This is a genomic window from Luteibacter sp. ME-Dv--P-043b, from assembly GCF_030209605.1.
Lineage (GTDB): Bacteria > Pseudomonadota > Gammaproteobacteria > Xanthomonadales > Rhodanobacteraceae > Luteibacter.
The window spans coordinates 224,953-282,623 of the sequence record NZ_JARVRT010000003.1 but is presented as its reverse complement, the minus strand read 5'-3'; the positions used below and the strand labels follow the sequence as shown (position 1 = coordinate 282,623).

The window sequence follows — 57,671 nt, the reverse complement described above, 5'->3', positions numbered from 1 at the left end:
GCGGGTTCCTGACTTCACCGCCGAGCATGCAGACGTTGTTGTAGCCGCCGTAATCGTAGACGGCGATCAGCGATACGGCGCCCAGGCCCAGCCAGAAGCCATGCGACGAGGGCATCTTCGTTTCGAAGAAACCACGCGCCACCGCCATGTCGAAATGGGTGACGCCGCTGAAGACGATCCAGGCGCAGGCCGCGACCACGATCGCGCTGACGAACACCGACAACCGCTGGATCTGCCCGACCCGCCGGTAGAGCACCGCCGTGTTGATCAGGCACAACCCCGCGGCGATCAGCGCGCGGCCGGTGTCGCCCAGCGACGGGATCAGGAAGCCCGCGTACTGCGCGAAGCCCACGGCCGCCGAGCCGATCGACAGCGGCGCGGTCAGCAGGGTCTGCCAGAGGTACAGGAATCCGAACAGGCGCCCGGCCTTGTCGCGCCCGTAGGCCTCGCGCAGGTAGTGGTAGGGGCCGCCGGATTCGGGAATGGTGGAACCCAGTTCCGCCCAGACCAGCCCGTCGCACAGGCACAGCAGCGCGCCGGCGATCCAGCCCAGCAGCACCGATGGCCCGGCCAGCGCGGACAGCGCCAGCGGAATCGTGACGAACGGACCGATGCCGATCATGTTCAGCACGTTGGCCGACAGGCCGCCCCAGAATCCGATCGCGCGCGGCGGCACGCCCGTCGCGTCGGCGGGGCTGCCGCTTGCCGGCGTGCGCAGACGCCCGACGGCGCTCATGCCGTGCTCCCGGCGGGCGACTGCGTGAGGGGCGCCGTCGCGGCCAGCGAGGTCGCCGCGGCCACGGCGGCGCCTTCCGTCCGGTGCAGGTCCAGCAGCAGCACCTCGTTCGCGCCCGCGTTCAACCACGGCCCCGGGCAGAACAGCCGCTGTTGCGGCCCGATGTTCCAGTACCGCCCGAGCAGGTGCCCGTTGACCCAGAGATAGCCCTTGGCCCAGCGCGTCACGTCGATGTAGACGTCGCCGGGTGCCTCCACCGCCACGGTGGCCCTGAAGAACACCCCGCCTCGCCGCGGCGGCGACTGCAACGGCCGCAGGCCGCGCAACCAGGCATCGTCCAGCGGCAGCGGCCAGGCCTGCACATCGTGCAGGGGCATACCGTCCAGCGACACGGGACCGATCAGTCCCTTGTGATCGCCCAGTCGCGGGCCAAAATTGATGTGACCGAAGGTATCGACGAGGATCTCCAGCACGCCGCCGGCCGGTGGCACCGCGGCCAGGGTCACGTCGGGCCCCGGGTTCAACGACGCATGCACCACGCGCGACACCACGCCCGCCTCGCGTCCCTCCACATGTACCACCGCATAGTCGCGCACGTTCTCCAGCCGCAGCACGCCCGCGGACGCGATGCGCTTGCGGTACACCACCAGGCCCTGGTCCTGCCCGAACAGGATCTCGTTCGGGCCGGGCGACGGCAGGGTCACCGCCTCGCCCGGCAGGTTGTCCCATAACGAGGCAAACGGCTGCGCGGTGACCGTGGCGAAGGTGGCCGTGGGTGGTGCGAGCGGCAACGCCGGGGGATCGACCTTCGTGGCCTGCCGGATCACTTCGCGCAGACGATGATACTGCGGCGTCGCGCTGCCGCGCTCGTCGATCGGCGCGCCGTAGTCGTAGCTGGTGATGACGGGCTGGAACTGCGACCCGTCGTCTTCCGCGTTGGAGCCCGCGGTCAGGCCGAAATTACTGCCGCCGTGGACGACATAGAGATTGAACGAATAGCCCGCCTGCATCACCCGGCGGAGCGGCTCCACCAGATCCTTCTCGGCGAAGCCCGGCTCGCCCCAATGGGTCAGCCAGCCCGGATACCCCTCGCCCAGCCACACCGGCGACTCGCCGGCAAACCCCCTGCCCTTCACCAGTTCGGCCACGTCGGCACCGTCCAGGCCCAGCGCGGTGCCCTCCGGATAGGCCTTGCGCCGTTGCAGGTCCTTCCAGCCGTCGGAGACGGAAAACGGTCCGTCGATACCGTGCCCACGCCACAGGTCGCGCAACGCATCGAGGTAGCCGACATCGTCGGCAAACATCGAATATTCGTTCTCGATCTGCAGCATGAGTACCGGGCCGCCAGCGCCGACCATCAAAGGGGCGATCCGCGGTGCCAGGGCGGAGATATAGCGGCTTACCGCGGCCATGTAACGCGGATCGTCGCGTGTGCGCAGGCGCGTGTCCGGGTCGCGCAGCAGCCACGCCGGCAGGCCGCCGTTGGTCCATTCGCCGCAGATATACGGACCGGGGCGCAGGTACACCCACATGCCCTCCTCCGCGCACAGGCGGATGAAGGCGACGATGTCGCGGTTGTCGCTGCTGAAATCGAACACGCCCGGCTCGCGCTCGTGGTGGTTCCACATCACATACAGGGCCACGGTGTTCAGGCCCATCGCCCGCGCCATGCGAATACGGTGACGCCAGTGCTCGCGGGCGATCCGCGCCGGGTGCATCTCGCCGCTGTGCACGCGGAACGGCCGGCCATCCAGCAGGAACTGGCGCCGGCCGAAGCCGAACGCGTGCTTTTTTCCGTCCGGCGCGACCGCCGACACCCGGCCGCCGGTCGACGCCGCCCACCCGCGCCCGGCGAACGCCAGGGGGGTGAGCAGCGACAACGCGAGGAACTGGCGGCGCTGCATGCTCAGAACGAGTACTTCACGGTGAACAGGGTGGTCATGCCGGCATTGACGATATCCGAGTTGGCCAGGCTGTTGCGCCCGATGTGCGACCAGTACGAGTACTGCTTGGTCAGGTTGCTGACCTGCAGGTCGAACTGCAGCCCGTTGGACAGCAGGTAACCGGCATGCAGGTCGACGCGACGGATCGGACGGATCCACAGGTCGTCCCACGGCGCGCCCTGGTTGAGGTAGTCATACGTGGACAGGTACGAACCGGTGTAGTGGTAGCTGAGGTTGAGCGAGAAGCCGCCCTTCTCGTAGAACAGCTCCGCATTGGCCATGCGCTGCGGTGCCGACTGCAGGCGCTCGTTGCCGAAGCCCTCGCGACCCAGGTCCACCTTGGAGTTCTGCCGCGTGGCGTTGACGCTGAAGCCCAGGCCGTCGAACGGCTCCGGCAGGAACTGGAACTTCTGCCGGTAGGTGGCTTCGAGGCCGTACACATGACCGTCGCCGCCGTTGGTGGGCGTCTTGGTCAGCACGGTGCCCACGCCCGAGGTGTTCGGGTTGGCCTGGCCGCCGCCGCTGTCGTAGATGTAGTCACGCAGCTTCTTGTAATAGCTGGACAGCGACACGTAGCCACCGCTGTGCGTGGTCCACTCCGCGCCCAGGTCCACGTTGGTGGCCTTGATCGGCTTCAGGTTGGGGTTGCCGCTGGTGATCGTGGTGACACCGTCGGACACGTTGATCTGCGAGCCGCCACCCAGCTGGACGAACGCCGGACGCGTATAGCTCTGCCAGATCGCACCGCGGTAGACGATGTTGCCATCGGGGCGGAAGTTGACGAACAGGCTGCCCAGCGGCTCGTTGTACACCGTGCGGTTGTTGGAAAAGAAGCCGGGCTGCTCGTTGCCGTCCGCATCCTGCGGCGTCGTCCAGAAGGTGTTGCGGATGGACGTGTGCTCGAAGCGGACACCGGGGATGACTTCCCACGGGCCGTTCTGGAAGGTCGCCATGCCGTACGCCGCGGTGACCGCCTCCGTACCGCGCATCGTGTCGCAGTTGTAGTTGTTGAAGTCCAGCTGGCTGCAGGTGTCCAGGTCCGAGGGCTGCACGTGCCCGTCGATCAGCGCCGCCACGGCCGCGCGACTCACGTTGGGCGTGCGCCAGGCGAACTTGCCCGGGAAGATCTGGTTGTAATACCCCTTGATGATGCCCAGGTCGTCCAGCGTGGTGGTGCCGTCGTTGATGCCGCCGGTGGAATAGTCTCGGTTGGTGAACTCGCGCGCGCTGTCGCTGTACTTCACGCCGAACTTGATCGACTGCAGCGAACCGCCGTCGAAATCGTAGCGCAGGTCCAGCTTGGCACCGCCGCGCTTCTGTCCGGAGCGGATGTCGGTCACCTCGCCGTAGTCGTTCGCATACATGTTCTGCAGGTTGTTCACCGAGTTCAACAGGCCCGGCGTCAGCACGGGATACGGGAACCCGTTGCCGCCGTAGCGCAGCAGCGAACTGCGGTTGTAGGCGAAGTTGTCCTGCGAGTACTTGTCCTCGCGGCCGTCGATCTCGACGTGCGCCGGGCGGTCGTTGCGGCCGATGCTCCAGAACACGTTGGGCGAGATGGTCCAGCCGCCGGCGGTCTTGTCCGCACCCAGCTGGATGGTCGCGAGGTCGGCGCGCTCCGGGTTGGTCTCGAACCAGAAACGGTTGGCGATCCGCCCGATATTGGGCGTGTATTCGCCCGCCGTGGCCGACGGCACATAGGTGACGTTCTGAGGCAGCAACTGGCTGTAGGTGGTGTTCTGCTCGGTCAGCGCGTAGGCATAGGTCATGCGCGCATAGGCCATGAGCGACGGGTCCACGTACCAGTCGAACGATATGTTGCCGCCGTAGCGGCGCTCGAAGCCCGAGGCGATACCCACGTTGGTACCCAGGCTGGTGAGGTTGCGCGCCGGGTCGTACCCGGGGGCGCTGGCACCGGTCGCCGTGGCATGCAGGAACGCCCACGAGCCGTCGTTGGACGCGCTTTCCGCCGCGCCGATCTCGCTGTTGGCGATGTTGCGGTAGTCGTAGTAGCCGCTGACGTAGATGCCGAACTGCTTGCGCTCACCGAACTTGCCCTGCAGTTCACCGGCCAGGCCGCTGCCCAGGCCGCTGCCGCCGTAATCGCGCGCACGGCTTTCCACACGACCGCTGGCAGTGACGCTGCCGCTGAAATCCTTCTTGTAGTCGAAGGCGCTGGGCGTGCGGAAGTCGATGGTGCCGCCGATGGCGTCACCATCCATGTCCGCCGTGGAGGTCTTGTTGAGCACGATGGTCTGCAGGCCCGTGGGCGGCAGCAGGCTCAGCTGGACGCTACGGCTGTACGGCATGCCCTGGGCGACGTTGCTGCCGTTGACCAGGTTGACGTTGTATTCCGACGGCAGGCCGCGCACCGAGGTGAACATGCCTTCGCCGCGGGCCGCGCCGTCGATGCCACCGAAATAGCCGGAGCCCGTGGTGGTTACGTTGACGCCCGACATCAGGCCCAGCGCCTCGGCGACGTTATGCACCGCGGTGCGCTGCAGATCGGCGGCGGACAACACGTCCACCGTGTTGATGGCGTCCATCCGCATGTCGGTGGCGTCGTAGCGGTTGGCCACCACGCTCAGTGCCTTCATCTGCACGGCTTTGTCCGGCTTGGCCGGGGCGCCCTGCGCATCCGTGGCGGCCGGTTTCGCAGGCGGCTTGGCAGCCGGTGCGGCATCCTGTGCGAACACGCTGCTGGACAACACGGCACACACGGCCAGCGCCAGATACTTCTTGCTGTAAACCTTATCGATACCCACGACCCACCCCCACCCTGAAAGTGCCTTGGAAACAGGCACGGCGTGACGCCGCGCCCTGCGCGTACAGACTGACCAGCGGGTTCGTCGCGCGGACGGTACGTGACACGACGCCCACGCCTGCATCAGCGGACGTGCGACGGCATCACGACGGACGGGTGAACGTGCCGATCAGCGGTATTTTTTAGATCAGTTTTGTTGGATCAGAGGGAGAGGCGAGGCGGCGAATAGCCGGCGACGCACTTGCCGCGGGAACGCAGCGCGCTGAGTTTGGCCCGCGCGAGGATCGGATGGCCATCGGCCCTGACGTACACGAACGGACGGGGCGCGAAGGCGCAGCTGGCGTTTTCATCGTTGGAATCGGGGCGACGCATCGTAGCGGTCTGTCCGTCATTCATCGCGAGCTGCGTGCCGGCATACCCCAAGGATGCCGGGAAAGTACGCGATGGCATGGGTTGCATGCGATGCGCGTGATGCAGATATAGCGCACTGTAAAAACGGCGTCAACGGCCAAAAATGCATATGCCACGGCATGTTGCGACGCACCACGGGCGATCGGGGCCACGCGGCGGTCGACCTGGCCCGTGCTGCGATGCACGATGACACGTCGCCGAGGGTCGCGCATTCTCGCGCCGCGATGCGGTATGGGGAGCATCGTCCACTCAATCGCATATGCAGGGACTTCGATGAATCGTCGACAGACGCAGGGCCGTGTCTTGCCGCTCACCCACCGCCCGCTCGTGATGGCGTGCGCCGCCGCGTTCGCCTTGCTCGGTGCCGATCTTGCAACTGCGCAGGAGGCCACGCCGGCCGCCGCCGGCACAGACGCGAAATCGGCAAACGCCGTGCCACCGAAGCGCACCGATGCGGACAAGGACAAGGACAAGCGTCCCGCCAATCCGGATGCGGCGAGCAATCTCGACGCCGTGGTGGTCACCGGTATCCAGGGCAGCATCCAGAGTGCGCTGAAGGCCAAGCTCAATTCGAACAACATCATCGAGGCCATCTCGGCCGAGGACATCGGCAAGCTGCCCGACAGCAGTATCGCGGAGAGCCTGGCCCGCCTTTCCGGCCTGGCCACGCAGCGTGTGGACGGACGCGCCAACCAGATCTCCATTCGCGGCCTGTCGCCGGACTTCGCCGGCACCACGCTCAACGGCCGTGAACAGGCCACGATCGGCGAGAACCGCGGCGTCGATTTCGACCAGTACCCGTCCGAACTGATCAGCGGCGCGGCCGTCTACAAGACACCCGACGCCAGCCTGATCGGCCAGGGCCTTTCCGGCACGGTGGACCTGCACACCATCAAGCCGCTGGACCTGCCCAAGCGCACCTTTGCCGCGAACCTGCGTGGCGAGGCCAATTCCAACGGCAGCCTCAACCATGGTTCGGGCGTGGGCGATGCCGGCCACCGGGCCAGCTTCTCGTACATCGACCAGTTCTTCGACCACACCCTGGGCCTGGCGGTCGGCGTGGCGCAGCTGGATTCGCCGGTGCAGGAAAAGCAGTACCAGGCCTGGTGGTGGAGCGTCGACAACGGGCCGCAGGGCATCGAATCCCAGGGTGTGCGGCGCACGCCCGGGTTGCCGGACGGCGTGCTGTCGCAGGAAGGTGGGCAATTGCGTGCCAAATCCGAAAAGCAGCTGCGCAACGGCTTGATGACCGTGCTGGAGTGGGCACCGGACGACCACTACCACTCCACCCTGGATCTGTACTACTCCACGTTCAACCAGAAAACCTTCCTCAACGGCGCGCAGTGGTCGAGCAGCCCGTACGAGGCCGGCGACGGCATTTCCTATTCCAACGTCGGCGTCGTACCGGCACTGCCCTACCCCATCGTCACCACGGGCCACATCGACGGCCTGAAGTCGGTGCTGCAGAACGACTACACCCGCGAGCACGACAAGCTGTTCTCCGCCGGGTGGAACAACCAGTACGACTTCGGCAACGGCTGGGCACTCACGGCCGACCTGTCGTATTCCACGGCGAAGAAGAACCTTCACGACGCCTACCTGTTCGCCGGCCTGCCCGACCAGGCCACCTCGTCGACGGACTTCGCCACGCCGGTGCACGAGCATTTCCCGGACTTCCGACCCGGCGTGAACTTCGCCGACCCGTCTGCCATGTTCTTCACCGACCCCAACAAATACGGTTACAACGGTCGCGAGGAGTTCGACAAGCAGAAGGACACGATCAAGGCCTTCCGCCTGGAAGTCAGCCATCCCGTGGGCTGGATCTTCAGCGACGTCAACATCGGCGTGAACTACTCCGACCGCACCAAGACCAAGCAGGCGGATGTCTATTTCGCCTGGCTCAACGGCAACGGCTCGACGGAGGCGGACTACCTGCCCGGCTTTGCCGCGCCCATCGATCCCTCGGTGCTCAGTGGCATCACGGACCTCAGCTACGGCGGTTTTCCCGGCGTGGTCAACTACGACGTGGTGCGCGCGCTCAACAGCCAGTTCTACAAGACCCAGCGCAATGGCCAGGGCGACTTCAGCCGCAACTACACGGTGGAAGAAAAGGTTCCCGTCGCCTACGTCAAGTTCAATATCGACACCAACGTGGGTGACGTGCCGTTGCGCGGCAACGTCGGCGTACAGGCGGTGAAGACCGACCAGTCGTCCGACGCCTTGCAGACCAACGGTAACACCCTGGTCGGTCGTATCTCCGACGGCACGAAGTACAGCAAGGTGCTGCCCAGCCTGAACCTCGCCGCCGAAGTGTCCGACAAGCAGTTCCTGCGCTTCGGCCTGGCCAAGACCATGGCGCGCGGACGCATCGACGACGAGAAGGTGGCGACCTCCGCGGGTGTCGCACAGGTGACCGAAGGCCCGGCCGCAGGCCAGGTGCTGTGGTCGGGCAGCGGCGGCAACCCGAAGCTGAAGCCGTATATCGCGGTGGGCGCGGACCTGTCGTGGGAAAAATACTTCGGCACGGCCAGCTACGTGGCCGTCGCGGTATTCAACAAGAACCTGCTGAACTACATCTACAATCAGACCACCCTGGACTACGACTTCTCGGGCTACACGAACGACACCCCCACCCTGGTGCCGACCAGCACACGGGGCTCGTTCACCCGGCCGGAGAACGGCACCGGCGGCAAGATGCAGGGCCTGGAGCTATCCGGCTCACTGGAAGGCGGGCTGGTCTCGCGGGCCCTCGACGGTTTCGGCGTGCAGGCCAACTTCTCGCTGACCAACAGCACGCTGCCGGTGAGCGCGGTGTCCAGTATCCCCGGCAGTCCCTCCACCCTGCCCGGCCTGTCGAGGAAGGTCGCCAACCTGGCGCTCTACTACGAAAAGTACGGCTGGTCGGTGCGTGTCGCCGAGCGTTACCGTTCGTCGTTCACCGGCGAGGCCGTGGCCCTGTTCGACCAGCTGGGCTACACCCAGGTGCTGGCCGACAAGCAGACCGACTTGCAGCTCGGCTACGCCTTCGACCACGGGACGTGGAACGGGCTGTCGATCCTCCTGCAGGTCAACAACCTTACCGATTCGCCGATGAAGACCCAGCAGATCCTCAGCCTGCCCAGCGGCGTGAAGGTGGCCCGGCCGCTGGAGTTCGATACCTACGGGCGCACGGTGATGTTCGGGATCAACTACAAGCTCTAGGCCTCCGCGGAGGCGATGCGGTCGAGGCGTGCAGCGTAGCAACCGTACGCCGCGTAGTGCGCGTGGATATAGCGAACGGCATCGTTGGCGAACAGCTGCCGCACCGCCTCCGTCACCTGCGTGCCGGCCACGAGCAGGGCCTGGGCGATGTGTCCGCGCGCATCGAAGCCGCGCAACGAAAGCTGCCGCACACGCATCACCTCCGGCACCTCATCCACGGCGTCATAGGCCTGCGTGGCGCCTTCGCGCACGAAGATCGCGTGGCTGGCGCGATACGGACCGGCGATCGGCTGGTGCTCGTAGTTGAGCAGCAGCAGGGTCTCACCCCGGTGCGCCGCGCGTAGTTCGACGCGCTCGGGGTAGCCCGTGTCGTCGGTGGCGATGACGCGCAGCGCGCCTTGTGCGGCCAGTGAAGCGTCGTCGAGACCGTAATAGGGAACAAAGGGCGCGGGATCGAGACCGCGGATGCGAAAGACCATGGGACTTTTTCCGGTGGTGGGCACGGTGCCATCCTGCCCACCGAGGTCGCCGCGTGCCATCCGGTTCTTGTCGCCGGGCCTGCCCCCAAGCCGAACCCATCAGCGCCTTCACATGGATTTGCTTTCACCTATGACCCTGCATTTGATCCATGTGAAGGCCAGTCACGCGAAAATAAGCTCAAGTTTGCCGATTTTGAGGCGATAAAACGTCTACTCACACAGATTGAGAGACGTCATGGGCACGAACGCGAGCGAGACGCTGGAACTGAACGACCTGAAGGCGATGAACGACGCGCTGCATCGTGTCCAGGCCATCATCGAGTTCGACCTGCACGGCACGGTTCTGACCGCCAACCAGAATTTCCTGGACGTGCTCGGTTACACCTCCGATGCCGTGGTCGGGAAACACCATCGTCTGTTCTGTGAGCCCGCTTTCGCCGCCAGCGACGATTACGCGACGTTCTGGCAGCGCCTTTCCGCCGGGAAGCCCGAGGTCGGCGAGTTCAAGCGTATCGGCGCAGACGGCCGTGAGGTCTGGCTCAGTGCCTCCTACAACCCCGTCTTCACTGCCGAAGGCAAGCCATACAAGGTCGTCAAGTTCGCCACCGAGATCACCACGCTGGTGGACAGGTCCGCGGAACTGGACGGCAAGATGACCGCGCTGGACAAGTCCCAGGCCGTGATCGAGTTCGACCTCGGCGGTCACGTGATCGCCGCCAACGCCAATTTTCTGGCTGTGGTCGGTTACACGGCAGACGAGCTCATCGGCCAGCACCATCGCAAGCTGTGTGACGACGCCTATACGTCGAGCCCGGAATACGCGGCGTTCTGGGAACGGTTGCGCCGTGGTGAATTCGACTCCGGTCGTTACCGCCGGCTGGCCAAGGGCGGCCGTCGGGTCTGGTTGCAGGCCAGCTACAACCCCATCTACGACGGCAACGGCAAGCTGCAGAAGATCGTGAAGTTCGCCGCCGACGTCACGTTCCAGGGTGAGCTGGAAGAGCTGGTCAAGCGGCGTGCCGAGGACTTCTCGTCCGCGTCGACCCAGATCGCCCAGCAGTCCAACGACATGGCCGCCGGCGCCCAGCTGCTGGGGGCGACGGTGGAGGAAATGAACGCCACCATCGAAGAGCTGACCGCGTCCATCAGTTCCATTGCCAGCAACGCGCAGAGCGCCGACCGGCTGGCCAAGGACACGCAGCAGGAAGCCGAGCGCGGCGCCAAGGCACTGGAAAAATCCATCGAGTCGATGGATCTGATCAACAAGTCGTCGGAAGACATCGGCGACATCAGCAAGGTGATCGGCGAAATCGCCAGCCAGACCAACTTGCTGGCCTTCAACGCGGCCATCGAAGCGGCACGCGCGGGCGAGCATGGCCTGGGCTTCTCCGTGGTCGCCGACGAGGTGCGCAAGCTCGCCGAACGTTCCTCGCAGGCCGCCAAGGAGATTTCCAAGCTGATCGCCGAGTCCACCAAGCGTGTCTCGCAGGGCAGCCAGATATCGAAAGAAGCCTCGGCCGCGTTCGACAAGATCCTGTTCGGCGTGGTGAACACGACGCAGGCCATGTCGGAAATCTCCTGCGGCGCCGAGGAACAGGCCGTGGCTGCTCGGGAAGTCGCCACGGCCGTGCAACATATCGCCGAGGAAACCGAAAAGACGGCTGCCACGTGTGACGACATTGCCCGGGCCTGCAGTGGACTGAAGGAAGGCGCGGGCGAGTTGAGTGCCACTGTCAATAACTTCGCCACCTGACGCGCCATGTTCGATACCGAAGCCATCGTCGGTCCCGCCACCCGTGAAGCCCTGTTTGCCCAGGTACGCCGGCATACGGGTATCGTCATGGCCGAGCGCAAGTGGACGCTGCTGCACGGGCGCCTTCGTCGGCGCCTGCGGGAGCTTGACCTGCCCGGCTATGACGACTACCTCACCGTGCTGGACAGTTCGACGCAGGAAGTGGCGCGCTTCATCGACCTGGTCACGACCAACGAGACCTCGTTCTTCCGCACGCCGCGTATCTGGCAGTATCTCGCCGACGATTTCTTCCCGAACTGGTACACCGCGCATGCCGGCAGGACGATGAACATCTGGTCGGCCGCGGCGTCGACCGGCGAGGAGGCCTACTCGCTGGCCATGCTGGCCGAAGAGTTCCAGCGAACGCATCGGGATTTCCAGTACCGCATCCTGGGTACCGATATCGGCCAGGGCGTGCTCGATGTCGGCGTGGCTGGAACCTACGCCGGCCGGAACGCGGAAGGGCTGAACAAGAACCGGCCCGAGATGGCGAAGAAGTACTTCGAACACCATGCGGATACGTTACGCGCGGTGCCGTCATTGAGGAACCACATCACCTTCCGCCAGCATAATCTTTATCGGCACTGGCCCGAGCCCACCCGCTTCGACCTGGTGCTGCTGCGCAACGTGCTGATCTATTTCGACGAGGCGGGACAGGAAGCCGTCGTGGAAAACGTGCGGCATTCGATGACGTCCGACGCGGTGCTGGTGATCGGCGAGTCGGAGTCGCTTCATCGGATCGCAACGGGATTCGCCTACCAGCAGCCGCTCATCTATCGAAATGCGAAACCACCGGAATGACCGCCCAGGACGTCTACGTCGGCATGTGCGAAGTCCGGGCCGACCGTGGCGCGAAAGTTCTGCGTAGTACGTTGGGCTCGTGTGTGGGGATCGGCATCCTGTGGCGGCAGCGGCGAATATCGGCGCTTGCCCATTGCCTGCTGCCGGAATCCGCGACGGCCTCGGAAGGCCCCTCCGCGAAATACGTGACCGATGCCATCCCTTCCCTGCTGGGATTGCTGGAAGCGACACCGCAGGACTACCCGCAGCTGGTCGCCGTTATCGCCGGAGGGGCGTTCATGATGAAACACATGCCGCCTGCCACGCACGGAAGCATCGGCGAACTCAATACCCGGATGGCGCAGAAGCTGCTGAACGAAGCGGGCATCCGCATCATCCACACGGAGATCGGTGGCAACGCCGGCCGCCAGCTCAGCATCCACTGCGATACGCAAGACTACGTCGTACGTACTTTCGACCGCATCATCTAAAGGCCCTTCCCATGGACAATCCGTTGCCTGATGTCGCACCCGGCACCCGTCACGACATGCAGCTGTTCGGGACGTTCCACCTGGGTGAATTCGAACTGGCGCTGCCCATCGACACCTTGCAGGAAGTGGTGGGCTTTCCCCAGGCCATCACCCGGGTACCGACGGCACCAGACTACGTCGCCGGCCTGTTCATGCTCAGAGGCATGATGATCCCGGTGCTGCACCTGGGCCGGTACCTGGGCCTTCCGGTGAGCATCGAGCAAGGCGAAAGCCGGGTCGCGGTCATCGAGTCGAACGGGGCGTTGCTTGGCATCGGCTTCGATCGTACCGGCGACATGCTGCGCATGGCGGGCACGCAGATCGTGCCTTTCCAACGCGACAGCGATGCACCCGGCCTGATCGAGGGCGCGTTCCACCTGGACGATCGCATCGTCCAGATGCTGTCGTCGGAGGCACTCGTTCACCTCCCTGGCATACCTCGGACGGTCAGCACCCATCTTGCCCGGCAGGCACGGCAGCAGCGCGCCGCAAACAGGATTCGCAAGGCGATTTCCTTCCATGTGGACAGTCGTCACATGGCGCTGCCCATGGAGACCATTCACGAGATCGTCCGGCTGCCGTCGCTGGAGCACTCGGTGCTGTCCGATGCCACGTGCCTCGGATGGCTCGACCTGCGCGGGCGCCCCGTGCCGGTGGTCGATCTTGCCGCCTTTCTGGGCCTGGACAGCTGCGTCGCCGCCCCACCCCAGGCATCCGACTTCGAGGATACGCGTCGTGTGGTCGTGCTGCGCAACGATGCGCTCTACCTCGGTCTATTGGTCGACGACATCGACAGCATCGTCAGCTACACGGATCGGCAACTCTTGCCGATGCCGGCCATCCGTGGGCAGACGGGCCTGTTCGCCAGCTGTATCAACCGACGCGATGCCGCGGAGGCGGATGCCGACGACCTGACCATGATCGACACCGCCGCCCTGTTCGCCGACACGCACCTGGCGCACCTTGCCAAGGGTCATCACGACCTGTACCTGGTGGCCGACGACCAGACACGTCGTACCGAAATACGTCGCCAGCGGGTCCGCGAGACCTGGCTGACGTTCCGGCTGGACCGGCTCATGGCGGTCCGGATCGATGAAGTCAGCGAGGTCATCGAATCGCATGATGCCTTGGTCAGGCCACCGGGTACGCCAGCCCACGTGAGCGGCGTGCTCAACGTCGGCAAGGCGCTGATTGCCGTGATCGACCTGCGCAGCCATTACGGCATGGGGCCGATGCAGGATGCGGAGCAGCGAAAGATCCTGGTCGTGCGGCACGAGGGGCACACGTATGGCCTGGAGGTCGATTCGGTAGAAAGCATCGTAAGCATCGATCCGGCCGAGAAGATCACCGTGCCTTCCCTTGTCGCGACGCACATGGACGCCGAACTGAGGAAGGACATGCACCAGGTGGTCGAATCCGCCGAGCACGGGACCGTGCTGCTGGTGGATACGGTATCGCTGATGCGTCGGTTGACCGGTAACGACGAACCGACGGCCGGGACCGAGGACGTTCCGGAGGATGCCACGCCATCCATGGCATGACGTGTCATAGGCACAGCGGCTCCCCTCAGAAGCGGTAACCGGCGCTCACGCCGTACACCCACGGATCGATGTGCGCCGTGCCCACCCGTGCACCGCCGACCTTCACGCGGCTGTCGATGTCCATGTAGCGGGCATCCACGGTGAACGTCCAGCGCGGGTCCAGTGCGATGTCGATGCCGCCATGCCATGCGATGCCCCAACTGCTGGCCAGGTCCACGTTGGCGCCCTGCAACGCGTTGTGGCCGCTGGCGTCGTAGAAACGCGTGTAGTTCACGCCGACGCCGACGAACGGAGAGACCGGCTGCCCGACGAGGAAGCGGTAGTTGACGCCGAGCACGGGCGGCAGCTGCTTCACGCTGACCGCGCGCTGGCCGGACAGGCGGACGTCGTGCTCGAACGGCAGCGCCGCCAGCAGCTCCACGCTCCACGCCGGCGTGAACAGGTATTCGACGCTGAAGGTGGGCCGCGTGCTGCTGCCGACGCTCGCCTTCATGCCGGCCAGGTGGCCGTTGTCGGAAGTGGGATCGACGCGGTGCGCACCGACGTGCACGATCCACGGGTTGTCGACCGATTGCGCGGTGGCGCCAGCCATAGGTGCCAGGCAGACCAGGCCGGCGAGCGCGATAGAGATAGGGTGACGCATGGGAAACTCCTTGGATCACGGGCTTCGGCCTCGATCGGCCGTCCCGGGCAGGTTAGGCGCACCGCGCCGGCCGGTTACTGACCCCGATCAATTTTTGGTCCGATAGCGACACCGGCCTGCCCGAGGCAAGCATGGCCCGGTCCAGGATGCGCAGCGTGCGTCCGCTGGCGATCAGCCAGCCGGCCTCTTCCATGCGCCCCAACGTGCGACTGACCGTTTCCACCGCCAGACCGAGGTAACTGGCGATATCGGCACGCGACATGGGCAAGCGCAGGCAATCGGACTGTCGTGAGATACGGTGTTGACGCTCGAGCAAGCCGTCCAGAAACAGGGCCACGCGCTCCACGGCCGACGGCCGGCCCATGGCAACCAGGTGCGCCTGGTCGGCCGCCACCTCGCTGCCCAGCACACGCAGCATGCGCCGGTGCAACGACGGAACCTCGGTAAAGACAGCCTCCATCCTGGCGAACGGCACCTCGCAGACCGTGCTGCGCTCCAGCGCCACAGCCTCGGTGCGGTGCGTATCGTCGAGCAAGCCGTCCACGCCCAGGATATCGCCCGGCAGGCCGAACCCGATCACCTGCTGCGCGCCGTCGGCGTCGGCGATCGTGCTGCGCGTGGCGCCGGATCGCAGCACATACAGCGCATGGAACGATTGACCCTGGCGGAACAGGGTCTCGCCGCGCGACACGGTGCGGCGGTCGCGCGTCAGGCGGTCCACGCGCGCCAGCGCCTCGCCGCGGACGCCCGCGGGCAGGCACACGTCGTGCAGTCCGCAGGTGGCGCATCCGTGGCGCGACGCGAGTGGGAACGGATCGGGCATGTCGGCAGGTCCTTCCTCGGCCATGACGTGCCGGGACGGTAGCAGCCCGCGTGCGCGCGGACGCGATGTGCGCGCCGCCTGCGGCGATCCGCCCCGCCACACCGGCCGAACTACATTCGCGCAGGCACCTCGATGCCTAGCAGGTGGAGGCTGCGTGCCAGCACGCGCTCGGTCAGCACGCACAAGGCAAGGCGTGAGGCGCGTGTGGCCCCATCCGGCTCAGCCAGCACCGGGCACTCCGCGTAGAACCGGCTGAACCGCTGCGCCAGGGCATGGGCGAAGGCCGCCAACACACCGGGTTGGCAGGTCAGGCAGGCTTCCGCCACGGCATCGCCGAACGACAGGCAAGCCAGCGCCAGGTCGCGCTCCAACGCCAGCACCGGAGTGGCGGGTCCGGCCGCGGCATCGGAGGCGCGCGCAAGCAGCGCGCGCATGCGCACGCAGGCGTATTGCAGGTAGGGGCCGGTACGCCCCTCGAATGCGACCATCCGCTGCGTATCGAAGACATAGCCAGAGAGGCGATCGCCGGACAGGTCGGCGAAGCGCACGGCGGCGATACCGACCTGCCGTGCCAGCGTCGCGTGCTGCGCGTCGTCCCCTTGCATGCCGTAGCCCGCGGCATCCAGGCGCTCGCCGGCGCGCACCATCGCCGCTTCGAGCAGGTCGGCCAGCCGGGCCACGCCACCATCGCGTGTGCGGAACGGCTTGCCGTCCATGCCGTTGACCGTGCCGAAGCCGACATGCACCAGCTCGAGGTGGTCGCCGATACCCGCCTTGCGCGCGGCGCGAAACACCTGCTCGAAATGCAACGCCTGCCGCTGGTCGACGACGTAGACCACGCGCGCAAGGTCGGGGCGCGATGCCCGTGCCTCCAGCGTGGCCAGGTCGGTAGTGGCATACAGCGCGGCACCGTCGCGCTTGGCCAGCAGCAACGGCGGCACCACGACGGTATCGTCGGCGCGTGCCACATCCACGACCACCGCACCCTCGCTATGGTGTGCCACACCCGCATCGAGCAGCCGCTGCACCAGCGGCGCCACGGCGTCGCGCACGTCGCTCTCGCCGTCCAGCGCGTCGAAGTGGACGCCCAGCATGGCGAAGTCCTCGACCTGCGCGGCGAGGCTGAGCGCGCGTAACGACCGCCACAGGGCCATCAGGCCCGCGTCGCCGGCCTGCAGCGCGGCGGTGTCGGACCTGGCTTCGGCCATGCGCGCAGGATCGCTGCGGCACGCGGCCGCGGCGTCCGGGTAAAGCCGCTCCAGGGCGTCCAGCGTCACCGGCGCCTGCGCTGGGAAGGGAGACGTCGCTCCGGTACGGAAGAAGGGCAATCCCGGATCGAGCCGCCGGATCGCGGCACTCAGCATGCCCATCTGCAGACCCCAGTCGCCCAGGTGCGCATCCGCGTGGGTGCGCCAGCCCAGTGCCGCATGTATCCGGCGCAGGCTTTCGCCCAGCACCAGCGAACGCAGGTGGCCGACGTGGAGCGGCTTGGCCACGTTGGGACCGCCGAAATCGAGGATCACCTCACGGCCCCTGCCCTCGTCGGCCACGCCCAGCCGCGGGTCGGAGGCCATCGCGGCGAGGCGTTCCGCGATGAAAGCGTCGGCAAGACGCAGGTTGATGAAGCCGGCGCCGGTGACACTCACCCGGTCGAACATGGCATGCGCGCGCAGGCAGGCGGCCAGGGCTTCGGCCGTATCCCGGGGCGAACGGCCCGTCGCCGCGGCGGCCGAGAACGCGCCGTTGCACTGGAAATCACCGAGATCGGGGCGGCTCGCCGGTACGGCCCGGGCCTGCGTGGCAGGCAGGTCCAGCGAAACGAAGGCAACGGAAAGCAGGGCGTCGACGGACGCCGCGGGGGACAGGCACATCGGGGTTCTCCAACGACTATGACGGGCGGCGCAGGCGCGCCGCGGGCTCGGCGGCAATCAGCCGGCAGGTCGTCGTCGAAGGAGGATGGAGGCGGTCATCGGTTTTATTTACAGGACGGGGCGTGTCTTCGCAAGCCGAGAACGATCCGCTCGGTAAGCTGCGGGCAGCCTGTTACGGAGACATTCCCATGACCCCAACCTCACGGACCGGCGCGCACCGCGTCGTCATCGTCGGCGGCGGCGCCGCCGGTATCGAACTGGCCACGCGGCTCGGCAGACAACGCAGGTTCGATGTCGCCCTGGTCGATCGCGACGCCAGCCATTTCTGGAAGCCCCGCCTGCATGAACTGGCCGCCGGCCTGCTCGGCGATGGCGAGGAAGCCGTGCCGTTCCTCGCCCATGGCCAGGCCCACGGCTACCGCTTCGAGCCCGGTGCGCTGCGCGGTCTGGATGCCGCAAGCCGCACGATCGACCTGGATGCGGTGCACCTGCCCAACACGGACGAGTTGATCCTGCCGCCGCGCTCGCTGGGCTACGACACGCTGGTACTGGCCTTCGGCAGCCGCGTGAACGACTTCGGCACCCCGGGGGTGCTCGATCACTGCGACATGCTGGACAGTCCCGCGCAGGCGATCGCACTGCGCCGGAAGATCCTCGCGCTCGCCCTGCGCAGCGCCGGCGACCCGGACAAACGGATCCGGGTCGGCATCGTCGGCGCGGGCGCCACCGGCGTGGAACTGGCAGCGGAACTGCACCACGCGTTCAACGACATGCATCGTTACGGTGGCCTGGATTCCGCCTCGAAACTGGATGTCACGTTGATGGACATGGCGGATCGGGTACTGCCGGCCGTCGATCCGCACACCTCCGCGTCGGCACAGCGCGTGCTGGAAGACATGCATGTCACGCTACGACTGGGCGTGGGCGTGAGTGCCGTCGAAGCCGATGGGTTTCACCTGTCGGACGGCAGCGTGGTGCCTTGCGATATCCGCGTCTGGGCCGCGGGCGTCACCGGGCAGGACATGGTCGAGCGCCTGGGCCACTTCGAACTGTCGCGCGACAAGCGCATCGTCGTCGACGAGCGGCTGGCGGCGAAAGGCGTCGAGGGTATCTATGCCATGGGCGACTGCGCCTACGCCACGACGACCGACCAGCGCAGCGTTCCGCCCACGGCACAGGCTGCGCACCAGCAGGCAAACTATCTTGCGAAAGCGCTGGCGGCCGTCGCACGCGGCGACGTGCCCCCGCCGTTCGTGTATCACGCCAAGGGCACGCTGGTGTCGCTGGGTGTCCGCCAGGCGACGGGTGAACTGCCTTCGGGCCGCACCTCGGTCATTCCCATGCGCGGCTGGCTGGCGAAGATGGCCTATGTATCCTTGCAGCAGATGCACCGCGCGACCCTGCACGGCTGGCCGCGCGCCACGGCCCTATGGCTGGCCGACTGGCTGCGCAACACCACACTGCCACCGGTAAAGCTGCACTGATGCGCGCGGCAACGCTGGCACGTCGTGCGACAACGCCGCCACATCGTGCGACTGCAACGTGGTGCGATAGCGCGACAACATCGTAGGAGCCCACGATGTGGGCGAACCCTCGACGCAACCACGGCGGGTGAGGCGGCGCGTTCCGCACGGGCGAGCGTTTTTGGACTTGATCGGGCGGGCTTTGAAGCGCTTTTAAAACGCTTCAGAGCCGCTTCGTTCAAAGCGCGGAAACGCCGGCGTGGACGTGTTGCATGGCTTCGTTCGTTGGGCGGACCGTGAGGGTTCGCCCACATCGTGGGCTCCTACCGGAGTACCGGGGCGGACACCGGGGGTTTAAAGGGTTCACCGGGTGTTTAAGGGGTTTTTACGGCGTGTTCCAGGGCTTCGAAGTCGTCCTGGGACAGGTTGAGGGCCGCGCCCTTGACGTTTTCCTCCAGGTGCCCGGGGTCGCCGGTGCCAGGGATCGGCAGCATGACCGGTGAGCGCTTGAGCAGCCAGGCGATGGCGACCTGGCCGGTGGTGGCGCCGAGCTTCTGGGCGATTTTCGACAGCACCGAGCGCTCCTTCGCCAGTTCGCCGGCCGCCAGCGGATACCAGGGGATGAAACCGATACCGTGCTTCTCCGCATAGTCAAGCACGGCTTCGCTCTTCCGGTTGCCGAGGTTGTAGAGGTTCTGCACGGTGGCCACCTTGAAGAACGGCGCGGCGGCTTCGATCTCCTCGACATTGACCTCCGACAGGCCGACGTGGCGGATGAGGCCTTCGTTCTGCATGTCGCGGATCACGCCGAACTGCTCATCGCGAGGCACCTTGGCATCGATGCGGTGCAGCTGCCAGAGGTCGATGCGCTCCACGCCCAGGCGGCGCAGGCTCATCAGTACGCACTGGCGCAGGTATTCCGGCCGCCCCACCGGGGCCCACACGTCGGGACCATGGCGCGTCAGCCCACCCTTGGTCGCGATCACCAGCCCCTTGTACGGGTGCAGCACCTCACGGATCAGGTCTTCACTGACGTACGGCCCGTAGCTGTCGGCCGTGTCGATCAGGTTGACGCCCCGTTCCGGCAACCGGGCCAGCGTGGCTTTGGCCTTGGCCGCGTCGGCAGGCTCACCCCAGATGCCCTTGCCGGTGATGCGCATGGCACCGAAACCGAGGCGGTTGACCTCGAGGTCGCCGCCGATCCTGAACGTACCGCTTGCGCTTGCTTGAACGGTTGCCATCGTATGACTCCTTGGATGAGGACGAGGAACGCGAAAGCAGACATTGGTACGCCAGGCGGCGTTTAAAGGGCGTAGTGATCCTCTCGCTTGCCTGCGCGATCCGAGCTGGAGTGGACTCGAAGTGGACCAATCCGCGAATTGCGGCCGTTATGGCGATGGCTTAGCATCGTCGTGTAACCAGGAGTCGAAGCCATGATCCAGCGTCACCGCTGAAGCGGAAAAACAATCGCGCCAACGGAGCGATCCGTCGACTGGACTTTGTTTTCGAGGACATCATGCATCGACTGAACAACAAGACATGCGTCGTCACCGGCGCGGCACGTGGCATCGGCCGCGCCATCGCCGCACGTTTCCATGACGAGGGCGCCATCGTCATCCTCACCGATATCGACAACGCGACCGGAGCCGCCGCGGCGGCCGAGATCGGCTGTCGCTTCGAACCCCTCGACGTACGCGAGGAAACCGACTGGTCGCGCCTGGCCGGGCTCGTTCCCGTCGCCGATGTGGTGGTCAACAATGCCGGCGTCACGGGATTCGAAGTGGGCATGGTGCCGCACGACCCGGAGCACGCCAGCCTTGCAGACTGGAGGGAGGTTCACCGGGTGAACCTCGACGGCACCTTCCTCGGTTGCCGTTACGCCATCGGTGCCATGAAGGGCGCGGGAACGGGTTCGATCATCAACATATCCTCGCGTTCGGGCCTGGTCGGCATCGCCGGTGCGGCGGCTTACGCCTCGTCGAAAGCCGCGATCCGCAACCACAGCAAGACGGTCGCGCTTTATTGTGCCCAACAGGGCTGGCAAATTCGCTGCAACTCCGTGCACCCGGCGGCCATCCTTACGCCGATCTGGGAACCCATGTTGGGGCACGGTCCCGACCGGGACGCCCGGATGCAGGCGTTGGTCGCGGACACGCCGCTGAAACGGTTCGGCATGCCCGATGAAGTCGCTGCCATCGTCGCGATGCTCGCCTCGGATGAAGCCACCTATGTCACCGGAACGGAAGTGAACATCGACGGTGGGCTCCTGGCCGGGTCGGCCGCGTCACCCGGCTAGGTCGACCCCTGCAAGAACGCGACACGGGCGGGTCACGTCAGCGCAGGTGCCGGCCGATCGCCTCGATCAACGGTTGCGCCTCGTCGAGGCCGCCTCCGGCATCGAGCGTGTCCTCCAGGTCGCCGGCCAACGCCTCGATCGCATCGACACCGCACACCAGCGCCGCGCCACGCACGCGATGGACGTGATGTCGCGCAAGGGACAGTTCGCCATCGGCCAGGGCTCGACGAATGACATCGAGGTCGTGGCGGGTTTCGTCGCGGAAGGTCGCATGCAGCGCGTCGGCGGTGGCCGGGGCATCGTCGCCCTGCTCCGCCGGCGTTCGCACGGGTGTCGCCAGGGCCGTCTTCAGCGCATCCAGCGACAGCGGCTTGCCCAGCACCGTGTCGATGCCGCTTTGGGCACAGCGCCGTACGTGTTCCACGCCCTGGTTGGCCGAGATGGCGACGAAGCGCGTCGGTGCCACACCCGCCTCGATCTCACGGGCGCGCAGTTCGGCGGCGATATCGTAGCCCTGCATGTCGGGCAGCTCACAATCGAGCAGTACCCCGATGAAACGACCCGGCACGAACGTATCGATGGCGGCCTGCCCGTGATCCACGGCCTCCGTGGCGTAGCCGAGGAACTTCAACTGCGCCGCGATGATCTGCCGGTTGGCCGGATGGTCCTCCACCAGCAGCACGATGCCGCCAGCCCGTTCGGGCGAGCGCTCGTCGCCGGCGCCGGTGGCCGGCACGGGTGTCGTGGTCGGCACGAGGCTGGTCGGCAACTCGACGCGCACGGCGGTGCCCACGCCGGCTTCGCTGTTGAACTCCAGGCGACCACCGAGATGGGTGGCGATGTCGCGGCATATCGCCAGGCCCAGCCCGGTGCCGCCCAGGCGTACGTCAAGGCGTCCGCGTGCCTGGGCGAACGGCACGAACAACTGCCGCTGGCGACTCGACGACACGCCGATGCCGGTGTCGAACACCTCGATGACCAGGCGGCGGACACCATCGGCATCGTCACCGGCGCCCTGCCACAGCGCGATGCCGACATGCCCGCGTTCGGTGAATTTCACCGCGTTGGCGAACAGGTTTTCCAGCAGCTGCCGCACGCGCACCTCGTCGACCAGCAGCCAGGGCAACGGCCCCATCGGCAAGTCCAGTCGAACCTCCAGGCCCTTGGCCTCGATGGCCAGCCGCTGCGAGGCGATGGCCTCGCGCGCCACGGCCTGCACGTCGCAGGGCACTGGATCGGGGGTGAAGCCTTCGACCTCGGAGCGGGTGTAATCGAGCGCACTCTTGAGCAGGTTCTGCAGGTTGCGGCTGCTGACCTGCGCAATGGCCAGCAGGTCGCGCTGGGGCCCGTCCTGCGGCTGTCGCGCCATCAGGTCGATCGACGACGTCACCGCGTTGACCGCATTGCGTACTTCGTGGCTCATCACCGCCAGCAGCATCGTCTTCTGCTGCTCGCCGCGCCGCGATGCCAGCTGGGCGCGGCGCAGCTGCCACAGCGCGAACACCAACGCCGCGACCAGGGCAGCGCCCAGGCCGATTTCGACGCGATAGGTGGTCAGCACCTGCGACCACGTCGGCGCGCGCAGGTAGGCGGTCTCCAGCCAGCGCTCGATCACCGCCTCGTTGTCGGCCGTGGACAGGCCGCGCATGCTCTGTTCCAGGATCGTCAGCAGCACCGGCTCGTCGCGCTGCACGGCCACGCGCACCGACACCGCCATCTCCGGCACCGTGCCCGCCACGCGCAGGCTCTGCGCGTAGTCGCGGCGAACGATGGGGTAGTAGGCCACGTCGATACCGATGGCCGCATCCGCGATGCCGCTCTCCACCGCCGCCAGGATCTGGTGGATGTCCGCCAGGGGCAGCCGCGTGATCGAGGGGTGCTCGCGCTGCAGCCAGGCCTCGTACTGGCCACCGCCCTTGAAGGCCACCGTGCGGCCCTGCAGGTGCCAAAGGTCCATCGTGGCCGGCCCCACCGTCCGCGTGACGATCAGCGTGCGACCGACATAGAACGGCGAGGAAAGCAGCGCGGATGTGCCCAGGTCGGCGGTGAGCAGGCGATCGGAGGTGGAAGGCAGCACGTCGACCCGATGCGCCTTGAAAGCGGCGACCGACTCGGCCCACGAGGCCGTTCGCACCGTTTCGAAGCGCATCCCCGCCTGGCGCGCCGACAGCGCAAGGTATCCATTGACCAGCGGATTCGCGTTGCCGGCACCGACGTCGGCGCGTAGCTGGGGGTCTAGCGCGATGCGCAGCACGGGATGCGCACCGACCCAGCGACGCTGCGCTTCAGCGTCGGGCACGTCCTGTGCGATCGCCAGCGCCGCACACAGGCAGCCAGCGAGGGTCCATGCGATCCGTCGCATCATGGAGGATCGGTACCCAATGCGCGGATGTAATCCTCCATCTTGTACAGCGCATTGTCGGATTTGATGTCGAGCTTGCGGAACGCCGCCGATTTCTGTGCGCTGATGGTCTTCATGCTGCGGCCGAACTTCTCGGCGATCTGCGATACCTTCATGCCGTCCAGCAGGCAGCGCACCACCTCCCACTCGCGCGGCGACAGCTTGACCAGGCTGGTCTCGGCAGAACCGCCCGCCCGCCGCGGCGGCAGGTACACGCGGTTGGTCATCACCGCGTCGATCGCCTGCACCAGCACGCCCGGGTCCTGGCTCTTGGCGACGAAACCATCCGCACCGGCCTGCAACAGGCTGTGTACCACCAGGCCTTCGTCATGCGCGGAGACCACCAGGATCTTCAGCCTTGGGTAACCGGCGCGCAGCAGGCGGATCAGGGCGACGCCGTCGATGTCGTCGAAAGCGAGTGAGTAATCGATCAGCACGACGTCGACCGGCTGCTCCGCCAGCAACGCACGGAAAGGCCGGCTGCTCGAAAAGCTGCCGAGGATGGCGATGGAGGGGGACGTCTCCAGTTGCGCGGCCAGCCCTTTGAGGACGAGCGCATGGTCGTCCAGCAAGGCCACGCGCACTGAGCCCAGATAGCTTCGCGCGGACATGAGTGGACCAGATGGGTGCTGTAGTCATATGCCCACCGGCTATCGATGGGACCAAGGGCAAGATATCGCGGTGACCGTGCCTTGTAAACGCTTGCTTCACACAACAATCGCTACCGCGCTAGCGATCCGTTCAGCCTGACGGCATCGGCCATTTGTCCACCCACGTAAGCCATACAGGCAAGCCGGGGGTGCGTTGCTACCCTTTCGTCGCCCCCGTCATGGGGTTTTCCGGGCCACGCATGGGGATGGACGCTTACATGGATACCGCAAGCCGAACACGGGCCGATATCGCCGCGAGCGAGCCGCCGCACGATACACGACCTGCCGCCGAAGCCACGGCGTTGCCTTGCGACCTTCTGCAAAGCGCCCGCATCGGCGTGGTGGGCCTGGGCTACGTCGGCCTGCCGCTCGCCGTGGAATTCGGCAAGCGCTACGCCACCCTCGGATTCGACATCCACTCCCGCCGCATCGATGAACTTCGCGCAGGCCGCGACAGCACGCGGGAAGTGGATGCCGACGAACTGGCCACCGCGACACGGCTGCGGTTTTCAGACACCCCCGGCGACCTGGCCGACTGCACCATCTACATCGTGACCGTACCCACGCCGATCGACGAGGCACGCCGGCCCGACCTGCATCCGCTGCGCATGGCCAGCGAATGCCTGGGCAAGGTGCTCAAGCGCGGCGACATCGTGGTCTATGAGTCCACCGTCTACCCCGGGTGCACCGAAGAAGTGTGCGTTCCCATCCTCGCAACAGTGTCCGGCCTGGTGTTCAACGAGGATTTCTTCGTCGGCTACAGCCCGGAGCGGATCAATCCCGGCGACAAGACCCACCGGGTGACCGATATTCTCAAGGTCACTTCCGGGTCGACCCCGGCTACCGCCGATACGGTGGATGCGCTCTATCGGTCGGTGATCGCCGCCGGCACGCACCGGGCCAGCTCGCTGAAGGTGGCCGAGGCGGCCAAGGTCATCGAGAACACGCAGCGCGACCTCAACATCGCCCTGGTCAACGACCTTGCCATCCTGTTCAACCGACTGGGCATCGATACGCTGGAAGTGCTCGAAGCGGCCGGAACGAAGTGGAATTTCCTGCCGTTCCGCCCGGGCCTGGTCGGTGGCCACTGCATCAGCGTCGATCCCTACTACCTCACCCACAAGGCGCAGCAGGTCGGCCACCACCCGGACGTGATCCTGGCCGGGCGCCGCACCAACGACGGCATGGGCCCGTACATCGCCGGCGAAGTCATCCGCCTGATGGTGCGCAAGGGCATCAACCCCGTGCACGCGCGGGTGCTGATCCTCGGGCTGGCGTTCAAGGAGAATTGCCCGGACCTGCGCAACACCCGCGTGGTCGATATCGTCGCCGGCCTGCAAGGCTACGGCGTGGACGTGGACGTGCACGATCCCTGGGTGCGTGCCGACGAGGCGCGCCACGAGTACGACATCGTGCCGGTGGAGGCGCCCGCACACGGCAGTTACGATGCCGTCGTGGTAGCCGTGGCCCACCGGGAGTTCGTCGCGTGGGGCGTGGAAGGCATCCGCGCCTTCGGCAAGGCCGCCTGCGTGGTCTACGACGTGAAGTACGTGCTTCCGCGCGCTGCGGTGGACGGCCGCCTGTGAAGGTTCTGGTGACCGGCACGGCGGGCTTCATCGGCTCGCACGTGGCCATGCGGCTGCTGGCCCGCGGCGACGAGGTGATCGGCCTGGACAACCTGTCCGACTATTACGACGTGGAGCTGAAGAAGGCGCGACTGGCCCGCTTCGGCGACCATCCGCGCTATACGCACGTGCACGCGGACCTCTCCGACCGGACGGCGATGGAGGCGGTGTTCGCCACGTACCGGCCGCAGCGCGTGGTGCACCTGGCCGCGCAGGCCGGTGTTCGCCACGCGGCCACGCACCCGCATGTCTACGTGTCCAGCAACGTCACCGGTTTCCTCCATGTGCTGGAAGGCTGCCGCCACCACGGCGTGGATCATTTGGTCTTCGCCTCCACCAGTTCCGTCTACGGCGCGGATACCCATATGCCGTTCTCGGAACGGCAGCCCACCGAGCATCCGCTGACGCTGTACGCCGCGTCGAAGAAAGCCAACGAGCAGATGGCGCACAGTTACGCGCACCTCTACGACCTGCCCTGCACCGGCCTGCGCTTCTTCACCGTGTACGGCCCCTGGGGCCGCCCGGACATGGCGCTGTTCCTGTTCACGCGCGCGATCCTGGCCGGCGAGCCGATCCGGGTGTTCAACCACGGGCAGCACACGCGCAGCTTCACCTACGTCGACGACATCGTGGAAGGCGTGCTGCGCACGTTGGACCGCCCGCCCCTGCGTGATCCGCAATGGTCCGGCGATCACCCCGAGACGGGCAGCAGCGGCGTGGCGCCCTACCGGATCTACAACATCGGCAACGAGACCCCCGTGGCGCTGCTGCAGTACATCCGTGTGCTCGAGGACTGTCTCGACCGCAAGGCCCACATGGAAATGCTTCCCCTGCAAGCCGGCGACGTGCCGGACACGGAGGCCGACATCTCGGCCCTGGTCCAGGCCACCGGCTATGCCCCCGGCGTGGACGTGCGCGCCGGCGTGCGGCAGTTCGTCGACTGGTACCGCGGTTACTACCACGCCTGACGCGCGCCGCTACGCTCCTCCCCCCGCCATGCCTTACCCTGGAGATGCGCCGTGATCCTCGATTACCTCGATCGGTCGGCACCCAACGACCTGCACGCGGACCTGTGCATCATCGGTGCCGGTGCCGCGGGCATCGCCATGGCGCGATCGTTCGTCGGCTCGTCGGTCACCGTCTGTCTCGTCGAGGGCGGCGGCACGCGTGGCGAGGAAAGCAGCCAGGCCCTTTACGAGGGCAGCGCATCGGGCGACGTGCCCTTCGATACGGCCGGCTCGCGCATGCGCGTGTTCGGTGGCAGCTGCACGCTGTGGGGTGGCGGCTGCATTCCGCTGGGCGACAGCGACATGACGCCACGCGACTGGGTGCCCGACAGCGGATGGCCGTTGCGCCATGCAGAACTGGCGCCATGGTACGAAAAGGCCCGTGATTTCTGCCGGATCGACCCCGCCCGCGGCTTCACCGACGGCACGTTCGACGGGCCGCCGCCGCGCAAGCCGCTGGACCTCGATCCGGAGGTGATGACCAACTACGTCTTCGCGCGCAGTCCGGTACTGTTCGGCGAGGCCTATCGCGACACCCTGGCCCACGCCGACAACGTCACCGTGCTGCTGCATGCCAACCTGCTGGAACTACGCGCCAACGACACCGCCAGCCATGTCACGGAGGCGCGCATCGGCTCCCTCGACGGACGTCGCGGCCGCGTCCGCGCACGGCACTACGTGCTTGCCGCGGGCGGCATCGAGAACGCGCGCATCCTGCTGCTCTCCGACAGCGTGGCCCCGGGGGGGCTAGGCAACGCGAACGACCTGGTCGGCCGCTATTTCATGGATCACCCCAGCGGCACGCTCGGGGTCGTCCGCTCGCCGCATGTCGACCGCCTGTCCCGCCCCTACGAGCGCAACATCCGCAACAAGCGCGCGCCCTTGTCGGCGGAGATCGGCCTGTCGACCACCGCCCAGGGCCGCCATCGCACACTGAACGGACGTGTCCATCCGTTCGCGATGGAGGGCGAGGTGCCTGCGGGCATCCGGGCCCTGCGCGACCTGCGCGCTTCGCTCAGGAAGCCCGTGCACAATGAGGGTGCCTTGCTGGAGGCACGCCTGAACGCCGCGCTGCAGAACGGCCCCCGAAGTGCGGCGTCCGCCGCGCCACCGCATGCTGCACTTCATGCGCTGCGGCTCGGCCTGCACTTCGGCGACGTGCTGAGGGCGCTCGCGCAGAAGGCCCGCGACCATCCCGTCGTGCGCAGCGAACGGGTCGCCCTGGTCGGCTTCTTCGAACAGGCCCCCAATCGCGACAGCCGGATCACCCTCGACGCCAGCCGCGACATACTGGGCCTGCGGCGTGTGCGGGTGGACTGGCGCCTGACCGACCTGGACAGGCACACCTACCGCACCCTGACGCGACTGACCGGCGATCGCCTGGCCGAGGCCTGCGAAGGCCACTTCGAACCGGCACGCTGGGCCGTCGATGCCGACCTGCCCGTGGAGGTGCACGGTACGGCGCACCACATGGGCACGACGCGCATGGCGAACGACCCGGCACAGGGCGTCGTCGATCCGGCCTGCAAGGTGTTCGGTGTCGGCAACCTGCATGTGGCGGGCAGTTCGGTGTTTCCCACGGGCGGCTGGGCGTTCCCCACCTTCACACTGATCGCGCTCAGCCTGCGCCTGGCCGACCGCCTGCGCGTCCTGTTGCAGGCCTGCGAATCCGGCGGCCTGGGCTGATACGGACGACCATACGGCCTAGCCGCGCGATGACCGGAAGTGCAATCGACACCGTGTCGCGGCATGCCTAGCCTTCGCTCATCGGCAGGTCGATGACGACATGCAAGGGGACTACCATGATGCGTTTGCTTCGCCAGCCGATCGTGCGCTGGCTGACCCTGATGGCCTGCTGCGAATTGCTGTTGCTCGCCGCGTCGCTCAACGTCGCCACCTACATCCGTTTCGCACCGTCGCCCGATGACCTGGCCGCATCGACGCAGACGCTGACCATGCGCGCGGCGATGTTCGCGCTGGTCATCTTCCTGGGCATGGCCGCCCTGGGCGAATACCGTTCCACGTTGCGCATGAGCTGGCGCGGCCAGATGGCGCGCCACGCCATCGCGTTCGTTTTCGGCGGCCTGGCGCTGGTGGTGGGCTATTACGTCATTCCGCAGGCGTACGTGGGACGCGGCGTGCTGGGCATGGCCCTGCTGATCGGTTTGCTCGCCACCGCGGCCTTCCGTGCGCTCTTCATGCGGCTGGTGGAACTGGAAGCCCTGAAGCGACGGGTGATCGTGCTCGGCGCCGGACAGCGTGCCGCCCAGATCCACACCCGTATGCGCCGGCGTTCGGATCGTCGTGGCTTCTCCCTGTTGGGCTACGTGCGCGGCGCGAACGAGACCGTGCTGGTGCCGGCCGAGCTGCTGCTGGACCCCAGCGAAACCCTGGCGGCCTGTGCACGACGCCTGGCGCTGGATGAAATCGTCGTTGGCGTGGACGACCGCCGCGGCGGCTTGCCGATGGACGACCTGCTCGCCTGTCGCCAGCTGGGCGTGAAGATCACCGACCTCACCACGTTCGTCGAGCGCGAGGCGGGCCGCGTGCAACTGACCATGCTGGACCCGTCGTGGCTGGTGTTTTCCGCGGGGTTCAATGCCTCGCCCCTGGCGCTGTTCGTCAAGCGGGCCTTCGACATCGGCGCGTCGCTGACCATCGCCGCGTTGTTCTGGCCGGTCATGCTGGGCGTGGCCCTGGCCATCCGCCTGGAGTCGGGACGCGGGCAACCGGTGTTCTACCGGCAGGAACGCGTGGGTGAGAACGGCCGCCCGTTCTGGCTGTACAAGTTCCGCAGCATGCTCACGGACGCCGAGATCGACGGCGTGGCACGCTGGGCCCTGAGCAACGACGACCGGATCACGCGGGTCGGGCGCATCTGCCGCAAGCTGCGCTTCGACGAACTGCCGCAGCTGTGGAACGTGGTGCGCGGCGACATGAGCATCGTCGGCCCCCGACCGGAGCGACCGCAGTTCGTCTCGGACCTGGAAACCAAGATCCGCTACTACAGCCTGCGCCACAGCATCAAGCCCGGGCTGGCCGGATGGGCGCAGCTGAGCTATCCCTATGGCGCCTCGGAAGAAGATGCCGCCGAGAAACTGAAATACGACCTGTTCTACGTGAAGAACCACAACCTCTTCCTGGACATGGTGATCCTGATCGAAACCGTGGAAGTGGTGCTGTTCGGCCGTGGCGCCCGCTGAGCACCCCGACGCGTCACCGCTGGGGACGAGGCGACGCTGCATGCAGGCCGCGCAACGGCGAGCTGTACCAGTCGCTCAGCCGGTGGCGATCGAAGCTCACCCACGACGGCCCGTACTCCCAGCGGTCGTCGACGCGCCGGTCCGGCTCGCCCTCGATGGCCAGCACCTGGTCCTCGTCCATGCCCAGGTCCAGGTCGGGTACACGCACAGGCGGGAGCACCGCCGTACGCAGCTCCGGGGCATAGGGCCCGGCCGTTTCGTTGTCGCGGACGGACACGTCGGCGGCCGGCATGAGCGACCACGTCATCACCGCCACACCGACCAGGCCGATCGACAACCACCAGCGTGCGCCCAGCGTGCGCGTCGGCAAGGACTCCGCGGCGACCGTCACCGTGGCTTCGGGTACGCCGTCGGCGACGATGGCGAGCGGCTCGGGCACGGCGACCGCGCCACGTTCCGGCAGCGGCGCGCCCGGCAGGCGTCCATGGCGCCGGTGGAACGCCATGGCGGCGGCGTACTGGCGGGTGAGCCGCTGCATGCGTCGCGTGGCGAGGGCGTCCGCATGGCCTTCGCGCCGGCGGTCCGGATGCCATTGGGCGACATGTCGCCGGTAGGCCTGCTTGAATTCGGCCAACGTGCAACCGGGCTGCAACCGCAACCGCGCATACAGGTCGACGAAGTCGGTTTCATCCGCCACGTGCCATTCCCCTTCAGGCGTCGCGCGCGACGTGTGTCAGGCAGGCGGTCCGCGGCATGCAGCGTGGCGCAGCCGCGCCCGTGTGACAAGTACGACTTTTGGGAGCAGCCATGACATCGTCCTATCGTTCCACGCTCTGGATGGCCGCGCTGCTGGTGGCAAGCGGCGGTCGCCTGCACGCCGACGATCGTCCGGGTCCATCCCTCGGTGCGCACGTGTTCCTCGCCCAGGGCGAAGGGCTGGGTGTAACGCCCGCGACCACGCCCCCCGTGGATACGCAGCCGGATGGCAGCCTCTTCCTCGTGTTCAACGCGGGATACGCCAGCAACGACGGTCCGCTGCACGATACCTACGGCAATCGATGGTTGCCGTTGGGGCAGCCGCAGACCTACGCGAACTACGGCGATCGCTTCGCCGTGCGTGCCTATGTCGCCACCGAAGGCAAGGGCGGCCCGGCACATAGCCTGTCGATCGACAAACACGGCGAGGCAAAAGGCGAACTCTCCCTGCCCTTCGTCGAGGTACGCCACGCGTCGCGCGTGGCATCCGTTGCGCGCACCTACGCCGGCGACGCACTGCAGGTGGCCAGCGGCACGGTGACCGTGGATGGTCCGGCCACGCTGCTGGCGTTCTGGTGGGGCGACGGCGGCGTCAAGCGCATGCGTGTCAGCCCGGGCGACGGCTTCACCCTGATCGACGCGTTCGTGCAGTTGCCCGACGAAAGCGGCGTGCAGGGTGCGGTCGCGTGGCGACAGGTCAGCGCGGCCGGTACCTACCGCGTCCACTGGACCGTGGCACCGGTGCAGGGCGCGGCCTTGTGGTTGATCGCGGTGCAATAGCGCCCACCACCGTCCGGAACCGGACAGTCAAAAACGGCAGCGCGAAGGCAACGCGCTATGTCGCCAGCATCATCCTGGCGTGGTGTCCGCCGCATCGGCAAGTCGCGTTCAATGGCGTCCGGAAATGGACGCCCGCACCTACAACCAAGGGATTATTTTCTTATGCGCGACAGGCAGATAGCCTGAACCCTCGATACCGCCGAGCCGCAACGAAACGTACGTGACAAGGACCGTGCAAGGAGCACGTCGGCGCTGGCGACACGGATGTCGCACAAAGACCGGATGCACAGCGCAGGATGTCACGAAGGACGTGGCGGAAGCCACGCGGTTCGCTCCGCGGCCCGGGGGTATCGACGAGGTGAGGCCGTTGCCTCCACGGGATGTCGTTGCCGCGACATCCCGTTTTTTTTTGGTCGCCCGCCTAGAAGTTCACCCGGATACCCAGGTTGCCGGCCCAGCCGCGCATGCCGTAGCTGCCGACGAAGTGCTGATAGTTGCCTTCGCCGTATAACTGGACACGGTCGCTGAGCTGGCTAACGACGCCCGCAGCCACCCTGTAGGCGTTGCCGACCTTGCCGGAGCCGAAACGATCGCGCGCATTCCATGCCTCGCTGGTCACCGTCGCCATCGGATCACCGTTGCTGCTGTGCGAAACATCCACGCTGGCATACGGCATGAACTTCGGCTGGGCGGTGCGGCTGATACGACCACCCAGCACCGCGGTGGTCTGTTTCGCGGTGCCCAGACTGATGTCCAGCCCATCCGCATCGGTGAAGTCGCGGAAGGCCAGTTGCTGGTGCTTGAGCTGGAAGCGGGGCTCCACCGTCCAGTCACCGCCGAGGGCGATCGGCAGGCCCGCTTCCACCGACATCGTCCAGCCATTCGCGCGGATGCGACCGACGTCCGCACCGCGCATGTCGGTGCCGACGTCGCCACGATAGCGTGTCGAGCCGAGCACGCCGTCCACCCAGAAGCCGTCGCCGTGTTGCCAGGTGATCCACGCTGAGACACCGTTCGCGTTGTATTTCGCGGTGCTGTTGCCGTCGGCGGCCTTCGGCGTGACACGGGTGGTGCCGCGATCCGCCGCCCAGCCAGCGCGCAGCGTGCCGTTGTCGCTGTCGAGGGCGATGAGGCTGCCGCCGAGTTGCAGCGCATTGACCTGCTGGTCGAAGTCGTAGCCATAGCGTTCGAACGACAGGTTGGAGCTGTAGCGCAGCTGGCCGCCTAGATAGCGCGCGAACACCTCGCCGCCCAGCGGACCGGTGGACGAGCCCTGACGGATATCGCCGAGCCGCTGGTGGAGCCCGTCGCTCATCATGTCGCCATAGCTGAGCAGCGCCGCCGGCGCGGAGAGGTACGACGGCACCTGGGGCACCACGGCGATGCGTGTGCCCGGCGGCTCGGGGCGAACCGGCTCGCCACCGTCACCGGGATTGCCCGGGTTGCCCGGATTTTCTGGTTCGCCCGGATTGACCGGGGGCTCCACCGGCGGCTTGCCGGGGTCGACTGGCGGGTCGATCGGCGGCTTCCCGGGATCGACGGGCGGCTCGACCGGCGGATTCCCCGGATCGACGGGCGGGTCCACCGGCGGGTCCACCGGGCCACAACCGCCCTCGCATACGATCCGGCTACCTAAACGGTAGTCCCAGTTGAGGGTGCCATTGGCGAGCAGATTCTGTGCGGGATCGGTCTGCCCCGGCCCAAAGGCATGCAAGGTGTACTGATAGGGACCGGCCGCGACGTAGCCGCCGCGCAGGGCGAAGGCATCGGCACGTGACGTGCCGGCGACCTGGACCAGCGACATGCCCTCGCCGGCGTCGACCAGACCGTTGGCATTGGCATCGGTGTCGGCGCCGGCGCCGCGTGGCGTGACGACGATCTCGGTCGGACCGGTGGTGGTCACCGAGCCCTCCACAAGCAGGCGATCGGTCTCCTGGCCGACGAGCGGGCCGCCGGCATTCATGGTCACGTTGAGGCCAAGAACGCCACCGCTGCCAGTGAGGTCGCCAGCGACGTCCACCCGGCTATGCGCGGTGCCGGCACGCGACGTGAAAGCGACGTTGCCGCCGGACAGGTCAAGCGAGCTCAGCGACGAATCGTTCGAGACATTCCAGGTCGCGGTCGATGTGAGGGCCATCGTGATGTCCCCGCTCGTCGCCCCTGCCATGGCCGAGCCTTCGCTCAGGGCGAGCGAGAGCGACGAGCCGTCGGCCACGCGAACATCGCCCCGCACGAGGCTGCCGCCGAACACGTCGATATCGGCCGTGCTGCGCACGCCCAGGTCGATGGCCGTGCCGCCGCCACCGACGATCTCGCTGCCGCCACCGATGTGGACCACGGCGTCGGTCGACTGGTTGCGAAGGGTGTCGATCGAGATGCCGCTGCCAGTCACTCCCTCGACCCTGGCGCCATCGAGTTCGAGCAGGCGGGTACTCGGCAGGATGACACCGTCGCCACGATCGTCCTGACGAATTCGTACACCGTGCAGCTGTCCGGTCAACGAACCGCCCTGGACCGACGCACTGCCGAGGAAAACCGCCAGCCCGACACCGCTCGCACCGGTCCCGCGGACCTCGGAGTCGCGCAGCGTCACCGTGCCAATCCCGGGCAGGTAGTTTTGTGCCACGAACACGCCGTAGGTGGATCCGCTCAGCACGCTATTGCTGATATCGACGTTACTGGGCATCGCAGGCGCGCCGTTGGAGGGAGCGATGCCGACGAACAGGGCTCTGCCGGTGACACTCTCTACCCTGGCGCGGGTGAGCGTCGCGGAGCTCTGGCCGGTCAGCGCAATCGCGTCGGACGCACTTGCGCTCACGTTGCCCGCGTCGATCCGCACCGACGATGCGTTCGCGGCGATCGACAGCGCCGCCGACAGCGGTGACAGGCCCAGCGACGCACCGTTGCGCAATATCCACGCTTCGGCTGCTTCACCCGGCACGACGGTCTTCGATTGTCCGGCGCCCAGTTCGCCAGCAACAGCGACCCCTGCCATAGGCAGGTAGCAAGCCGTCATGGCCATCCATAGCGGTGCCCTTCGGACACGATGATGCAGGGAGCTCATGACTTTCTCCGTTATTCCAGTGAGTCGACGGGTCGCGAGCACCCTTATGGTGTCCGCGAATCTCAGCCGCCTATTGCAGCGGGTGCAGACACGCTTCGCCATGGGGCGTACTCCTAAAATGCATGCCTCTGTTATGGCATGAGACGAAGTGGTTCATTTCCCTTGACGGCGGCTTTCCGCTGGCGATCGCGATGCAATTTCGGATACCTGGACGCTATGTGGCGGACCGCACTGAAAAAGTCAGTCATGCCGTGGGCGCGCCTACAACCTTGTGTCTATGGTCGTCGTGCCGCCCCCGACCTTAACCTGCGTCTATTCCGTCCGGACGTTCCGGCTCGGAGCTTTACCCCAAAGGAGTCGACCATGGACGGATCGAGCAACAAGCGTTATCCCGCGGTGCGCCGCGAGCGGCTACCGGCGAAGGCGGTGTATTCCGGCATCGGGCTATCGGGCATCGGTACGCAGGTATATACCGAGCCCCTCATCATCGATCCAGCGGCGCTCGCACCGCTGCCGCCTGATGGCAGACCGGACAACCTGCTCCGTGCGAGCACGAAAAACGAGGTGATCGTCGTGACAGCACCGCTGCCACTGAACGCCGACGCCGGTGACACCGTCCAGGTGAGTTTGAACGGCACGCTTGTAGGTACGCCGCTCGACGTCGAGGCGTTTCTCGACGACGAGATCATGCGGATCTCGATTTCGGCGAAGGACCGCGCGACGGTGCCGGAAGGCGTCGTCCGCATCAACTACCAGATTGCCTTCGTCTCCGGAAGCGGCGGTGTCGAACCGGGTCCTGATGGGCAGACCTACATCACCGACTACACCGCTCCCGGCCTCCCGTTCCTCGGCCAGCTGGTGTTTTCAGATGAAGTGGTGAAGAACGGTGTCACCCCGGCCGCCTTGTCCCGCGACGCGGACGGCAACGAGTATCTGGCTGCCCGCGTTCCCAGTTACAGGGACCTCGCCCCGGGCGACATCGTCGTCGGCTTGGTCGACAGCCGCTCGGAAGTCCTCGATCCGATCAACGTCGGTGGAACTGACATCGAACTGCGCTTCATGCGCAGTTTCATCGAAGAACAGGCCGACGGCAGCATGGCGTTCTCGTACAGCGTCAGCGACCGTGCTGGCAACAACTCTCTACCGTCGCGGCCGGTGATACTCGAGGTACTGCTCGAAGGCGCCATCTCGGACCTGGAGGCACCACGGGTACCTGCCTATGACGACGACCCGCTGGGCGAGCAGATCATCGACGAAGAGGACGCCCGTGCCGCGGGCGGCGTGACCGTGGAGATTCCTGCCAACACGGGCATCCTCGTCGGCGACACCGTATTGCTGCACTGGGGTAGCCAGGAGATCGGCCCGGTCCGCGTCTCGTCGACCGGCAATGATCCGGTCGTGACGATCGGCGTGCCCTATGCCGCCCTGCTCGCCGAGTGGGGTGCGAAGAGCGCCGGCCAGGACGCCGCAGCCACCGTCGACGTCGGCTACGATGTCTTGCGTGGGAACCTGGTTGCCGGCAGCGCGCAGACGCCCGCCGTCGTCGAGGTCAATCTCTATCAGGCCGGTGGCGTGGACCCCGACCCCGAGACCCCCGAGAACGAGAGCCTCGAGGCGCCGACACTCACCAGCGCCGGCGGCTCCGACAACGAAATCCCGCCGGAAGATGCCGAGAAGAACGCGACGATCACGATCCCCTGGCTGCAAGCCGATGGGGAGACGCCGGTATTCCTGATCGGCGATATCGTCACGCCGGTCTACGGGACATACGACGTACCGTCGCTGACCATCGAGGCGGAGCCAGCCGAAGACCTCACGATCTCACTTCCCGTAGTCCTCATCATCGCCGTCGGTTCCGGCGCGATCGACCTCTACTATCGCGTGGAGCGAACACTGGCCGGCGGCGGCAGCAATACCTCGCGCTCGCCGATCACGGTCGTCACGGTGCACGGCGCGGACGAACTCCCCGGTGGCGGCTCGCTCCCCGCGGGAACGATGCCGGAGGCGGTGGGCACGGCGCCGGCACAGCCGGACCGCTTGTTGATCGGCAAGGTCGAGGCGAAGGACGGCAGCGACTTCGTGATCCCCGCGTACGTCAATCAGCGTGCAGACGACACGGTCACGGTCACTATGCGGGTCTTCCGCTCGTTTTACTCCAGCGGTCACCCTGCGGACAGGCCGTCGGCGGACAACCGTGACGTGACCAAGTCGTTCACGGGTCCGATCTCGCCGCCGATGCAGCTGGTCGTGCACCTCACGGAAGTCGAACTGATGCGCTTCGACTATCCAACGCAGGCTCTGCACGCTCATCTGACCTACACGGTGACATCGGCCCAGGCACCGGACCGTCCGGTCACGTCCGACGTGCTCCTCGTCGATCTTGATCCCCGCGGCGATCTGCCCGGCTGAAGCTGCAACACGCATGCTGGGACCGTCGTCATGCGACGGTCCCAGGCGCACGGAGGCGCTATGCATGACGACACCGAACCGCGATCCGCTCCTGATGCCTTCAGCCCACGGCTGGTCTTCCCCGAAGCAGCACTTGCCCGCCTGCCCTCCTATCTCGCTCCCGACCATTTGCTGAAAGCATCGGTCCGGGACGAGGCCATCGTTCTCAGCCTTCCGTTCCCGCTTTCCTACGACGCCGAACCCGGGGATACCCTGCAGCTGACGATCGACGGGCGGCGCATCGGTGACATCACGGCGCTCGATCGGCATCAGCCAGGCGAGACGCTGAACCTCGTGCTGGCCGCGGCTGACCGGCCCCTGAGCTCCGTCGAAGACCGTCGCGTCGTTCGCATCAACTACGAGGTGTACTACGGTTCGGGCAGCGGCAGCAAAGAGTATGGCCCTACCGACCAGACGTTCATTACCGATATCGTACGGCCCGGCCGCGATTCGCTCGCAGCGCTTTCGTTCGACCCCCGCGTGATCGCCTACGGTGTGACGCCCGACACCCTGGTGGATGACGGCACGGGCAACCGCTACCTGCCCGCCATCGTCAAAGGCTATGCCACCTCCGCGGCGGGCGACTGGATCCAGGGGCGTATCGACGACGATCCGCTGCTGCTTTCCGACATCTACGAGTTGCGCGAAGCCGACGTCGGCACGGATATCGAAGTGCGGTTTCCGGCCGCCTTGCTGGAAACGATCGATGGCGGACGTCACGCGTTCAGCTATCTGGTCGCCGACCGCGCGGGCAATGTGTCACAACAGCCGGCCAGCGTCGATCTGGACGTGCGGCTGTCCGAGCATATCGGTGACCTCCTGCCGCCCACGGTCCCGGCCGCTGCGGATGGCCTCGTCACCAGCGACGATGCCCGCGTCGACGGTGGCGTGACGGTCGTCATCCCGGGCAATGCGGCGATCAGGGCGGGCGACTTCATCGTATTGCTCTGGAACGCGCATGTGTCAGTGCCTATCCCCGTCCTGCCGACCCAGGAAGGCAGGGATCCGCTGATGCTGCTCACCTCGCCTTACGACGATGTGTACACCGACTGGTTGGCGGCGAGCGGTGACACCGACCGCAATGTGCCGGCACGCGTCGACTACCGTGTGGAGCGCGGCGTCACCGTGATCGGTACCCCTACGGAGCCCGCACGCCCCGCCATCAACCTGTTCGGGCCGGGCGGCGCGGATCCCGATCCGCTGACGCCCGTGCACGAGAACATGCCGCTGCCCGACGTGCGTGGAGCAAGCGGCGATCCGGCCAACGTGATCCGTGCGGAGGACGTGACGCAGGACGCCACGGCGACCATCGTGTGGGAAATACCGGGGGCGCGCGGCATACAGGCGTTTGCTGCCGGCGACCGCATCCAGTTGTTCTGGGCGGACGATCGCATCGGTGCGGATATCGTCGTGGGCGACCCCCGGCGTGATGTCGTGCTGCGCATACCCAGCGAGGTCCTGCGTGCGCACAGTCCCGGTACCTGGCCAGTCCGCTATACCGCCTCGCGCGCGCTTGCGACCGTCCCGTTTTGCAATGTGGCGATGTCACCCGATCGATCCGTCAGCGTCGAGGACTACCGCCAGGTGCCGGGCGAAGGCGAGCTCTTGCTCGATGCCACGTTCGTGGAGTGGGTCGGATCACGCGTGTATTCCATCACCCTCAGCGACGTGATCGACGGCACGCCCGTGCGCATACGGCTGGACCAGCCGAGCGTCGGCGCGGGCGACGTCATCCGCTGGCGCTTCCAGGGGCTGGGTGAATCGGGTGAGCCGATACCTGGCACCGATACGTCCGGCGAGCACGAAATCACGGCTTCCGACATGTCGTCCCGGCCCGACAACACCTGGCCCAAGCCGCCACCCAGCAGCCCGCCGAGCGTGAATCGCGCCTATGTGGACATCACCGTCGACGCCGGATTCCTCCTGCCGATCGTGTTCGGCAGGGCGACCTTCGACTACACGATCAGCAACGCCGTCGGCACCGGATTCGCCAAGCAGGACGTGGTTTACGTCGACGTACGCACGCTCTGAAGTCCTGTTCCATCCTTAAGGAGATCGTCATGCCCATCCTCAATGGTGTTTTTGCCGGCCTGCCCGCACCGCTTATTCACGAAGTCGAAAACAACGGCGGCCTCGGTGTCCGCGATGTGGGCGAAGGCGCGGTCGCCCCGGTCACCGTCATCGTCGGCCCCTGGGACCTTTTCAAGGACGGGGATCAGGCGCAGATTCTCTGGGGCGCCGACCAGGTTCTCGTCGGTGAACGTGACATGTCCGCCACGGATGCCAACAAATCGATCCCGGTGCCGGTGTCTCCCGAAAGAATCCGCGCGCTGGGCGACGGTGTTCACGACGTTTTTGTCCGCGTCGTCTCCGCCCTGGGCAACCCACAAGTGTCGCCACCGTTGACCGTGCGCGTGAAGATGAAACGACCGGGAGGCATCGACACGCAGCCGGACACGGAAACGATCAACGAGAACCTCGCCGTCGCTCTCGTCCACCCTTCGCCGCTCATTGACGACATCAGCGACGTACAGGTCGTCGTACCGAGCTACGAGAACGTGGCCGAGGGCGACCGCATCCGCGCGTCGTGGCATGGCAAGTTCGTGGACTTGCCTCCACTCACAAGCGACGATGTGGGCAAGAGCGAGTTCGACATTCCGATCGACGAGGAAACCATTCGTTCGGCCGGTGGCGGCGACGCGCAGATCACCTATCGCATCCTCGACCTGGTCAGCAACAACTCGCTGTGGGCACCGTACCGGGTGGTCGATGTGCCGATCGACGACCCGGATGCGCCCACGTCACCCTGGGTCGACGGCACCGTCGACGACGCCGGGCTGGTGCTGCGGCTGGCGGATCTGGACCGGAGTCCCGTGACCGTACTTGCCGAGGCGCATGGCGGCAGGGCGGGCGAACACATCTTCGTACGGTGGGTCGGCGTCGCGGCCGGTGAGCAACCCGTACCCCTTTATGATACGGCCTGGCAGTCGGTAACCCATGACAATGGCACCCTCACCTTCCAGGTGCCGTATGAGCAGGCGGAAGTCCTGGGCGAGGGTCGGGTCAGCGTATCCTACACGCTCGAACGCAAGTCGGGTGCGCGGGTGGTGTCGCGTCGGCGCAGCATCCGCGTGGAAGGCAAGGCCGTCGGTCTGGACCTGCCGCGGGTGGAAGGCACACCAGGCAAGGTGCTGGATGCAGCCGCCCACCCTGACGGCGCCCTCATTGCCGCGCCATCGCAGCCCGAGCGTATACCCGCCGGCAGCCTGGTCACCTTCCGCTGGAGCGGCAACATGCAGGGCGCGGCCAGCGGGTACGCAGATGGCGTCAACGATACCCATGGCGTGCTGCCCTATGAAGACATCATCCAACTGGTCGGTGGTCAGGTCCGCATCTCCTATCAGGTCGAGACGTTCGGTACGGACAACGCCGTCTTCGCCATCAGCGAATCGGACGCCGTCACGCTCGATGTCGTCAACAGCGCGGCGGCGCCCGACTTGTCCCCACCGTCCGTGCCCGAAGCGATCAACGGTGTCCTTCCTCTGAACACGCTGCTCGCCCACCTCGTCATCCCGCGTCTGACCAGGGGTACCTCGGTCGAAGCCAACATCCAGGGGCGGGTCCCGTTCAAGCAGACGATCCCCATCGGCAACCCCGCCCAGCCGCCGAGTTTCAATCTCACCTCAGCAGGCTTCATCCAGCCCAACGCCAACAGCCAGGTGTCGGCGACCTACACCGTCACTGCGCCCGGTTACAGCGCCACATCCAGCGCTTACAACTTCGTGATAGGGTCCGTCGCCAGCCTGCCCGCGCCGCGCGTGCCCGAGTCTAGCGATGGCGTGCTCGATCCCTTCTATATCGGCGGCGCCATCGAGGTTGACGTTCCGTTCGACTCGAACGACTTCCATGTCGGCGACACGGTTACCGTGTCTGTGGAAGGCGTGCTCGGCGATACCCGGCCCACCTGGAGCGACAGCCGTGCGCTGACCGCGGATGATCTCAAGGACCCCATCGTCTTCCAGTGCCCGGTGACGACGCTTCAGCCTGTCGATGGCGGTCGGGCCATGTTCCAGTATTCGATAACGGCGGCCAATGGCATTCCCCGGCCATCGGAAATCCTTACGCTTGCCGTACAACGTGCGTTGCGCGGTTTGCGCGCACCGACCGTGCAGCAGGCCGAAGGATCGCGGCTCGATCCATTCGATGCGCTCAATGGCATCCGCGTGCTCGTGCCGGCGAACTCCAGCATCAAGGACACCGACACCGTCACCGTCGCCTGGGCGGACAACACCAACGGATCCGATCCGCGCGGGTCGTATGTGACTGCGGAGCAAAGCGGACGTCCGGGCGGCATGACGTTTACCGTGCCGTCGAGCGTGCTGCCCTTCAACTTTGGCGACCAAGTAAGCGTGACGTACACGGTGGTCCGGAATGGCGCGCGCAGCACATCGCCGACCGCGTTCAGTCGCTCATTTACCAGAGCGCAGCAATAGCCGCCCGTCGACGGCCGCGTCGACGCGTTCGATGCGGCCCGAATGCACCACTTCGCGAAGGACACGCGAGTCACGCGTCCTTTAGACATCACTCCGAGGAATCGTCATGACCATCATGAATGACCAACAGGACTACGCGGCTCTTGATACTGTCATCTCCAGTGCGCGGGCCAACGGCAACGTATCGACCGCATTGAACCTCAATGTGTTGAAACCCGACAATCTTGACTCACGGTTGCCACGCGCGGCAATTACCGATGCCGAGGGCCGCGAGCTTGACCTTGGCTCGTTCGCTGGCGACACCACGATCACCTGCGCGCCCTGGTCGCTCATCGCCGTCGGACAGAAGATGTGGCTCGACGTCGACGGCACGCGTTACAACGGGGCCGCGACAACGCACACGCTCTTGAAAGCATCCGCCGTCACGGCGACGCAGGTTCGTAAGGGGTTGCGCCTGAGCCTGTCACGGAACTGGCTGGAAAGCCTGCGCCGCGGTAGCGCTGTCGAGGTAAGACTCGCTGTCACCTTCAACGGGTCGACCGACACCTCCAAAAAAATCAATTTCCGTATATCGAACTATACGCTTCGTAATGGCGGCGACCTGTAAGATTTCGATACAGAGCGGCTGGGAAGCTTCAGCGGCGCGATGAGTCGACCGTTGTGCACGTTAGATTCGCATTCAACGAACCGTAATTATTGCGCCATCGAGATGGACCCTTCGTACAACAGGTCCCTGGTTTTGACGGCCATCGACGGCTTATACGGTGGCGCCGCGGTAAAAATTGAACCAAATTTTCCAGCTCGCTTTATCCGCTTCGACTATGTGTCGACTCTTGAAAATCGACGATATCCGATTCGGCTCATGATCTTTTTCCAACGAGCATTCCTGGACATCATGGTTACGCGGCAACCAGCTTGACCTCAGCTCGTTCCCTGGCAATACCACGATCACCTGCCTGCCCTGGCCACTCATCGCTGTCCGACAAACAGTGTGGCTAGCGGTGGACGGCACACTGTCCGACGGCAGGCCGACCACGCTTTCCGTGTCGACCGCCGCCGCTGTCACTGCGTCCGAGGTGCGCAACGGGTTGAGCAAGGCCCTGCCGCGGAGCTGGCTGGAAAGTCTGCGCGGCGGAACCACGATCAGAGTAAGGCTCCATGTGGCGTTCGATGGGCGACCGAAAAAGCCGACAGCGTCGCGTTCCGATTACTCGAGCTGACCTTGCGCCTTGTACCTGTGTTTTACCTCGATCCCGCCCCCATGAGCCTGCTGGTCGGCGGCAGCCGCCAGCGGCAGGCGACAGGCGGTGTGCCGCCTTACCGCTATACGTCCGGCAACGCCCGCGTCGCAACCGTCGGCACCGCCAACGGCCTCGTTACCGCGCTGTCCGCCGGTACGACCAACATCACGGCCAGCGATTCGGCAAACTATTCGGGCAGCTATACCGTCCAGGTGACGGCGCCCCAACCCTGCGATCATATCGGTGTACGCAAACAGTCAGCCCATCATTCGTTATCCGCATCCGGCGGATCGCCTGACGACGAAACGATGTCTTGCATGATCGGTCGAATCGGTCGCCATCGGCCATTTGCCCACGCTGGCTAGCGCGCCAGTTGTATATGCCAGTCTCCGTGCCACGTCTATAAATACGTCAACGACGCGCAACGGCTTACCGCCCGAGGCGTAGCACGGGGGACGCGTATGAAAGCCGATGGCACGTCGGGTGGGTCGCAAGGAAGAACGACCTGCCTGGCAGTTCAGAGCGGCGCACGGGTGGCGCGGCACCGGGCGCCCATGCGTCCCTCGGCCATCCGGTCTATACCGTTTCGTCACCGCCATGCCGAAGAGGCATGGCGGTGATGGACGCACGTGCCGACAGCCGCTTCGCGAGCATCACCGTGCACGGCTGCTTCACCCAGATGGCGGCCACGTTCCCGGATCGCCTGGCCCTGGCCTCCACGGCGCTGTCGTTGACGTATGCGGAACTGGACGAACGCAGCGGTCGCATCGCGGCGGGGCTGATCGCGGCCGGCGTGCCGCATGGCGCTTATGTCGCCGTCTTGATGGATCGCTCGGTATCGGCCGTCGTCGTGCTGCTCGGTATCCTGAAGGCCGGTGCGGCCTACCTGCCGCTGGACAGGCGCTGGCCCGAAGAGCGCATCGCTTTCGCGCTCGCGGATGCGGATGTCGCGGCGGTGGTGGTGACATCCGCCGAGGACACCACCTGCGTGGACCGGCCGGTCCTCACCTGCGCCGGGTTGAGTGGAGACGGAGACGCCGCGCCAGGCGGCGTTGGCGGCCATCGCGCCACCGGCAGCGATGCCGTGTGTGCCGCCGAGGACATCGCTTATGCGATGTACACATCCGGCTCGACTGGCAAACCCAAAGGGGTTGAGATACGCCATCGCTCGATCCTGAGCCTGGTCAGGAAGAGCGACTACATCGACTTCGGTGCGCCGAAGGTGTTGCATGCCGCGCCGCTCGGCTTCGATGCATCCACTTTTGAGATTTTCGCACCGCTGCTCAACGGTGGCACCTGCATCGTTCACGACGAACTCGTGCCAACCGGCTCCGGCATCGCGCGCACCGTGGCGGCCCACGGCGCCGAGGTCGCCTGGCTTACCGCCGCGCTGTTCAACACCATCGTCGACGAGGATGCGACCTGCCTGGCCGGCCTGCGTACGATCCTTGTCGGCGGCGAAGCCCTGTCGGTCCCGCACGTGCGCAAGGCGTATGCGGCGCTGCCGGACACACGGCTGGTCAACGGGTACGGCCCGACCGAATGCACGACCTTCGCCACCACCTATGCGATCCCTCGCGATCTGCCCGACGACGGCACGGCGATACCGATCGGCCGGCCGGTCGGCGCCACCGTGCTGCGCGTCGTGGACGGGCATGGCGTGGCGGTGACACCCGGCGTCGTGGGTGAGCTGTATATCGGCGGCCCCGGCGTGGCGCGCGGCTATCTCGGACGTTCCGAACTGACGGCCGAGCGCTTCCTGCCGTCCGACCGTGGCACGCTGTATCGCACCGGGGACCTAGTACGTGAGCTCCCCGACGGCAATCTCGCGTTTGTCGGTCGCCGCGACGGCCAGGTGAAGATTCGCGGGTACCGGATCGAACCCGGCGAAATCGATGTCGCGCTACGCGCGCTGCCGGGTGTCGTCGCCGCGGTGGTGGCCGCTCGCGAGGACACGCCAGGCGATACGCGACTGGTCGCCTACTACGTGACGCAGGACAGCACGGTGACGGCGCGCACGCTACGCGACGCGCTCGCGCTGACCCTGCCGGAGTATATGCTGCCGGCGACCTGGAAGCGTCTGGACGCCCTTCCGTTGACGGATAACGGCAAGCTCGACCGGCATGCGCTTCCCGCACCGGGCCGTTCACGGCCCGAGCTGGCGTCCGCCTGGGTCGCGCCGCGCGGCGAGGTCGAGACTCGCCTGTGCCAGTTTTTTGCGGAGACGCTTGGCCTCGATCGGGTCGGTCGCGACGACAACTTCTTCGACCTGGGCGGTAGCTCTCTCCTGGCCGCGCGTCTTGTCACGCGCATCCACGAGGCGGTATCGACGCGCCCGAGTCTGGTCCGCTTCTTCGCACTGCCTACGCCAGCGGCCGTCGCGGACCTTATCGAGGGGAAAGCCACACGCGATGCGCTCACCGGTCGCCTGGCCGAAGCGAGAGCGGTGACCCGCGAGCCTGTCGCCATCGTCGCGATGGCCGGCCGCTTCCCCGGCGCGTCCGACGTGGAAGCCTTCTGGGAGAATCTGTGTGCCGGACGCGAGTCGATCCGCTTCTTCGCGCCGGATGAACTCGACCCGGCCATCGGCCCCGCCGAGCGCAACGATCCCGCTTACGTCGCCGCACGCGGCATCGTGGACGGCAGCGACCTGTTCGACGCCGGCTTCTTCGGCATGTCGCCGCGCGAGGCCGAACTGACCGATCCGCAACAGCGCCTGTTCCTGGAACTGTGCTGGGAGTGCATGGAACGCGCGGGGTATGTCCCCGATGCGCAGGACGTCCCGGTCGGCGTGTTCGGCGGCATGCACAACGCCACCTATTACCAGAAGCACATCAGCGGCCGCGCCGGCCTGATCGACAAGCTCGGCGCCTTCCAGGTCATGCTCGGGAACGAGAAGGATTACCTGGCCTCCCGCGTCGCGCACAAGCTCAACCTCACCGGGCCGGCCATCGGCGTGAACACCGCCTGCTCCACATCGCTGGTGGCGATCGTGCAGGCACTGGACGCCTTGCGCGCCGGTCGCTGCGACATGGCACTGGCGGGCGGTGCGTCCATCACCTGCCCGCCGCACAGCGGCTACCTGGCGCAGGAAGGTTCGATGCTGTCGCCGGACGGCCACACGCGCCCGTTCGATGCCGAGGCCCGCGGCACGGTGTTCAGTGACGGCGCGGCCGTGGTGCTGCTCAAGCGACTGTCCGACGCATTGCGCGACGGCGACCCCATCTACGCCACGTTGCGCGGCGGTGCCGTCAACAACGACGGGGCAGCCAAGGCCAGCTTTACGGCACCCAACGCCGGCGGGCAAGCCGCGGTCATCGCCATGGCCCTACGCGATGCCGGGGTATCGGCACGCGAGGTGTCCTACGTCGAGGCGCACGGCACGGCCACGCCGCTGGGTGATCCGATCGAGATCGAAGGCCTGACACGCGCCTTCCGCGCGACCACGGACGACACGGGTTTCTGCGCCATCGGTTCGTTGAAGAGCAACGTCGGTCACCTGGTGATTGCCGCCGGCGCCGCTGGCGTCATCAAGACCGCACTGTCCCTGAGTGAACGCCGCCTGCCCGCGACGCTGCACTTCAAGGCGGCCCACGCACGACTCGACCTGGACGCGACGCCCTTCGTCGTGAACCGTACACTCCGCGCGTGGCCGAGCACGGGCCGCCTGCTGGCCGGCGTCAGCGCGTTCGGCGTGGGTGGCACCAATGCACACGTGATCCTCGAGGAGGCGCCCGCGCGGACACCGTCGGATGCCGCATCGGGCCCGCAGTTGCTGGCGCTGTCGGCTCGCACGCCCACCGCCCTGGCTGCCGCCGCGGAACGGTTGGCCGATCACCTCGCCGCGCACCCCGACGCCAACCTGGCCGACGTGGCCTGGACGCTGACCACGGGCCGCAAGGCCTTCGCCCAACGCACGCACGTGGTCGCGTCGTCACCCCAGGACACCGAAGCGAACCTGCGCGATATCGCCGCCGCCGGCCTTCGCGAACGCGACGGCGACGCATGCGGGGTGGTGTTCCTGTTTCCCGGCCAGGGGGCCCAGTATCCGGGCATGGGCCAGGCGTTGCACGCGAGCGAGCCGGTATTCCGCGCGGCGCTCGACGAGGTGTCCGCCGTCCTGCAGGGCGAGTTGGGTTTCGACCTGCGCGAGCGGATGTTCGCGACGGACACCGACGACCTGCGGGCGACCGCGTATCTCCAGCCCGCCACGTTCGCCCTCGAATATGCCCTGGCACGTCTTTGGATGGGCCTGGGCGTGATGCCCACTGCGATGATCGGGCACAGCGTCGGCGAATTTGCGGCGGCGGCGATCGCGGGCGTCATGTCGATGGCGGATGCCGCGCGCCTGGTCGCACGCCGCGGCCGGATGATGCAGTCGCTACCCGGCGGCGCGATGCTGTCGGTACGCCTGGGCGCCGATGAATTGCGGGCGCGGCTGCCGGACGAAGTGTCGCTGGCCGTGGAAAACGCGCCGAATGCCAGCGTCGTGGCCGGTACCAGCGACGCCGTGGAAGCCTTGCGCCGCGAACTCACTGCCGAAGGCGTGGCCTGTCGGTACCTCGCCACGTCGCATGCGTTCCACTCGGCGATGATGGAGCCGGTGCTGGAGGGCTTTCGCGCCGAGGTCGCCGGCATCCGCCTGTCGCCGCCGACGATGCCCATCGTCTCCACGCTCACCGGCGCCGCGTTGACGGCAGGGGAAGCCACGTCTCCCGATTACTGGGTACGCCACCTGCGCCACACGGTGCGCTTCTCGTCAGCCCTGCTCTACGCGCTGAACGACACCGGCACGGCCTTCCTGGAAGTGGGGCCGCGCACGGTCCTGACCACGCTCGGGCACCAGCATACCCAGGCCCGTGGCCGGACCCTGGTCGCCAGCCTGACCGATACCCCGGCCGGCGAGCGGAAAGCCCTGCTCGATGCGGCCGGTACGCTCTGGAGCGCGGGCGTCCCCGTGGACCTGGCAGCGCTGGACCACCGTGCACAGCGCCGCCGCCTGCGCCTGCCGACCTACCCCTTCGAGCGCCAACGCCACTGGGTGGACGCGCCGCCTGCCGCGTTGATCGCCAGCCTGGTGGCCACGGTGGCCACGCCTTCCGAACCGATGTCCCCCCTGCCTCTGCCCGTGGAACACCCCATGTCGCTGTCCGCCTCCGTTTCTCCGCGTCACGCGCGTCTCGTCGGCGAACTCGTCGCCCTGTTCGAGGATGTCTCCGGCGCAGATATGGCGGGGGTCGATCCGGCGGCGCATTTCGTCGAACTGGGACTGGATTCGTTGTCCCTGACGCAGGTGGCGCTGCAGTTGCAGAGGGCTTATGCGCTGAAGGTGACGTTTCGCGAGCTGATGGACGGGTGTTCGTCGTTCGAGCGGCTGGCCGGTCACCTGGATCGGTTGTTGCCGGCGGAGGTTGCCGGCGTGGAGGTCGGCGCGGGATCGGGCGTTGCGATGGGGGCGTCGCCCACATCGTGGGCTCCTACGACGGCCCTGGTATCGGCGGGTGCACCGGTATCGGTGGCGGCAACCGTGTCGGTGGCGGTGTCGCCGGGTGGGGTGCAGGCGGTGATCGCGCAGCAGATGCAGTTGATGCGCGAGCAGCTGGCTTTGCTGGCGGGCGTGGAGGCGGCGGCGACGGTAACTGCCGTGTCTTCTACCGCCGGTAGTGATATCGGTGCTGGTGCTGCGGGTGCGGGTGTTGCGGGCGCAGGTACCGGTGCGACGGCGGCAAGGGCGCCGTCGACGCAGGGGACGCAGGGGACGCAGGCCGCGGCCAACGACGAAGAGGCCGCGCTGGCGCACACCTCGTACGACGTGAAGAAGGCATTCGGCGCCATCGCGCGCATCCATCACGGCGCCACGGAACTGAGTGCGCGGCAGCGCGCACGGCTGGATGCCTTCATGCAGCGCTACGTCGCGCGCACGGCGGCGTCGCGGGCGTATACGGAAGAACACCGCCCGCACCTGGCCGATCCGCGCGTGGTCAACGGGTTCCGCCCGCTGCTGAAAGATATCGTTTACCAGATCGTCATCGCACGGTCCAAGGGCGCTCACGTCTGGGACCTCGACGGCAACCGGTACGTGGACGCGCTGAACGGCTTCGGCATGAACCTGTTCGGCTGGCAGCCCGATTTCGTGCTGGACGCCGTGCGCCGGCAGCTCGACGAGGGCTACGAGATCGGGCCGCAGCACCCGCTGGCCGGCGTGGTAGCCCGGCAGGTCTGCGAGCTGACCGGCTTCGATCGCGCGGCGCTGTGCAACACCGGCTCCGAAGCAGTGATGGGTTGCGTGCGCGTGGCACGTACCGTGACTGGCCGCGACACGCTGGTGATCTTCACCGGCTCCTACCACGGCATCTTCGACGAGGTGCTGGTCCGCGGCACCAAGAAGCTGACCTCCGTGCCCGCGGCGCCCGGCATCCTTCGCAATACCGCCGAGCATGTCCTGGTGCTGGAGTACGGCACACCCGAATCGCTGCGCATCATTCGCGAGCGCGCGGCGGACATCGCCGCCGTGATGGTCGAACCGGTACAGAGCCGGCGTCCCGATTTCCAGCCCGTGGCATTCCTGCGCGAGCTGCGCGCGATCACCCGCGACGCGGGCGCGCTGCTGATCTTCGACGAGGTGGTGACCGGATTCCGGGCGCATCCACGCGGTGCGCAGGCCGTCCTCGGCGTCGATGCCGACATGGCCTCCTACGGCAAGGTGGTCGGTGGCGGCTTCCCGATCGGTGTCATTGCCGGTGCACGCCGTTTCATGGATGCACTGGACGGCGGCGACTGGCGCTATGGCGACGATTCCGTGCCGACCGTGGGCGTCACCTATTTCGCCGGCACGTTCGTACGACATCCCCTGGCGCTGGCCGCCGCGCATGCCGTGCTCGGTCACCTGGCCGACCAGGGCCCGGCGTTGCAGGCCACGCTCAACGCGAAGGTCGGCGCCTTCGCCGACGGACTCACGGCGTTCTGCGCCGATGTGGGCGCACCCATGCACGTGGTGCACTTCGCGTCGGTGTGGAAAACCGTCTTTACCGAGGACCACCCGCTGCAGGACCTGCTGTTCGCGATGATGCGCAGTCGCGGCATCCACATCCTCGACAACTTCCCGTGTTTCTTTACCACCGCGCACGACGAGGCGGACTTCGCTGCCATCGCCACGGCATTCCGTGAATCGGTCCTGGAGATGCAGGAAGCCGGGTTCCTGCCACGCCGCCGCGACGCCACGGCCATGGACGCGGCCCGGCCGCCGGTGGCGGGAGCCCGTCTGGGTCGCGATCCCGACGGCAGTCCCGCGTGGTTCGTCCCCAACCCCGACACACCGGGCAAGTTTCTGAAGGTGATCGCATGATGCCGTACGAGCAGGCCGCCACCGCGGTCGATTACGACCCGTTCGCCGGCGACCCGCTGGCCTGCGTGCTGCCGACCACGCCGGCGCAGCGCGAGATCTGGCTGGCCTGCCAGCTGGAGCCGGAAGCCTCGCTGGCCTACAACGAGGCGATGTCGCTGACCTTCAAGGGGGTGCTCGACATCCCCGCCCTGGAGGCCGCGCTCCACGACCTGGTCGAACGCCACGAGGCCTTGCGCGCCACGTTCGGCGACGACGGCGCGAGCATGTTCGTCGCTGTGCAGGCCACGCTGCCGCTGGTGAAGCACGACCTCTCGCTGCTGCAACCGTTCGAAAGCGATGCGCGCATCCAGACGCTGTTCTCGCAACGGGTGTCGACGCCGTTCGACCTGGAAAACGGCCCCCTCTTCCGCGCGGATATCGTCGACCTGGCCTCCGACTGCCACCTGCTGGTCCTGTGCGCCCATCACCTGGTCTGCGATGGCTGGTCGTTCGGCGTGATCGTGCGCGACCTGGCCGCGCTCTACGCGCGGCATGCCGGTCAGGCCCCCGAGCCGGACGACCGGCCGGAGGCACCCGACGCCTTCTCGGCTTTCGCCCATGCCGAAGCCGCCTACCTGAGCGCTCCCGCCGCTGAAGATGATGCGCGCTACTGGCTGGAACGCTTCGCCACGCCGCCGCCCGTGCTGGACCTTCCGGTGGACCACCCGCGACCGCGCTACCGCACGTTCGCCTCGCGTCGAGAGGACCGCCTGCTGGACCGCGCCGATGTGGATGCGATCCGCCGCCTCGGCGCGACGCACCGCGCCAGCTTCCACGCGACGCTGGTGGCCGGCTTCGCCGTGCTGCTGCGTCGGCTCGCCGGGCAGGACGACGTGGTGATCGGCATCCCGTCGGCGGGCCAGGCTGCCGACGGCCTCGATACGTTGGTCGGTCATGCCGTGAACGTGCTGCCGCTGCGCTCCCGCATCGGCGCGGAGGCACCTTTCGCCGAGGTGCTGGGTGGCGTGCGCGACGACCTGATGGATGCGTTCGACCACCAGCGCCATACGCTGGGCAGTCTGCTCGCCCGACTGTCGCTGGCCCGCGATCCGGCACGGCTGCCGCTGGTCGCGGTGCTGTTCAACCTGGACGCGCCGCTGGATGAAAGCACCGCCCGCTTCCCGGGCCTGCGTTACGACCTCGCCGCCGTGCCGCGCGAGTACGAGAACTTCGAGCTGTTCGTCAACGCCGTACCGGTGGACGGCGGCCTGCGCCTGGAATGCCAGTACAACGCCGACCTTTTCGACGGCGCCACCATCCAGGGCTGGCTGGATGCGTACGTCACCCTGTTGCGCCATGCCGCGCTCGCGCCGGACACGACGGCCGTCGCGCTGCCCGTGATCTCCGACGCCGTGTACCGCGAACTGGCCGGCCTGCAGCCTGCCCCCACGCCGTTTCCGGAACTGCGCCTGGCGCATGAGTTCTTCGAACAGCAATGCGACCGTACGCCCGAGCGGATCGCCGTGCGCCATGCGGACCGCACGCTCACCTACGCCGCGCTGGAATCGCGCTCCAACCGCATCGCCAACGCCCTGCGCGCCCGCGGCATCGGTCACGGCGCGCTGGTCGGACTGTCGCTCGGCCGCGGCTTCGACATGCTGGCCTCGGTGCTGGGCGTGCTCAAGTCGGGTGCCGGCTACGTGCCGCTGGACCCCGCGTTCCCTGCCGAGCGCCTGGCGTTCATGGCCGACGACGCCCAGCTGGCGGCACTGGTGGTCGACGATGCCGCTCCGCCAGCCTTCGCCATCGACGCGAGCCGCGTGCTTGCCCTGGGCGACGACGAGGTAGTGCACGCCTCGTTCGAGCGCCCGGAGCGCGATCGCCGCGCGGCCACGCCGGATTCGGTGGCTTACGTGATCTTCACCTCCGGTTCCACCGGGCGTCCCAAGGGCGTACGCGTACCGCACCGTGCAGCGGCCAATTTCCTCACCAGCATGCAACGCGTGCCGGGTATCGCACCGGACGACCGCCTGGTTGCCGTCACCACGCTCTCGTTCGATATCGCCTTCATGGAGCTGATGCTGCCGCTGACCAGCGGTGCCGAGGTGGTGATCGCCGGCCGCGACGACGTGCGCGACGGCGGCCAGTTGCGCCGCCTGATCGAGGAGGCCGACGCCACGATGATGCAGGCCACGCCGGCGGGCTGGCGCCTGCTGGTCGATGCAGGATGGCGTGGCCGGCCGGCCTTCCGCGCGGTGTCGGGCGGCGAGCCCCTGCCACTGGACCTGGCCGAGGCGCTGTTGGAGCGCTGCGGCGAGGTATGGAACGGCTACGGCCCCACCGAGACCACCGTGTATTCCACGTACTGGCGGGTGAACACCCCGCGTGACGGCATCTACATCGGCCGCCCGATCGCCAACACCACCGTGCATATCTTGGACGAGCACGGCAACCACTGCCCGCTGGGCGTGCCCGGCGAGATCCACATCGGTGGGGCGGGCGTCACACTCGGCTACCTGCGCCGGCCTGACCTGACCGCCGCGGCCTTCGTCACCGATCCGTGGTCGGAAGCGCCGGACTCGCGGATGTACCGTACCGGCGATCGTGGCCGCTGGACGTCCGCCGGCCTGATCGAGCACCTGGGCCGCCTCGATTTCCAGGTGAAGGTGCGTGGTTACCGCATCGAGCCCGGCGAGATCGAAAGCGCGTTGACCGACCTGCCGGAGGTGGCGCGTGCCGTGGTCATGGCGCGCGAGGATCGCCCCGGCGACGTGCGGCTGGTGGCCTACGTCGTCGGTCGCGACGGTGGGATGCCCGACGAGGAATCGCTACGCTCGCGACTGCGCTCGCGACTGCCGGATTACATGCTGCCGCAGCATGTCCTCGCCCTCCCCGCCATTCCCCTGCTGCCCAACGGCAAGATCGACCGCGGTGCGCTGCCGCCGCCGATCGCCCGTTCGTGCGCCGCCCCCGGAACGCGCGTCGGGCCGCGCAACGACGACGAGCGGCGCGTGGCCGCGGCCATGGAAGCCGTGCTGGCCCTGCCCGGGCTCGACGTGCGCGACGACTTCTTCGCGCTGGGCGGACACTCGCTGCTTGCGGCCCAGCTCACCGCCACGTTGAACCGCGAATTCGGCGTGGCGCTGTCGTTCCGCACGTTGTTCGATGCGCCGAGCGTGGAACGCCTGGCCGCGACCCTGCGTGCACGGATCGACGCCGGCACCGCGCCGGTGGCCGAGCCGATCGCCCACCGCGACGACCAGACCCATGCACCGCTGTCGTTGATGCAGCACCGCCTGTGGGCACTCGAACGCATGCATCCCGGACGCGTCACCTACAACGCACCGTCGGCCCATCGCCTGCGCGGCCCGCTGGACGAAGACGCCTTCGCCATGGCGTTCCAGGCACTGGTGCAGCGGCAGCCGAGCATGCGCACCGCGTTTCGCACGCTCGGCGACGACGTGGCCCAGGTGGTCATGCCACGGCTGGACTACCCCCTGTTTCCCGCCGAAGACCTGCGCGACGTGCCGCACGACGCGCGCGATACCGTGCTGATGGCGCGCCTGCAGGCGCTGACCGATACCCCGTTCGACCTGGGCACGGCGCCCCTGTTCAGCGCACGGCTGTTCCGGCTGGCCGAGAACGAGCACGTGCTGTTCTTCATGCCGCACCACATCGTCTGGGACGGTTGGTCGTTCGATATCTTCGCCAACGAACTCGCCACGCTGTACCGCTGTTTTGCCGAGGGGGCCCCGTCGTCGCTGGCGGCACTGCCCGTGACCTACGGCGACTTCGCCACGTGGCATGCGCGATGGCTGCAATCGCCGGCCTTCGCCACGCAACTGGCCGCGTGGCGTGAACGGCTGGCGCGACGCGGCGACGTGCACGCGCTGCCCACCGACCAGCCGCGGCGTCCCGGCATGTCCGGACTGGGCCGCACCGAGTGGATACGCGTCTCGCGCGAGCAGACCGATGCCATGTACGACGTGGCACGGCAGGCCGATGCCACGCTCAACATGGCCCTGCTCGCCCTGTACTTCACCATGCTCGCCGGTTCCACCGGACGGAACGAACTGGTGGTGGGCACGCCCGTACGCGGACGCAACCACAGCGAGCTCGAAGCGGTCATGGGGTATTTCAACAACCTGCTGCCCCTGCACGTTACGATCGATCCGGCGCTGCCCTTCCTAGCCTTCGTGCGTGAAGTACGGCGTACGGCGATTGATGCGTTCGGGCATCCGGACGTGCCGCTGGAATACCTGCAGCGCGAGCTGACGGCAGTGCACGGCAACGGCGCCGTGCTGTACCAGGCGCTGTTCTCGTTCCAGGACGGGCGCCAGCGCGCGGCGGACTGGGGTGGCCTGGCGCACGAGCAGATCCTCCTGTTCCAGAGCGGGGCCACCGAAGACCTCGGCCTGTGGTTCCTGGAAAGCCAGGCGGGACTCGTCGGCGGCGTGACCTACAACGCGGACCTGCTGGAGGCCGACACCGCGTGCCGCATGCGGGAGCGCTACCTCGCCATGCTGCGTCGGGTGATCGACGACCCCGGCCTCACACTCGGCGAGTTGACCGCCGCCACGCCGGCCGAGCGCGAATGCATGCGCGCCTGGCAGGTGAGCGACACGGCGGTCGAGCCGCCGCGCGACCTCCACGGCATGATCCAGGCCACGGCCACCGCGATGCCGCACGACGTGGCGATCGAGCACGGTACGCGGCGCATCGGCCACGCGGCGCTGCAGGAGCGTGCCGGGCGCATGGCCACACGGCTGCGCGAGCGTGGTGCCGGCGACGGTGGCGTCGTCGGTCTGTGCGTCGAGCGCGGTATCGACCGCATCGCCGCCCTGCTCGCCATTGGCATGACCGGGGCCACGGCGTTGCTGCTCGACCGCGACGATCCCGCCGCCTTCCTGCGCGATGGCCTGGCCGATGCACACGCCACGGTGATGGTCGGCGACGCGGGCCTGCAGGCCCTGCTCGACTGGCCCAAAGCATGCGCGGTCTGGCTGGATACCGACACCCCGTGGCTGGCCGAGGTCGACGCCCCCACCGCGCACGGCGGCGCCTCGCCGGACATGGCCGACGTCGCCTTCCAGACGCACGATGCAGAGGGCAAGGCCGTCGGTGCGGCGCTGTCGCAGCGCACGCTGGGGCATCTCGTGCAGTCGCTCGGGGATGCCCTGGGCGTGCACGCCGGCATGCGCCTGGGCGGCGATGCGTTGCCGGGCGATCCGCTCTCGGTACTGGGCCCGCTGATGGCGCTGGCCAGCGGGGCCACCTGGGTCGAGATGGGTACGAGCGAGGCCGCTGCGGGTCGTCTGGACGCCATGGACCTGTGCATCGCCACGCCGGAAACCTGGCATGCGCTGCTCGCCGGCGGCTGGCAAGGCGATGCCGGACTGCGCGCGGTGATCGTCGGCGGCTCGTCCACGGCGGAGTTGACCACGCGCGTGGCGAAGGCCTCGGCCGGTGTGTGGATGCTGTTCGGCGACCCGACCGTGGCGCCCGTCATCACCTGCGGCGCGCTGGACGCCGCGGCGGACACGCTGCACCAGGGCCTCACCCTCGCCCACGGCGAGGCCTGGATTCTCGACGTCCATGGCGAGCCGGCACCGATTGGCGCCGCAGGCGACCTCGCCGTGGGCGGCCGGTTGCTGGCCATGCCGTTCGGTCAACGCGCCCGTGCGGCGCGACGCAGCGCGGAAGCGGGCCTCGTGCGCACGGGATACCGCGGACGCTGGCTGAGCGGGGGCCGCCTGCAGGTCCTGGACCGCGACGACCGCCGCCTGCGCTGCCACGGCATGGACGTGCAGCCCTGCGCGCTGGAAGCGATCGCGCTGCGCGAGCCGGGCGTGGTCCGGGCCATCGCCGTGCCGCGTCACGAGCCGGGTGGTATCGCCCGGGTCGAACTGCACGTGGTGGCGGCCCCGGGACGGCGTCCGGATGCCGACGCGGTGCGTACCGCGCTGGCCGCCTCGTTGCCGGCCTGGGCGATGCCCGACCATGTCCACGTGCTGGACACCCTACCCACCCTGGCCACCGGTGAACCCGATCTCGCGGCACTGGCCGTGCACGACGAGGCCGCCATGGCCGCTCCCGACGACGACACCACGCCCCACACGGAGACCGAGCGCCTGCTCGCCGGCATCTGGCAGGAGCTGCTGGGTACGCGCCGCATCCGCACCAGCGACAATTTCTTCGACGTCGGCGGGCACTCGCTGCTCGCGGTGGACATGGCGCATCGCGTGCACACGCTCAGCGGCGTGCAGATCAACCTGCTGGACGTGGCCAACGGCACGCTGGGCACTTTGGCCGCCGAGATGGCCGCCGCGCCACGCGTGGCCGCCACCCAGCGCCGTGGCCTGTTCAGCCGCCTCATGGGTCGGCCATGAGCCATCTCGCCTGGGTCGTCTGCTGGGTATCGGTGGGCTTGCTGGTGCATACGTTCGCCGGCTATCCGCTGCTGGTCTGGCTGCAGGCACGCCTGCGGCCACGCCCGGTGGCACGCGAGGCCATCTTGCCCACGGTGAGCATCGTGCTCGCCGTGCATGACGGCGCCGCCTTCATCGAGGCGAAGCTGGCCAACCTGCAACGACTGGACTACCCCGCCGCCCTGGTAGACATCGTCGTCGCCTGCGACGGTTGCCACGATGCCACGGCCGCCCTGGCCCGCCGCTCGACCCACACCCGCCTGGCCGTGCTGGATTTCCCCAACCGTCGGGGCAAGGCGGCCTGCCTCAACGACGCCGTGGCGATCACGCGTGGCGACGTGCTGCTGTTCACGGACGTGCGCCAGCGGCTGTCGCCCGTGGCACTGCGGGAACTGGTCGCCAACCTGGCCGATCCCACCGTGGGCGCCGTGGGCGGCGAACTGCACATGGAGCACGTCCGCACGGGCTTCGCCCAGGGCGTGGATGCCTACTGGCGCTACGAGAAGGCGATCCGTCACGCGGAAGCGCTGTCCGGCTCCACCGTGGGCGTCAGCGGCGCGCTGCATGCCATGCGCCGCAGCCTGTTCTCGCCGTTGCCGCCCGGCACCGTGCTCGACGACGTGCTGTTGCCGATGCGGGTGGCCGCGCAGGGCATGCGCGTGGTCTTCGAGCCGAAGGCCATGGCCTGGGACCGGCCCTCGCAGGAGCCCGCCGACGAGCGCCGGCGCAAGATCCGCACCCTGGCCGGTAATTTCCAGCTGGTGCAGCTGGCGCCCTGGCTGCTGCTGCCCTGGTCCAACCCGCTGTGGTTCCGCTTCGTCAGCCACAAGCTGCTGCGCCTGATGGCGCCGTGGCTGATCGTGGCGCTTGCCGTGAGCACCGGCGCGCTGGCGACACGCCACCCCATGTACGCGGTGGCGTTCGGCAGCCTGCTCGGCGGCGGCGTGCTGCTGGTGCTGACCCGCTGCCTGCCACCGC

General features: G+C 67.1%; 33 protein-coding genes (2 of these 33 only partly in view). 20 read left to right on the top strand and 13 right to left on the bottom strand.

All coding sequences use genetic code 11. The annotated features are described in order from the left end of the window. From QRN34_RS02730 to QRN34_RS02715, 4 genes are all read right to left on the bottom strand, one after another. Positions 1-736, bottom strand: the 5' portion of a protein-coding gene (locus QRN34_RS02730) for an APC family permease (protein WP_285401758.1). It extends 650 nt beyond the left edge of the window; only the first 736 of its 1,386 coding nucleotides appear in the window; it begins with the start codon at positions 734-736; the stop codon falls past the left edge of the window. Beyond that, complete coding sequence (locus QRN34_RS02725) at positions 733-2,640, bottom strand: beta-galactosidase (protein WP_285401756.1); 1,908 nt, start codon at positions 2,638-2,640, stop codon at positions 733-735. Before QRN34_RS02725 ends, QRN34_RS02730 begins: the two co-directional genes overlap by 4 nt. A 2-nt stretch (positions 2,641-2,642) precedes the next feature. Next, positions 2,643-5,444, bottom strand: coding sequence for a TonB-dependent receptor (locus tag QRN34_RS02720; RefSeq protein ID WP_285401754.1), 2,802 nt, complete (start codon positions 5,442-5,444; stop codon positions 2,643-2,645). A 200-nt stretch (positions 5,445-5,644) separates the two neighbouring features. Then, positions 5,645-5,815, bottom strand: coding sequence for a hypothetical protein (locus QRN34_RS02715; protein ID WP_285401752.1), 171 nt, complete (start codon positions 5,813-5,815; stop codon positions 5,645-5,647). Positions 5,816-6,127: 312 nt separating this feature from the next. Here QRN34_RS02715 and QRN34_RS02710 point away from each other — a divergent pair, with 312 nt between their 5' ends. Further along, positions 6,128-9,055 (top strand): TonB-dependent receptor, encoded by a 2,928-nt coding sequence (locus QRN34_RS02710; protein ID WP_285401750.1) that lies wholly within the window; start codon positions 6,128-6,130, stop codon positions 9,053-9,055. On the opposite strand, the gene QRN34_RS02705 is transcribed toward QRN34_RS02710, so the two are convergent. Then, complete coding sequence (locus tag QRN34_RS02705) at positions 9,052-9,534, bottom strand: DUF1203 domain-containing protein (RefSeq protein WP_285401748.1); 483 nt, start codon at positions 9,532-9,534, stop codon at positions 9,052-9,054. The two genes, QRN34_RS02710 and QRN34_RS02705, sit on opposite strands and share 4 nt — an antisense overlap. A gap of 235 nt (positions 9,535-9,769) precedes the next feature. Between QRN34_RS02705 and QRN34_RS02700 the strand changes: the two genes are divergently transcribed. From QRN34_RS02700 to QRN34_RS02685, 4 genes are read left to right on the top strand one after another with little or no spacing between them, the layout of a single operon-like run. Continuing rightward, the gene (locus QRN34_RS02700; protein ID WP_285401746.1) at positions 9,770-11,287 is read left to right on the top strand and encodes a PAS domain-containing methyl-accepting chemotaxis protein; all 1,518 of its coding nucleotides are present in this window, start codon (positions 9,770-9,772) and stop codon (positions 11,285-11,287) included. A 6-nt stretch (positions 11,288-11,293) separates the two neighbouring features. Further along, positions 11,294-12,127, top strand: coding sequence for a protein-glutamate O-methyltransferase CheR (locus tag QRN34_RS02695; RefSeq protein WP_285401744.1), 834 nt, complete (start codon positions 11,294-11,296; stop codon positions 12,125-12,127). Further along, positions 12,124-12,597 (top strand): chemotaxis protein CheD, encoded by a 474-nt coding sequence (locus tag QRN34_RS02690; protein ID WP_285401742.1) that lies wholly within the window; start codon positions 12,124-12,126, stop codon positions 12,595-12,597. Before QRN34_RS02695 ends, QRN34_RS02690 begins: the two co-directional genes overlap by 4 nt. 11 nt (positions 12,598-12,608) lie before the next feature. Further along, positions 12,609-14,177, top strand: a complete 1,569-nt coding sequence (locus tag QRN34_RS02685) for a chemotaxis protein CheW (protein WP_285401740.1) — start codon at positions 12,609-12,611, stop codon at positions 14,175-14,177. Positions 14,178-14,202: 25 nt separating this feature from the next. On the opposite strand, the gene QRN34_RS02680 is transcribed toward QRN34_RS02685, so the two are convergent. The 3 genes from QRN34_RS02680 to argS all read right to left on the bottom strand — a co-directional run bounded on the left by QRN34_RS02680 (position 14,203) and on the right by argS (position 17,514). Next, complete coding sequence (locus QRN34_RS02680) at positions 14,203-14,820, bottom strand: OmpW family outer membrane protein (protein WP_285401737.1); 618 nt, start codon at positions 14,818-14,820, stop codon at positions 14,203-14,205. 52 nt (positions 14,821-14,872) lie between these two features. Then, a complete protein-coding gene (locus QRN34_RS02675) occupies positions 14,873-15,643 on the bottom strand; it encodes a cyclic nucleotide-binding domain-containing protein (protein WP_285401735.1) in 771 nt (256 codons plus the stop codon). Positions 15,644-15,753: 110 nt separating this feature from the next. Beyond that, complete coding sequence (gene argS / locus QRN34_RS02670; protein WP_285401733.1) at positions 15,754-17,514, bottom strand: arginine--tRNA ligase; 1,761 nt, start codon at positions 17,512-17,514, stop codon at positions 15,754-15,756. A gap of 188 nt (positions 17,515-17,702) precedes the next feature. On the opposite strand from argS, the gene QRN34_RS02665 reads away from it, so the two are divergent. Further along, entirely contained in the window at positions 17,703-18,998 is a 1,296-nt protein-coding gene (locus QRN34_RS02665) for an NAD(P)/FAD-dependent oxidoreductase (protein ID WP_285401731.1), read from the top strand. A 353-nt stretch (positions 18,999-19,351) separates the two neighbouring features. On the opposite strand, the gene QRN34_RS02660 is transcribed toward QRN34_RS02665, so the two are convergent. Further along, complete coding sequence (locus QRN34_RS02660; protein WP_285401729.1) at positions 19,352-20,218, bottom strand: aldo/keto reductase; 867 nt, start codon at positions 20,216-20,218, stop codon at positions 19,352-19,354. Positions 20,219-20,493: 275 nt separating this feature from the next. On the opposite strand from QRN34_RS02660, the gene QRN34_RS02655 reads away from it, so the two are divergent. Beyond that, positions 20,494-21,273: an SDR family oxidoreductase gene (locus QRN34_RS02655; RefSeq protein ID WP_285401727.1), complete on the top strand. Its 780-nt coding sequence runs from the start codon at positions 20,494-20,496 to the stop codon at positions 21,271-21,273. Positions 21,274-21,310: 37 nt separating this feature from the next. On the opposite strand, the gene QRN34_RS02650 is transcribed toward QRN34_RS02655, so the two are convergent. Then, positions 21,311-23,638: an ATP-binding protein gene (locus QRN34_RS02650; protein WP_285401725.1), complete on the bottom strand. Its 2,328-nt coding sequence runs from the start codon at positions 23,636-23,638 to the stop codon at positions 21,311-21,313. Continuing rightward, the gene (locus tag QRN34_RS02645) at positions 23,635-24,285 is read right to left on the bottom strand and encodes a response regulator transcription factor (protein ID WP_285401723.1); all 651 of its coding nucleotides are present in this window, start codon (positions 24,283-24,285) and stop codon (positions 23,635-23,637) included. The genes QRN34_RS02650 and QRN34_RS02645 overlap by 4 nt, the downstream gene beginning before the upstream one ends. A 356-nt stretch (positions 24,286-24,641) precedes the next feature. On the opposite strand from QRN34_RS02645, the gene tviB reads away from it, so the two are divergent. The 4 genes from tviB (at position 24,642) to QRN34_RS02625 (ending at position 30,159) form a co-directional block, all read left to right on the top strand. Continuing rightward, complete coding sequence (gene tviB / locus QRN34_RS02640; protein WP_285401833.1) at positions 24,642-25,910, top strand: Vi polysaccharide biosynthesis UDP-N-acetylglucosamine C-6 dehydrogenase TviB; 1,269 nt, start codon at positions 24,642-24,644, stop codon at positions 25,908-25,910. Then, positions 25,907-26,917: an NAD-dependent epimerase gene (locus tag QRN34_RS02635; RefSeq protein ID WP_285401721.1), complete on the top strand. Its 1,011-nt coding sequence runs from the start codon at positions 25,907-25,909 to the stop codon at positions 26,915-26,917. Before tviB ends, QRN34_RS02635 begins: the two co-directional genes overlap by 4 nt. A gap of 51 nt (positions 26,918-26,968) precedes the next feature. Then, complete coding sequence (locus QRN34_RS02630) at positions 26,969-28,642, top strand: GMC oxidoreductase (protein ID WP_285401720.1); 1,674 nt, start codon at positions 26,969-26,971, stop codon at positions 28,640-28,642. 116 nt (positions 28,643-28,758) lie between these two features. Continuing rightward, positions 28,759-30,159, top strand: a complete 1,401-nt coding sequence (locus QRN34_RS02625; RefSeq protein ID WP_285401719.1) for a TIGR03013 family XrtA/PEP-CTERM system glycosyltransferase — start codon at positions 28,759-28,761, stop codon at positions 30,157-30,159. 13 nt (positions 30,160-30,172) lie between these two features. On the opposite strand, the gene QRN34_RS02620 is transcribed toward QRN34_RS02625, so the two are convergent. Further along, the gene (locus tag QRN34_RS02620; RefSeq protein ID WP_285401717.1) at positions 30,173-30,856 is read right to left on the bottom strand and encodes a J domain-containing protein; all 684 of its coding nucleotides are present in this window, start codon (positions 30,854-30,856) and stop codon (positions 30,173-30,175) included. Positions 30,857-30,966: 110 nt separating this feature from the next. On the opposite strand from QRN34_RS02620, the gene QRN34_RS02615 reads away from it, so the two are divergent. Next, positions 30,967-31,695: a hypothetical protein gene (locus tag QRN34_RS02615; RefSeq protein WP_285401715.1), complete on the top strand. Its 729-nt coding sequence runs from the start codon at positions 30,967-30,969 to the stop codon at positions 31,693-31,695. Between the two features lie 421 nt (positions 31,696-32,116). Here QRN34_RS02615 and QRN34_RS02610 read toward each other — a convergent pair whose 3' ends face one another. Continuing rightward, positions 32,117-34,759, bottom strand: a complete 2,643-nt coding sequence (locus tag QRN34_RS02610; protein WP_285401713.1) for an autotransporter outer membrane beta-barrel domain-containing protein — start codon at positions 34,757-34,759, stop codon at positions 32,117-32,119. A 363-nt stretch (positions 34,760-35,122) separates the two neighbouring features. Between QRN34_RS02610 and QRN34_RS02605 the strand changes: the two genes are divergently transcribed. From QRN34_RS02605 to QRN34_RS02570, 8 genes are all read left to right on the top strand, one after another. Beyond that, positions 35,123-37,168, top strand: coding sequence for a hypothetical protein (locus tag QRN34_RS02605; RefSeq protein ID WP_285401711.1), 2,046 nt, complete (start codon positions 35,123-35,125; stop codon positions 37,166-37,168). A 60-nt stretch (positions 37,169-37,228) separates the two neighbouring features. Then, positions 37,229-39,238, top strand: coding sequence for a hypothetical protein (locus tag QRN34_RS02600; RefSeq protein ID WP_285401710.1), 2,010 nt, complete (start codon positions 37,229-37,231; stop codon positions 39,236-39,238). A gap of 29 nt (positions 39,239-39,267) precedes the next feature. Beyond that, the gene (locus tag QRN34_RS02595; protein ID WP_285401709.1) at positions 39,268-41,700 is read left to right on the top strand and encodes a hypothetical protein; all 2,433 of its coding nucleotides are present in this window, start codon (positions 39,268-39,270) and stop codon (positions 41,698-41,700) included. 106 nt (positions 41,701-41,806) lie between these two features. Next, entirely contained in the window at positions 41,807-42,307 is a 501-nt protein-coding gene (locus QRN34_RS02590) for a hypothetical protein (protein WP_285401707.1), read from the top strand. Between the two features lie 384 nt (positions 42,308-42,691). Further along, a complete protein-coding gene (locus tag QRN34_RS19170) occupies positions 42,692-43,306 on the top strand; it encodes an Ig-like domain-containing protein (RefSeq protein WP_345782879.1) in 615 nt (204 codons plus the stop codon). 254 nt (positions 43,307-43,560) lie between these two features. Continuing rightward, positions 43,561-50,286: a polyketide synthase gene (locus QRN34_RS02580; RefSeq protein ID WP_285401703.1), complete on the top strand. Its 6,726-nt coding sequence runs from the start codon at positions 43,561-43,563 to the stop codon at positions 50,284-50,286. Continuing rightward, positions 50,283-56,654: a non-ribosomal peptide synthetase gene (locus tag QRN34_RS02575; RefSeq protein WP_285401701.1), complete on the top strand. Its 6,372-nt coding sequence runs from the start codon at positions 50,283-50,285 to the stop codon at positions 56,652-56,654. Before QRN34_RS02580 ends, QRN34_RS02575 begins: the two co-directional genes overlap by 4 nt. After that, positions 56,651-57,671: the 5' portion of a glycosyltransferase family 2 protein gene (locus tag QRN34_RS02570; RefSeq protein WP_285401699.1), read on the top strand. 110 nt of this gene lie beyond the right edge of the window; 1,021 of the gene's 1,131 nt are visible here — the first part of the coding sequence; the start codon lies at positions 56,651-56,653; the stop codon falls past the right edge of the window. The genes QRN34_RS02575 and QRN34_RS02570 overlap by 4 nt, the downstream gene beginning before the upstream one ends.

Excerpts from the sequence above, each read along its gene's own strand:
- QRN34_RS02645 (WP_285401723.1), bottom strand. The coding sequence starts at position 24,285 with ATGTCCGCGCGAAGCTATCTGGGCTCAGTGCGCGTGGCCTTGCTGGAC.
- QRN34_RS02725 (WP_285401756.1), bottom strand. The coding sequence starts at position 2,640 with ATGCAGCGCCGCCAGTTCCTCGCGTTGTCGCTGCTCACCCCCCTGGCG.
- QRN34_RS02685 (WP_285401740.1), top strand. The coding sequence starts at position 12,609 with ATGGACAATCCGTTGCCTGATGTCGCACCCGGCACCCGTCACGACATG.
- QRN34_RS02695 (WP_285401744.1), top strand. The coding sequence starts at position 11,294 with ATGTTCGATACCGAAGCCATCGTCGGTCCCGCCACCCGTGAAGCCCTG.
- QRN34_RS02675 (WP_285401735.1), bottom strand. The coding sequence starts at position 15,643 with ATGCCCGATCCGTTCCCACTCGCGTCGCGCCACGGATGCGCCACCTGC.
- QRN34_RS02625 (WP_285401719.1), top strand. The coding sequence starts at position 28,759 with ATGATGCGTTTGCTTCGCCAGCCGATCGTGCGCTGGCTGACCCTGATG.
- QRN34_RS02680 (WP_285401737.1), bottom strand. The coding sequence starts at position 14,820 with ATGCGTCACCCTATCTCTATCGCGCTCGCCGGCCTGGTCTGCCTGGCA.
- QRN34_RS02590 (WP_285401707.1), top strand. The coding sequence starts at position 41,807 with ATGACCATCATGAATGACCAACAGGACTACGCGGCTCTTGATACTGTC.
- QRN34_RS02610 (WP_285401713.1), bottom strand. The coding sequence starts at position 34,759 with ATGAGCTCCCTGCATCATCGTGTCCGAAGGGCACCGCTATGGATGGCC.
- QRN34_RS02600 (WP_285401710.1), top strand. The coding sequence starts at position 37,229 with ATGCATGACGACACCGAACCGCGATCCGCTCCTGATGCCTTCAGCCCA.
- QRN34_RS02575 (WP_285401701.1), top strand. The coding sequence starts at position 50,283 with ATGATGCCGTACGAGCAGGCCGCCACCGCGGTCGATTACGACCCGTTC.
- QRN34_RS02605 (WP_285401711.1), top strand. The coding sequence starts at position 35,123 with ATGGACGGATCGAGCAACAAGCGTTATCCCGCGGTGCGCCGCGAGCGG.
- argS (WP_285401733.1), bottom strand. The coding sequence starts at position 17,514 with ATGTGCCTGTCCCCCGCGGCGTCCGTCGACGCCCTGCTTTCCGTTGCC.
- QRN34_RS02710 (WP_285401750.1), top strand. The coding sequence starts at position 6,128 with ATGAATCGTCGACAGACGCAGGGCCGTGTCTTGCCGCTCACCCACCGC.
- QRN34_RS02690 (WP_285401742.1), top strand. The coding sequence starts at position 12,124 with ATGACCGCCCAGGACGTCTACGTCGGCATGTGCGAAGTCCGGGCCGAC.
- QRN34_RS02700 (WP_285401746.1), top strand. The coding sequence starts at position 9,770 with ATGGGCACGAACGCGAGCGAGACGCTGGAACTGAACGACCTGAAGGCG.
- QRN34_RS02650 (WP_285401725.1), bottom strand. The coding sequence starts at position 23,638 with ATGATGCGACGGATCGCATGGACCCTCGCTGGCTGCCTGTGTGCGGCG.
- QRN34_RS02655 (WP_285401727.1), top strand. The coding sequence starts at position 20,494 with ATGCATCGACTGAACAACAAGACATGCGTCGTCACCGGCGCGGCACGT.
- QRN34_RS02595 (WP_285401709.1), top strand. The coding sequence starts at position 39,268 with ATGCCCATCCTCAATGGTGTTTTTGCCGGCCTGCCCGCACCGCTTATT.
- QRN34_RS02665 (WP_285401731.1), top strand. The coding sequence starts at position 17,703 with ATGACCCCAACCTCACGGACCGGCGCGCACCGCGTCGTCATCGTCGGC.
- QRN34_RS02705 (WP_285401748.1), bottom strand. The coding sequence starts at position 9,534 with ATGGTCTTTCGCATCCGCGGTCTCGATCCCGCGCCCTTTGTTCCCTAT.
- QRN34_RS02715 (WP_285401752.1), bottom strand. The coding sequence starts at position 5,815 with ATGCGTCGCCCCGATTCCAACGATGAAAACGCCAGCTGCGCCTTCGCG.
- QRN34_RS02580 (WP_285401703.1), top strand. The coding sequence starts at position 43,561 with ATGGACGCACGTGCCGACAGCCGCTTCGCGAGCATCACCGTGCACGGC.
- QRN34_RS02615 (WP_285401715.1), top strand. The coding sequence starts at position 30,967 with ATGACATCGTCCTATCGTTCCACGCTCTGGATGGCCGCGCTGCTGGTG.
- QRN34_RS02660 (WP_285401729.1), bottom strand. The coding sequence starts at position 20,218 with ATGGCAACCGTTCAAGCAAGCGCAAGCGGTACGTTCAGGATCGGCGGC.